This window comes from Amycolatopsis sp. NPDC102389 (assembly GCF_044765885.1).
Lineage (GTDB): Bacteria > Actinomycetota > Actinomycetes > Mycobacteriales > Pseudonocardiaceae > Amycolatopsis.
Genome location: NZ_JBIWKX010000052.1, coordinates 1 through 55,876, shown reverse-complemented (window position 1 = coordinate 55,876; position 55,876 = coordinate 1). Strand labels below are relative to the sequence as shown.

Genomic DNA, 55,876 nt, shown 5'->3' with positions numbered 1-55,876 from the left:
CTGATCGGCACCATGTCCGGGATCCGCGGCGTGCGGGCCTCGGCCTGGCGGCGAGGTTTACGCAGCGCCCGCCCGGTCCGCAGACAGGCCGCGAGCTCGCGGCGCAGCGCGCCCCGGCCTTGCACATAGATCGACTGATAGATCGTCTCGTGGGACACCCGCATCTCCGGACAGTCGGCGAACTCGCTCACCAGCCTGGCCGAGATCTGCTCCGGCGACCACCGCAGCAGCAGCCGTTCCTGCACATGGTCCCGCAACCCGGCATTGCCAGGATCGGCCAGTTTCGCCGTCTTCGGCCGCTTCGCCCGCTCCCGCGCCGCCGCCTCCGCCACATGGGCCCGATACCGGGCAGGACCACCGTTGTTGTTGATCTCCCGGCTGATCGACGACGACGCCGCCCGGCCCAGCCTCCGCCCGATCACCCGCGGCCCCTCGTCCCGGGCCAGGCCACGAGAGATCTCCTCCCGCTCCGCCACCGACAAATACCGTGTCCCCAGCTCACGGGGCGCGTTACCGATCACCCCACCAGCCTCGCCGAACCACCGCCGACCGGTCTCCTGCGCCACACCCGCCGCCACCGAGGCAGACATCACAGCCCGCCCAGCCCGAACCCCCTGCCAAAACCGCACCCGCACATCCCGCACCAACGGCACACGACCCACCATCACAACCTCCGACCACAATCGGTGTTGCAACGACCCCGTGAACCCAAGCCTCCTTCACTACCGTCAGAGCCAATGCCAGGAACTCAAGGTCGATGGCGTGGTGCTGTTTTGGCGTGTTTTCCCTGGTCAGGTGGTCCAACTCCAGCGGATACCGGACGTTCGAGCGGCGCTGGTTCGCCGACGAGGGTTGGCGGGCCTGTGAAGGCCTCCTTGAGGGACTCAGAGTCCCTCAAGGAGGCCTTCACAGACTTGGAAATACAGGCAAATGATACTCAAACGGACAATTTACCACGGTAAGCGTCCTTTATGGACGATCAGGGAAACCTCAGTCACTGCCGCTTAGGTTCCTGACATTGACCGTCAGAGCAGGCAAGGAGGCCTTCACTACAAGATCCCCGGTGACCGGCACAGAGCGGATTCCGGCACATCCACGAAGTCCGTCAGGATGCCTACAGGGCGGTCGCCACCAGCAGCTTCAGGTCCACGGGCATCGGGATGACAGAGTCGACCCGGAAACCGTTGGCGTACATCATCTTGTCGTACTCGCCCCGGCTGCGCTCCTGTCCGCCCGTGATGGCGAGCATCTGCAGATCCCACGGAGCGGCGAGATCGGTGTCGAAGGGCGCGCCCGGCCGGTCGGGTAACAGGCGCTCCAGCACCAGGAGCCGGGCACCGGAAGCACAGGCGCGACGGCAGTTGCGGAGAATGCGATCGCAGTCCTCGTCGTTCCAGTCGTGCAGGACCCGCGACAGCAGGTAGGTGTCCGCTCCCCCGGGTACCTCGGCGAAGAAGTCCCCCGCCACGAACCGCAAGCCGCCCGGCAGCCTTTCGGGCTCCGCGGCGTCGACGACGTGCGAGCGATCGAACACCACACCGGTCACACCGACGTGGTCCTCAAGAACGGTCCGGAGCAGTGTGCCGTTACCTCCACCGATGTCGACCACCGTCGTGCCGTCCACGAACGGATAGCTGCGGCTGAGTTCCTCGGCCACCAGCCGGGTCACCGCCTGCATCGAGCGGTTGAACCGGTGGGAGGTTTCGGGCTCGGTCGAGAAGTAGTCGAAATGCTCCACGCCGTACCGGTGGCTGAACGCGGTACGGCCGGTCTGCACCGCCGCGGGGAACTCGCTCCAGGCATCGTAGAACTCGGTGCCGTAGAGCTGGATCAGGCCGCTGAACGGGTCTTCGGATCGGAGCGGTTTTCCGCGCTCGGTCAATTCGAACGTGCCGTTCTCCCGCTCCCGGACCACCTCCAACCGGGCGAGATAGCGCAGCAGCCGAGCGATCGCGAGAGGATCACAATCGACCGCCGCGGCGACGTCCGGGGCACCTAGGTGCTCGTCGCCCAAAGCGTCGGCGAGCCCGATTTCCACCGCCACGTGCAGGGCACGCGCGGCCCAGTGTCCACTGAGGATCGAAAGGAGTGCTTTGTGTTCGCCGGCGGAGCGAGCAGGCTCGGACAGGTGCGCGGCGAGGACCTCGGCGTGATGCCCATGGGCGGTCAGTTCGATCCGGGAACGGCGACCGCCGCCGTCCGGCCCGGTCTTGAAGTAGACCACGGAACGGCCGCCGGAGTCGCGATCGTCGAAGGGGTTGTAGCCGCCTCCGTCCGGGATCATGGACGACAGATGGCGGCAGGTCCGCCGTGTCTGCTCGAGCCTCTCCGGGGCGACCAGCCAGCCGGCGTGGGACTCCTCCCCTGTCGCGCGCTCCTGGGCGACGAGTCCCGGTGCGACCACGTCGGCCGCTTCCCGCGGCAGCACGAAGATCTCCAGACCACCCGGCGCGCCATCGGACGGGCGGCCGTGCACGATAGTGACCTCCAGCTCCTCCTCGGGAACCTGATATCGCTCGGCGAGCCGGGCTCGGACGACCCGGCTCGGCACGGACGGTCCGGCGACGAATCCGGACGCCGCGAGGAAGTCCCGGACATCGGAAACGGTGTCGGGGAACACGAGCAGCGCCGCGTGATCGAAACGGACGGCGTCCGCGATGCCGGGATCGACGGGGCTTCCGAGCAGCTGGGCGAACGATCCCGCCGCCGTCAGTCCGTCGAGCCGCCCGATCAGGTCGCGCAGCCGTCGTTCGTCTTCGATGTCCAGCATTCTTCTTCCTAAGGTCGCAGTCGTCGGCCGTCTCAGTGGGGAACGAGATCGCGGATCACGGTCTTGCTTCGCATCAGGAATTCCGCCAGGTGCCCTTCGTGCGGGAGCCCCGGCCGCATTTCGTGCGTGGGCCGGTCGCCGATGTGCAGGTTGCCGATCGTGCCGTCTTCCGCCAGCGAAGAAAGAAGTACTTCGTCGTCGGTGATGGCGGTGACCGTCAGGCTGTCCCGCAGCGGGCCGATCCCGTCGGCCGGAGACCACGGAGCGACCCAGACACACGGAAAAGGGAGTTCGATGGACAGTTGCGGCGCGTCACACCGGTCGAGCAGGATGACCGCCGGGCGGAGGGCCGCACCCCCGCCGGGCAGCGGAGCGACAAGTCTGTCGCCGGGAATCATCCGGCCGCCGTCCAGTTTGCCGCGGACATAGGCCTCGAGGGCGTGTGCGCGTTCGAGTGAGAAAGCGGGCAGGACAGCGGCTTCGTCCGACGGGCGCGCGACGGGGAGCTCTCCCAGCCTGCGAGCCAGCTCGTGCGCGAAGGTCGCGGCGTCACCCTCGACGAGGACGGCCGAAGTGTTCACGCAGGCGGTTCCCCCGAATCCGGCGACCGAGGAGACCACCGTGTCGACGTGGTCGGCCCAGCGACCGCCGGCGAGCAGGATCTTGGACCGGCCGGGCCCCTGCACCGAGACGTCCGCTCGGCCTCGGTACATCGCCGCGACTTCGCTTCCTCCGTAGACCAACGCCAGGTCCGCGGCGTCCACGAGATCCCGGGCCACCGCGTGGTCGGTGGGCAGAAACGTCACCTGGTCCTCGGGGAAACCACAGGCACGCAGGGCACTCACCAGCCGGTACGGGGTGAACGGGTCCCGGCTGGACGGCCGGACGGCGACCCGGTAACCCAGGGCCAGCGCTTCGAGCCACACCGTATGCGTCGCCGGATGGTTCCCCGGCGCCTGCACCACCAGGACCTCACCCCGCCGGGTCCACACCGCACCCGCCTCGGGAATCCCGCGCCAGTCGTCGATCGCTCCGGCAGGGCGAGCCTGACCCACGATTTCCTCCGCCTCGATGGCACTACGGGCGATGGACCGCGATGCCGCCCGCACGACGACCAACGCGACTCCGGAGGCTTCGGCCACCTGCCGCTCGTATTCGTCCAAGGAAACATTGCCGACCGTGTCCAGGAAAAGCTCGCCGGCTCCCGCAAGTGCCGCTTTCCGGTCCGCAGGAGGCAACGGCTGTGCCCGACGCATCGTCCGAACGCTTCTTTTGGCGTAGAGACTCGGAACGAGACTCAACTCCGCGATTTCCACCCCGGCCACCCCGGTGACCGGTGCGCTCCGGTGCGACCGGAAGGAACCTGAAGGTCCGAGCGCGTCGAGGCGCGGAATCGTGGCCACTAGTAGACACCCTCGATCACTTCGGCCGCCTCGAACACCGGAACCGGCGTTACATCGGCCACCGAATCCCCGAGCGACCCCGGCGGCGCGGCGATCCGGACGGCGAGGTCCCGTTCCGGATTGTTCGGCAACAGCAGCGATTTGCTGACATGGTGCATCACCACCTGGCCGCGCTCGCCTTCGGCCACTTCGAGCTGGGAACTCGGGTCGACGACGGAAAACGTCGTGTAGGGAGAAAAAGAATCGAAAACGCACTGCCCCGCCGTCCGCGGTGCTTCCGCGCGTTCCATGCTCCCGCCCAGTATCATCGTGCTGCCGTACTGGCCGCACAAGCGCACCCCTGGGAAGACCTCTTCCTGAAGGACCTCGCGGGTGTCGGCGTCCAGGTGCGCGCCACCCCACATGATCACCGCCACTTTCTCGTTGACGAGATCCACCAGCTTGTCGCGTTCGGCCATGCGGCCGAGCAACGGAGGCGTCGCCACCAGTACGCCGATGTCCTGCTGCTCGAGTATGGATTCCGCCTGATCGACGACGTGCTCGGCGTACCTGTCCGCTTCTTCGGCCTGCCCGGCGCTCAGGCACTTCCGCACCCAGCGGGGGTCGAGATCGACCGTGAAGCAGATGCCTTCGCGCATCCGGGTCACCTCGGCCATGAGCCTGCCGAAAATGTGCGGCCCACTCGGCGCGAGGGTCAGCCAATTCACTCCGCGCGGGAACCCCAGCTCGTCCATCCTTGCCGACTTCCACCGCAGTGAACGTGACATCCAGTCCGACAGCAGAGGCACCCGTTTCGGCGCACCTGTCGTGCCTCCGCTGTCGAAAGCGCCGACAACGTCGGCCTTTCCTTCGTATCCGCGAGGGATCAGATCCTCGATGGGGATGTGCCTGAACTCGGCGACCACGTTCGGGAACCGGCGCAGATCGGCATGGCCGCGGACGTCACGCCTCGGGTCGAAGCCAAGAGACCCCGCCTTTTCCAGCCAGAACCGGGATCCGGTCTTCGGGCCGAAATGCCATTCCATCGCAGCCGAATAGAACTCTTGCTCAGTGGCAACGCGCTCGTCATCCCACTCGAGGAATGATGCGATACCGGTCATCGACTTCACCCTGTCGCTTGAAGAACTTATCCGAACAGTGCCTGACCGACCGAGTGCCATGAGATAGGTCGACTGAGCCGAGGCGCAATACCGCCCGGCCCGAGCGACCCAAAAAGAGCAACAAGCGAGTTCGATCGTCCAGAGCGGATGCCTTTATGTCCTGAATCCGACCAGCCCGGCCAGGGATTTCCGGGGCCGTGCGTGACGAATCGTGTTCCGGCCCGAATCATCACGCACGCCCCGGCTCCTCGGTCGCGACGGGGGAACTTCGGGCACGATGTCGGGCCAACTCACCTTTCTTACCCCGGCCATGTTCCCGATTGCCTCGATGATGGCGAAGTGGAGAACATTCTCGACGCGGTTCTCGAAGCCGAGAAGCCACTTGTCTTGCTCACCGGGCTCGCCGGCACCGGTCGTACGAACCTGCTCGCTCGGCTTACCGAACGTTACGAAGCGGACCGAAGGCACGTCTCGGCCATGCGATTCACCTCGAGCGGGGACGTCACCCCCGCCCGGTTCGCCTTCCCGTCAGAGAACCGGCGGGGCGATGCGGCCGCCCGGCTGCGAGGGCCGGTGTCCGGCGAACCCGCTTGGGCGACGATCGGCCCGGTCGCCGGTGCGGCCGAGGAACCGGCGGTGGCGCTGCGTGCCGCCCACGCCGCGGCGGCGGCTCTCCGTCGCGGCGGCGACGGCACGGTCCTGCTGCTCGACGATCTGCAATGGATCGACCGTGACTCCCTCGCGGTACTCGAAGCGCTGGTCCCGATACTCGACGGCCGTCGGCTCTCATGTGTCGGCTCACTCCGTGTCCCCGCGGACGGCTCCGCCGCCCGCTACGGCAGCGAGGCGCTGGCGCGGCTCCGCAGGGAGAACCTGGTGCACACCCTGCGCCTGCGTCCGCTGACCGAGGACCTGTTGGCGGGCGAACTGAGGGGAATGCTGGGGGTCGCTCCCGAACCCGCGCTCGTCGACCACGTACACGCCGTGAGCCGCGGGGTGCGCTCCGCGGTGGGCGAGACGATGGACGCACTGCGCCGGCGCGGTGCGATCCGGATCGTGAACCGGACCGCGTACTTCGTCCCCTCGACGGTCTCGAAGGACCCTCTCCCGCTCAGTGAACACGTCATGGCCGCTCGCGCGCTCGGCCCGGCCGCCTGGGAAGTGGCGAAGGCGATGGCCTTCCTGTCCCCGCTCGGCCGTGCGGCGCCTCGGCTGGCAGGCGCGGTGATCGGCATCTCCGAAGAGGACGTGCTGGATCGTCTGGAAACCCTGCGCGCCAAGGGTGTACTCCATCGCGCGGACGCGACCTGGCGCTTCGTCCTCCCCCTCCACGCCACCACGTTGGCCGAATCATGCGGACCGTACGAGCGCCGGACGCTGGCGGCGGCCGCCGTCGAAGCCCTGTGGTCGGGAACCGCGGTCTGCCCCGATCCGGAGCACCGGACGAACCTTCTTGCCGAGGCGAGCCGGGCCGTGGATCCGGGGCGGGCGTCGGAAGAACTGATCCGCCGTGCCATCGAAGCCGGAGAGGACGGCGCGGCGTCGGCGCTTCGTTGGCTCAACGCGGCTGTCGAACTCGCCGGCGACCGGGCACAACGGGCGAAGTTGCTTCTGCTGCTCGCCGCCACCTACCAGCAGAGCGGCGACTACGAGCTGAGCCTGCGCACCGTCCGGCTCGTGCTGAGCGACTTCGCGTCCGAGTTGCCCGCAGAGGCCGTCTTCGAGGCCCACTGTCTGCTCGTTCGCGGTCTCAGTGGCCTGGGCTCCACCGAACCGCTGAACGACATCGCGGACGGCGACCACCGTCTGGCCGGGGATTCCGGATCGCGGGCGATGATCCGGGCGACCGCGTGCGCGCTGCTGGACCGCTGGCCGGAAGCCGTGCGGTGGGCGGACGCCGCTACCACGGCGGTCCACGAAGGACAGCCGCAAGCCGTTGTCTCGCGTCTGCTCAAGGCCCTCGGCGGGCTCTGGCAAGGGCAGGCGGAATACTTCGAGCGAAGCCTCCTGGAACGACAGCAGTGGCCATTGCGCGCTATCGCGCGGTACCGCGTCGAGCAGGTCGACGCGCATCTCACCGGCTTGCTTCTGAACGGCGAACTCACTCGCGCCGAGGAACTGCTGGCGGACGAGCGGCTTTCGTGGGATGACGCGGGACTCGCCAACCGGGCGACGGCCGCGGTTCTGCGCGGCGACTTCCGGACCGCGACGGAATTGGCCTGCCGGAGTGTGGCGTACCGATCGGCTCCCGGTTTCGCCGCCGCGACGACCGGGATGTTCAACGCGACGGTTTCCGCTCTCGTCTGTCAGGGGCGGCTCACGACCGCACGCGAATTGGTGACCGCGGCGGGGGAAGGCACCCCGGTCCTCGCCCACCTGATGGCCTTCACCGAGGCGCTGATCGACCGCGCTCTCGGCGAGCCGCGGCGGGCGGCCGATCGGCTCATCACCGCGTTGAACGCGGCCGAGGAGCGCGGCTTGGTGATCGGCTGTGACGTCGCCTGTGCGGAACTGGCGGACCTGGCCCTCGACCTCGACGCCCCGGAGACCGCGGCGAACTGCCTGGCGGAGGCCGAACGGCTGGTGCGAACCTTGCCGACAGGCCGGGCGACCGTCCTCGCGTCGTTCGTGCGCGCGGTGGTCACGAAGGACGCGGACGCGGCGACGGAGTGCCTGCGCATGGCCCACGAACGCGGTCAGCCGTTCGAGTTGTCAGTCCTCATCGCGCGTCTGGTGAAGCACGGGGCGGCGGATCCCGCACTGCTCAGCGAGGCCTACGAACTGATGGCCGGCCTCGGGGCGCTCATGCACCGCGCCAAGACCCGCACTCTCATGCAGAAGCACGGCATCGTCGTTCCCGGCCGCCGGAACACGGTGGAGGAGAACGAGCGGCTGCTGGCGACGCTGGCCGCCGAGGGCCTGAGCAACAAGCAGATCGCCGCGGCGCTGATCACGAGCGAAAAAAGCGTCGAAGGTCGTCTGAGCCGGTTGTTCACCCGGAGTGGCTACCGTTCCCGCATCGAACTGTCGACCGCGATCGCCAACGGCGAACTACACCTTTGACCGGGCGCGCCTTGCCGTCAGACGTCTTGGGCGGCAGCGCGGATCGCGTCCGCCAGCACCCGCATCGACGCCGGTGAGCCGGGGTTCAGCAGCACGTCCACGCCCTCCTGGGGCAACGCTTCGGCCAGGTCCTCGACGGTGACGTCCAGCCAGCGGACGTCGTCTCCGACCCGCTCGCGGTGACCGTAGGAGGTGGTCACCTGGACCGACGGCACCCCGTCCGGCGCGGGCTTGATCACCGCGGTGCCGTCGTCGTCCGTGGCGATGCCGAGAACTGCGTCACGGAGTACCACGGAGAACTGGTCCGCGACGTCCTCTCCGTCGGCGAGGGCACGGAGTACGGCGTCCACGGGATCGAGCGGGGATCCCGGAGTGCTGGGCCGGTAGTCCGGATTCGGGTGGAAACGGCTCGGGTCGCCGTCCTCGTTGACGACCCACGCGCCCAGGACCACATGCGGAGGCAGGCCCTGCTGCTCTTCGGTCATCTTGAACTCGGGGTCGAGGAGGAGCAGCAACCTGCTGCCGGAGGCTTCTCCGGCCACGGTCTCCTCGGACTGTTCGCTCATGATCTCCCCTTCCGGACGCGGTCGTATTGTGCCGGTCCTTCTCGATCACGGGGCGGGATCACGACCGCGCTCCACGGTTTTGCCGACTATCCCTCACCAACGGCGGGATGCCCGATCGGGCAAGGTCGCTGACCCGATCCACCGACCACGCCTTCGCCGCTCGTTCGATTCGGCGGTGGATCACCATAATCCCAGAGAGCGGTTCTTTCCGCCTCGGCGAACAAGAACCGCCTCGAAGAAGAGCAGGAGAACCCCATCATGGCCGAAACCGCGGAACCGGCGCAGGACGAAGACAAGCTGGAGAACTGGGTTCTGTTGATGGATCCCGGCTGGGAGCCGGAAACGGAGGACCAGTCGCCACCCATCGAGGCGGTCGTCGGCCTGTGGCCGGTCGAGGACGGCAAGGCGGGAAAGTTCCGGGCCAATCCCGACTACGTGCCCGCGGACGAGAATTCACCGACGGACCCCCTCGACGCCGCGCTGCGGTTGGTGATGCGGGGCCAAGGCCAGGTCGAGCAGATCCAGTTGATGCTGCGTGACTCATTCTTCGACATCGCGATGAACGGTGACGGCAGGCCGCTGGTGATGAAGTCCCCGGACGGCGTCCCGTGTGTCGCGATCGCGACCGGGGAGTCTCATCGGCGGCGGATCAGCTCTCCGGACTGGCGTCGTATCGACCTCGGGGAACTCGTGGAACTGCTCGCCGAGGACGTCGATGTGCTGTTCAATCCGGGCGGGCCCGCCGCGGTGCGGCTGAACGCGAACTTCATGCAGTTGAGTCTGGACATGGACGAAGAGGCTATCGAGCGGCTTTACGCGGCGCAGTCTGTCCCGGTCGCGCCCGCTGCCGGACCATGAAGGACCCGTGCCGTGTGCGGGCGGACCGCGTCGGCCGAGGAGCGACCTCGGCCGACGCGCCCACTCAGTCGGAAACGAGCCGGTGCAGCTCGGATTCGAAGTCGATCCAAAGGAACTCTTCGCCGTGCGGCACCATGGCATGGCTGCAGTCCAGAAAGTCCTTCAGGTCCTCGGCGCCCACCGTGAAGCTGGCCGCACCGTCGGGGGTCTTCAGATCGATCTGCACCCCTTCGGAGTTGGACGTCGACGGGCTGATCCGGACGTCGCCCTCCCCCGACGGCGCGAGCAGGCCGGCTGTCAGGAGTTCGCGTGAGAACAACCAGTCGATCTCGTTCGGCGTCTCACGCAGGAAGCGTGCCCTGATCGCGAACGGATCACTGGTGTCGTAGCGCAGTTCGACATCGACGAGCACATCATCGACGTTCGGGATCGCCCGCACGAAGACAACGTCGTGACTGTGAGCCACGTGCTTGATCGAGAGGTTCTCGGACGTTGACGGGGTTGCCTCGTTGTTCATGGTCCCCAGTGTTGACATCGAGTCTTCATTTCCCCTCAACACGCCGCTCATGGCCAGGAAACCGCTAATCGGGTACCAGGCCGACTACGCAGCGTCACGCACTCCGCCGGCGCGCAGCCGATCAGTCGCTGACCCAGCCATGGGACAGCGCGAGTGCGATGAAACCCTGCCTGATTTCTACGATCTGCTGACCGGTCAGCATCGGAGCGCCGAGCAGCAGCACTTCGGTGATCTCTTCACGCAGGTCCTGAGCGGTGAGTACGTCGTGGTCGCCGTGGCGGACGGACGGCCCTCGCTCAGCCCGGGCGGGGACTTCTTGGGTGCCACGGTCGAGCAACGTGACGTCCGACGCCTTCAGCCCGCGGGGCCCCTCTTCGGTGGTGAACTGGACCTGCACCCCGGCCGCGAGCAGACGCTTGTCGAAGGTCAGATCGTTCACATGCAGGAAAACGTCTTCGTCACCGCTGTCCGGCGCGACGAAGCCGTAGCCCCTTAGCTCGTCGTAACGGATCACTTTGCCGGTCATCAGCATGGACGTCTCCCTTGAGTTGCTTCCGCGGTGCCGAACCGATGGGGTCCCATGCGCCGACGACCGCTCCGAATACAGCGCCGACAATATCCTCCCGGGTTGACAGCGTTGTCGCGAGCAAGGTCGCCGCGACAACGACGAGGACTTTCCGGTAGGAAATGTGCCCGAAGTGCTCAGGGTACGCATATCCGGCACGGATCGGCGTGCGTCGTGCGGGCACGCCGACCGCCACCACCGGCGTCGAGGTGATGAACGTCGGCGAAGAATGCACATTAGGGCAGTTCATCGCCGCTTTCACTGGGTTCGGCTTCCACCGGGGCGAGAATGAAAGGCGACCGGCGACCTCTTGGGAGCGATGAATGACCCACCCCTTCACCTCCGAGCTGCACGACATTCTGCTCCGTAGCGCCGGTTGGCTGTCCGACGACGCGCTCACCATCGCCCGCGGCATGCTGGCGGAGGACCGGTGCGAGGAGGTCGCCCGGCTCTTGGGGTTCGCGGGGCTGCGGACAACACTCCCGCTGACCGAGGACGACCTCGACGTGCTCGGCGAATTACTGGAGTCCGAGGGGGGCGACCCCAGCTCGCTCGCCGAGATCGAACTCGCGCCCGACGACGCTTCGCCGCCGTGGCGATTCTCGACGGCATGGGCCGAGCCCGGCGACGACGAGCAGGATGAGGACGCGAGCAACGCGATGCTGATTTCCGCACTCGCCGAGCAGGACCTGCTCGCCACCGCGACCGATGAACCAGGCTTGCGTGGCATTTGGAGCGCCGTGCGCAGCCCCGTCACCGGCGCACCCTACCCGCCGCCTCGCGTCGTGTACGTGGTCGAGATCGACGACGAGCACGAGGAATCCGCGGAACCGGCCGAACTGGCAGGACAGTTCCAGGAGAGCCTCCTCGCCGCCGGTGAGCGGGATCCCCAGGTCGAGGTGGTACCCCTGGGTAGCAGCAATCTGCGCTATCAGCGTGCCGCGCAGAAGAATGGCAGGTTACTCTGGGCCGCCGACCCCGATCCGGAGGTCAAGGTGGTCAGGATCTTCGACAAGGTCGACCCCGTCGAGGGCCCCTCGTTCGCTCCCGACCGGACGAAGATCGACGACGAGGACGAGCGGGAGAGGATCTGCGAGTACCTCGAATCGGCCACCTTGCTGCTCGTCACCTCGGCGATGCTGGACGACGTCGTCGAGCCCGAACGCGGGAAGGCTGTGCCGACGAACTTCTACACCGACGGCTCCTGGGTGTGGACCGACTCGGTCACCTATTACCTTCGGGAACACCACCTGGCCCCGGACCCCGGACTTCTCGCCCATATCGACGAAATCGACGGCCCACCTCCGTTCCCCGACACCGTGGCACTCGGCCGCGTCATGGAGGTACTGACCCCGTCCGCGGACAACGAGCCCGTGTGGACCAGTTCCTGACAACGCTTGCCCGTCGTCTTGGCAAATGCTCCCGTACATGGAGAATTCATAAAGTCACCAGGCAGATAATAAACGTCGAGCATTCCGGATGGATGCGGAAGAACCACGATGTCTTGAGCAGAATGGCGGATTCCATGGGAACAGTGTCCTCCGGGGGCGAGGTCAAGGTGATCGCAGGCTCGACCGGAACGCGAGAGGCCGCGCACCGCGGCGTCTCTCCACGACTGCTCGCGGCGGCCGAGTTCTACAAGGCCAATTTCGCTTGGGACATCCAGATCCAGGACAATTCCCTCCTACTGTGTCTCACCGGTGGCATGGCCGCGGTTTCCGTACCGTTCCGGGGTGGTGAACACCTTTTCGCCTCGACCGGCGCCGTTCCCCGCGGTCCGCTGATCTTGGTGCCCGGCGCCCCGTTCCGGGCATACGCGATCGTCGAATCGGACGACTGCGTCGTCTCGGACGCGGAACTACCCAAGGGCGTGCTGTTCCACCGGTCCCCGACGCGGGCGTTGTTGCCGCCGACGGTCACCCCACGCGGTGCCGTGCAGTGGCTGCGCGAACCGTCGCCGAAGGATCGCTGGTTGCCTGTGGCGTCCGGTGTCATCGCCGCGCTTACCCACCCGCAACGGCGGCTTTACCACCATCCCGTGGTTCGGACGGCGCGCGGCGGGATCAGCTGATCACACCGGAACGCAGCGCGAGCATGACCATCCGCGACCGATCGCCCGTCTGCAGCTTCTTGGCCAGATGCGCGAGATGACCCTTGACCGTGTTCAGGGACAAGGTGAGGTCGGCGCCGATCTCCCGGTTCGATTTTCCTTCCGCCACCAAGGAAAGAATTTCGATCTCGCGCGCGGAGAGGCTCCGCACGTGCTCGTACTCGTCGCGGACGAGCCTTTCGACGCCCGTGGACGGCCGTATCGCGAAGTCGTCCACAGGCGCGGAGTCGCTCGTTCCGACCAGATAGCCGACGGCGTTCGCGGTGAAAGCGGCGATCGCCGGCACGGGGTCGTGCTCGGACGCGACCACGACCACACGTTTCCTGCCCTGGCGGCACAGTTCGCCCAGTACTTCGGCCGTGCTTCGCGGGGTTTGGCTCGTGTGCAGGACGACGAGGTCGTACCTCTCCACCGCGCGCAGGCCGTGGGTGGCCGTGGTCTCGGTGACGGCCTCAGCGCCCATGACCTTCAGCCTGACAGCCAGATTCCGCCGTCTGCTCGGATCGGAATCCACCACCAGCACGTGAAACCCCGACGCGGACGGCTCGGGGGTTCCCGGGTCACTCCCGGCCCCGGCACGACCTGCCACTTTTACGTTCTGTTCGTTCATTCTTCTCTTGAAGCTTCAGCAAGGTTCGGCGACTGTCAAGCAGGCGTCCTGAATCTGGAAGAAAGCTGCCCGATCTTACCTTCGCGTTCGCCTACCGAAGTACATGAAGGCCCCCTTCCTTGCGTCTAGCGCAAGGAAGGGGGCCTTCATGTACTTCACCCGCCGAGGTCACAGTCGTCCCACTAGCCGTGGGGGCATGGACAGGTGTTCTGTTCCGCCCCTTGGAATGCGGCGTCAGGCCCAGGCATGACATGCTTATGGTCCTTTACTGACCGAGTCTGTGATTCGCAGGCACCTCCCGTTTACTCGGGGCGGGCAGTTCCGAGAAGCGGAAATCGCACCCGCCTCCAGGAAGTGGTGCCGCGATGCCTGGCCGCCCGGCGCGCCGAAAAGGGGATCGACCCATGTCTGAAGCACTGGAAACGGAGAATGCTTTTGAGAACCGACTCGTCGAACTGCGCGAGATCAAGGACTCCGCGCGGCGCGGGCCGGACGACGCGGCGACGGTCCGGCAGCACGAACGCGGCAAACTGACCGCGCACGAACGCATCGAACTGCTCATGGATCCCGGTACCTTCACCGAACTGGAGGCGTTGCGGCGACACCGGGCCACCGGGTTCGGCCTGGAGGATCGGCGGCCGCACTCCGACGGCGTGGTGTGCGGCTGGGGAACCGTCCACGGGCGCACGGTTTTCGTGTACGCCCACGACTTTCGCATCTTCGGCGGTGCGCTGGGCGAGGCACACGCACAGAAGATCCACAAGGTGATGGACCTCGCGGAGGCGGCGGGGGCGCCGCTGGTGTCGCTCAATGACGGCGCGGGCGCCAGGATCCAGGAAGGGGTCACCGCGCTCGCCGGGGTCGGCGGCATCTTCCGGCGCAACACCCGGTGTTCCGGCGTCATCCCGCAGATTTCGGTGATGCTGGGCCCATGCGCGGGCGGGGCGGCGTACTCGCCCGCGCTGACCGACTTCGTGTTCATGGTCCGCGACACCTCGCAGATGTTCATCACCGGCCCCGACGTGGTGCAGGCGGTGACCGGGGAGAAGATCTCGCTTAACGACCTTGGCGGCGCCGACGTGCACGCTTCGACCTCCGGAGTCGCCGCGTTCGCCTACGACGACGAGCAGACCTGTCTCGAAGACGTCCGGTATCTGCTTTCCCTCCTGCCCGCCAACAACAACGAGGCCCCGCCGCACGAGCCGACGGCCGATCCTGCCGATCGCCGCACCGACCGGTTGCTGGAGCTGGTGCCGACTGATCCTTCCCGCGCGTACGACATCTGCGCGGTGATCGAGGAGATCGTCGACGACGGCGAGGTCTTCCAGGTTCACTCGGCCTGGGCCACCAACGTCGTCTGCGCGCTGGCCCGGCTGGACGGCCACGTGGTGGGTATCGTCGCGAACCAGCCCACCGTGTTCGCCGGGGTGCTCGACATCGAGGCGAGCGAGAAGGCCGCCCGGTTCGTGCAGACCTGCGACGCGTTCAACATCCCGCTCGTGACCCTGGTGGACGTGCCCGGCTTCCTGCCCGGCGTGGACCAGGAACACGGCGGCATCATCCGGCACGGCGCGAAACTGCTGTACGCCTACTGCAACGCCACGGTGCCGCGGGTGCAGCTCATCCTGCGCAAGGCCTACGGCGGCGCGTACATCGTGATGGACTCGCGCTCCATCGGCGCCGACATCTCGCTGGCGTGGCCGACGAACGAGATCGCCGTGATGGGGGCGGAAGGCGCCGCCAACGTCATCTTCCGCCGCGAGATCAAGGCGGCCGACGACCCGGACGCGGTGCGGGAACAGAAGATCAAGCAATATCGCACCGAATTGATGCACTCGTACTACGCGGCGGAGCGAGGCTTGGTCGACGACGTGATCGAGCCGGGTGAAACACGTGAACTGCTGATCCGCACGCTCAAGATGCTCCGCACGAAGCACGCGGACATCCCCGCGCGCAAGCACGGGAACCCGCCCGTCTGATGGCCGACGTGACCGTCCGGGTCCTGCGTGGTTCTCCGGGCGATGACGAGCTGGCGGCGCTGGTCGCGGTCCTTTCAGCGCTCGGCGCCGCACCCCGGACCGCTCCCCCGCAACCTGCGCCTTCCCGTCCGCGCCCCGTCCTATTCCAGGCCGCCACCAGCTGGCGTTCCCCGCGCTGAGCTTCCAGTCTCAAGCGGCGAAGGCCCCGGTGGCGACCACCGCCCGATGCGCGAGTCGTCTCGTTGGAGCCCTGCCGAGCAACGCGGCCGGCATCGATTTCAGGGACGAACTGCCGGCTCCGCTGTCCGTCGACGAGCACCAGCGGTTCACCGACCTGCGAGCACTGGCAGATGCCGCTCATCCCCGCGCCGATAACGGCGATATCGTGCTGGGATTGCCTGACGTCCGCTGCCGCGGAGGTCGGGCGAGCGTTCCGGGGAGCCGCACGCGAAGTCCGTGGAGTTCGTCCGTCATGGTGATCTGACAGCCGAGGCGGGACGTCTGCTGCCGGTCGTGCAGCGTGTCGAGCAGGTCGGTTTCCTCCTCGCCGGGCGGCGTGAGCCGCCCGGCCCACGCCGGATCGACGATCACGTGGCACGTCCCGCAGTACATCGATCCACCGCACTCGCCGCGCACCGGAAGACCCGCCTGCCGCACGCGCTCCATGACCGTGTCGGTTCCGGTGCCGTCGAGAACGCTCTCGCCGCCGGTGAGAGCGGTGACGATCAGGTCGGCCACGGCGTCCTCCTGCCCATCGTCGCCAGAGCACGGGCGAGGAACCTCATCGACGGTGTGATCGTCGCGACGAAGTTGCCCTCGCGCATTCTCCGGTCCACCGGAGATCCCTGCATGAAGGCCGGTAGTCCGGCCCGCAGCATGGCCATCCGCGTGGCCGCCAGGGTGAGCTCACTGGCCTTGAACCGAGTCTCGAACACCGACCGGAGGTAGCCGGGAGAGTCGTCGAGCGGCGTTTCGGTGAGCCGCGTGATCCGGTCCCGCAGCTGGTCCCGGTCGGCCGCGAAGTCGTCCGGGTGGCGCGGCAGGTACCGGTTGCTCTCTGACTGCCCGGCGTCGAACTCGCGCATCATGGCGACGCTCGCCCCGATCACCCCCAACGCCATTCCGGTCTGCAGCAGGACGATTCCCGGGTAGGCACGGGCCAGCAGGTCTTCGGCCGGGTCCGCCAGGACCTGACCGGTGGGGATGAAGGCCTCCTTGAACAGGGCCGTCACCGTCGCGCTACCACGCATCGACGTCATGTGGACGTTCGGCCGAATCGTCACGCCCGGCTGTCCGCAGCGCACCATCGCCATGATCCGGTGGGACGGGTCGGCCACGTGGGCGAAGACCGTGGCGAACCAGTGCCCTTCGTCCATGTTGGATATCCACGGCTGGGCGCCGCTGACCAGGTAACCACCCGAAACGGGTTCAGCACGTAGCTTGAACTGCTCGGTGCCGCTCATGGCCTTCACCGGGTTCGCGAGCCCGACACCGGCCATGACGGTGCCGTTCGCAACGTCGGGCAGCAACCGCGAGCACAGCTCGACGTTGTCGCTGTTCACCAGGAGCCAGGCCGCCGAGTGCTGGCACCACGTGCAGAAACCGGTCGTCAGGCAGGCTTCCGAGATGGCCGCCGTCGTCGCGATGGCGATGTCGAGGCCGGGCCGCTTCCCGCCTTCGATGTGAGAGCGGAAAGCACCCGCCAGTCCGAGGCGGCCGAGCACCTCGACGGGGTGGACACCGTCCTCGTCGACACGTTTGGCCGCCTTTGCCACCTCCGTGTCCACCAGGTCACGAACAGCGGCTGCGACTACAGCTGGGGAGCCGATCATCCGATGATGCTACCGAGTGAGCTCAGGTGTCGGAGCCGACGGCAAGAGCGCAAGCAGAGTTTTTGTCTAGGATTTCTGCCCGTTCGGCCAACCTGATCGGGAGGGGCGAGCGGAGGACCAACGGAACGCGGCCCCCTCGTTACCTTCTTCGTAGCTCCTGATCAAGGAGTTCGTGGTCGAACGGTGCTTCAACCGGCTCAAACAGTTCCGCGACCTGGCCACCTGCTACGCCAACGCGCCGCCTGCTACCAGGTCGAACTCACCATCGCCGCGATCGAGCTCTGGCTCCAGTGACCTACAGGACACGGCTTAGTCCCAATAGTCCTCCGGCCCGCCGTCTCGCACGGTATCGAGGGTGAAGCAGTGGAACCCACCGCCGAACAGGCGGCGGTGCCGGTGCCGGACCGGGACGACAGTGAAGCCCGCAGCTTCCAGGCGGCGCATCAGTTCCGGGGACAACGAGTTCACCACGATGGTCTCTGCATCGACCGAGAGCACATTCAGGTCGATGTAGGGCGTGGTGAGAATCAGGTCGTCGTCATCGTAAGCGGGGAAGTTGTTCTCGCTGGGCTCCGGTGCGATGATCCGGTCCCAGGTTCGCAGCTGCTCGGGCAGATAGTCCACAACGGACTCGTTCCGCAGCAGCAGGGTGCCGGGGCGTAACGGCAGCACCAGGCTGTCGATGTGGTTGCCCGAGAGCCTTTTGACGGCGTGCAGCCGGAACCGTCCTTCAAGGTGGCGGCGCAGCCACTCCAATCCCAGCTCGTGGTTTTCGGTCGCCACGTTGACGATCACGTCCCGGCCGAACCGGAGACACTGGGCCGCGTCGATCATGATCTCGAAGCCGATGTCCGCGGGGGATGGTGTCCTTTTGACGATGCTCTCCGCGGCCGGCGTGTTCTGACCAGACACCCACTCCGTGTCGAACGAGAGGTCCGTCATGACGGGCCGCGGCATGGTCGTCCACCGGCTGCCCTGTCGGAAATAGTCATACAGAACCGGCTTCAGCAGGTCGTTCTCGAAGTACCGGGCACGCACCTGCGGCGGCGTTTCGACGACCTCGTCGCCGAAGACGATAGCCTGATCGCGAACGTTGAGTGCCGGTGTCGGCGTCGCCGAGAACGAGGGTGTGGTAATGACATTGGGGCCGGAGAGTTCGAGCGGCCGATGTACACTCACCGATAACTGCTTCAGTGCGTCGACGAACAACTCGATGTCCTCCTCGAGTTCTTCGACGTAGCGTGTCTTCGGCGCATGCGAATCCTTCGCCCCGGTCCGCCCCGGCTGGTATTTCGGGTAGTAGAACGCGGAGTTGGCCTCGTCATGGAAGAACAGCTTGAACGACAGCTCAATGTCGTGCTGCGTCAAGTTGATCCCTGATCCGACGATGACTTCCCTGAGTGGCGACCACTCGTCGTAGCTATTGATTTTCACGGCTACTCCGATCAAGTTGACTTATTCGTAACGCCCCGGTGACAGGACGTTCGCGGGATCCAGTGCTGACTTGAGCCGGCGAAGTATTGGCAGTGAATCGTCACTGGCTCGATGCATGACGTCCATGCTGCTGGTCGGCACGCGATAGGGGATGTAGCCAGTTTCGGCGAACCGCTTGTGCATGAGCGCACTGGCTTCCGCCGCGCGTTTGCTCTCGGATTCGACGCTGCGGTCGAACGGGATCGCGACCGTCATCGCGATACTGCGGGGCGCTACTAGATGCAGGCCGATGTTCGTCTCGAAACCGGCATCGGTGCAGACCTCCCGCACGATCGCGGCGGCGGCGACAACATGCGCTCCGACGAAGGGAACGACCGGGCAGCACCAGATCAGCCCACAGCCGTCCCGGTCCAGATGCAACGGGGAGTCCGGGATCGGCTTGCGAAGGCGCCAGTAGGCCATGCGAAGGTGAGTTTCGACCGGGGTGCCGACCGCGGCTGCCTCGACGATCGCGTCTCCGGTAGCGGACTCGAGTGTGTCCGCGCAGCCGGACAGTTCTGCCTCGACGCGGGACCAGAGCGCCTCCGAGATGGCATCGTCCGCGGCGTAGATGACGCCCCCGCCGTTCCATCGAAGCACGCCGTGTTCATGGCGGAGCCGGCTCAGCACCTCAGAGGGCAACGCCTGGCCGGAATCGCACTCATCGAACGGGAACTGGCGTTGCTCAGCGATGGCCCGCACGTCGTTGGCGAACACCAGACCGCCGTCCAGGACCCGGCTCAGCCGCAACCGCCGCAACGCGTCGATGAGCCGGGACAGGGACTCGTCGGAGTCGACTGCGAAGCTGAACGTACGTGCGCCAGCGGGCCTCGGCGCCAGCCACAACGTCAACTGGGTGACTACGCCTAAGTTCGACTGTGTGAAAATGCCGTCCAGCCACGGCCCGACTCCCCAGCGATGGAGCGATTTCGTCAGCGCGCCAGGGAAGCGGGAAAACCCGGTTCGGATCGTTTCGCCGGTCGAGAGAACCACCTCGAGGGCGCAGACGTTCTCGAACCGGTCTCCGTTCACGCCCTCGGCATCGCCTCGTTCGAGAACGTTGCCGACGATGCTCGAATCCGGTGAACTGCCGGTGACACCGAATTGCAGTCGCGACCCACGCGATGCCAGGAATTCGCTCAGCTGCCGCTGCGTCACGCCAGGCTGCACCGCGACATAGGCAAGCTCCTCGTCGAAATCGACGATCCGGTTCATGCGCGTCAGCACCATGAGGACGCAGCCAGGACGGGGTGGGACGGCCGAGCCCAGCCCCCAATTGCGCCCGGTGCTCACGGTGTATAGGGGGACTCGGTGCCGCGCCGCTACTTTCAGGCACGACGCGACCTCGTCGGCGGTGGCGGGCCAGATGACCGCCAGTGGTACGGCATTCGTCGGGTAAGTGGCCTGGCCCCATTTATCGATATCGGCCTCGGCAGTCGACACCCATTTATCAGCCAGGATCTCCTGCCAATCCCCGATCGCCTGGGGCAGACGTGACCTCACGTCTTCGGATTCCAAGGAAGGCTGGATTTCGTCCATGATGACATCACCGTTCCTTATCGGCAACGATCGGCAAGGCCGCCAGTGCGCGGTCCATCAGGCAGTGGCGGAACCGCACATCCGCTCGGTTCACGGCGAGACTGATCGTGTCGAAACGTTCGAGCAGCCTGGTGAAGAAGATTCTCGCCTCCAGTTGTGCCAGCGCGCTGCCGAAGCAGGAGTGCCGCCCACGGCCGAACGCGAGATGCGTATTGTTGTTGGGCCGCAACGGATCAAACTCGTCCGGCCGCTCGAACCGCGCGGGGTCTCGATTCGCGGAACCCAGCAGCAGCCACACCGGCTCGTATGCCGCGATGGTTCTGCCCGCGATCGTGCAATCGGTGCGGGGAAAGCGCCACAGCGAGGTGGCGGCGACCGATTCGTAACGCAGCATCTCCTCGATTACCGCCGTCATACCGTCGGGACGCGCCCGCAAGGCCGCGAGCTGCTCGGGGTGATCGAGCAGAATGAGTAACCCCATACTCAGCAGATTGGCCGGACTGACGGTGCAACCCTCGATCATCGTCATGAGCAGGTCAAGCAGCCGCTCAGTGTCCAGTTCGCCGTTGGCGGCGAGGGTGCGGGCAAGACCGCCGTCATACCCTCCGGGGGCTTCCACCACGGTCCGGCGGAGCCAGGACCGGACCTCGTTCTTGGCGCGATCCGCAGCCGTGGCCGTGTCAGGATCCGTCGACATCATCGTGTACAACTGAATCGACAGCTCGCGCGCCTGACTATGTGGCGTGCCCAACGCATGACACGCGACGCGAGTGGAGATCATCCAGGCAAGCCCGAGAACCGCGTCCATCGGTCGGCCGCGTGAGGCGGTCAGGTCGTCCAGTACGTGATCGACGATCGTGGTGATCTCGTCTTCGAGGTTCTGGACGTGCCGCGCCGTGAACAATCCGCTGACGAGCCCGCGGAGGTGGGTGTGTTCGGGGGGATCCATCTGGGTCATGCCGGGCGTGTTCGCCGCGCCGAGGCCAAGATACTCGCGGAACTCGACTGGGGCGTGCTCGAAAGAATTGGAGAACGATTCGTCCAACAGGATGGACTTGACTTCGTCGTATCGGGATACCAGCCAGACCGGGGTACCACCACCCGGAAGCATCGTCGAGTGGACGGGATCGTTCCGGCGCAACCATTCCCACGCCGGATGTGGATCCTGAAAGTATGCCTCGCCGAACAGTTCGGTTGTCGGCCGCGTACGAACCGTAGACATACCGGACTCCTGATCAACTCGGGGTGCCTGACGGGTAGGGGTAGCCTGACCGACCCGCGCGATCCTGGATATAGCCTTTAGGCCACGTATCACTGGTCACTTGGCCATCCCTGTTCAGAATGGATGTTCGCGATGACGGAGAGTGACGAGGCAGTTGGCGTCGATATTGTCCGCAACGAGGTCCTTGACATGTCGGCCAGGCTTGTGTACGCCTACGGGAAGCACGACACCGAGGCTTATTTCGCCGGTTTTGCCGCAGACGCTACCTTCGTTTTCCACGATCACCCGACAGTGATCTCCGACCGGGCCGAATACGAGACCATCTGGCGTCGCTGGGAAAGTCAGGGAATGCGCGTGCTGAGCTGCCAGTCACTCGACGGGGCCGTGCAGGTCCTCGACGAGGACAACGCGATCTTCACGCACGTGGTGCGGACGCGGGTGACCTTCGGAGCGGAGGTGATGCTCAGGGAGCGGGAGACCATTGTCTTCCACCGTTACGCCCAGGGCTGGCTCGCCGTTCACGATCATCTGTCCGCCGAGCCGGGCGAAGCCAACGAGACGAGTGAGTCGTAACTGATCGACGACCGACGCACGGCCTTGTGTACGCGACCGGCCAGTGACGGACTGGCCGCCGGCGTGGCCACTTACACCTTAAAGCGGCGTTGAGTCGAAAAGGATCGCTAGTTGCGGCTTCGACTGATGGCGGGGCCCTTGGATGCATGATCCTGGTCCAGCCGCGATTGTGGAAGTGGGACCGCTCGAGTGCGAATCGAGCGTGAGGTTGAGTTCCAGGCTCGCGGGAACAGGGTCCCGAATAGCGAAAGACTTCGGCGGAGAATGGACCTGACCTCGCCGTTGGTCGCCAGCACCGCCCCGATGATCAGTAGTGCCTGACCATATGGACGATGCTGTCTGTGCGCATCGCGTCTATCGTGATCAAGTATGCGAGTCGTGATCACAGGTGGGGCATCCGGGATCGGCAAGGCTCTTGCACGACGGTTCGTCGACGACGGTGCCCGCGTCGCGGTGCTGGACGTGGATCGAGAAGGCCTGACGGCGTTACGGAATACCTTGCCCGGACTCGAAGTGGCTGCCGAAGCCGACGTCAGCGACCGCGCGCGTGTGGCCGAGGTGTTCGCCGACCTGGACCGGTTGTGGGGCGGTGTTGACACGCTGTTCAACAATGCCGGTGTCATGCGGCACGCATCGTTCCTGGAGGCAGACGCGGCCGGCTGGGAACGTGTCCTGGCGGTGAACCTGACGGGTGCATTCCATGTGGGGCAGGAAGCCGCGCGCCGCATGGACGCAGGTGACGGCGGTGTCATCGTCAATGTTTCCTCCGTGAGCGGAATGGTCGGCATGCCGGACTACGTCAGCTACAACGTCAGTAAGGCGGGGCTCATCGAGTTCACCAAGACACTGGCGCTCGAGCTGGGACCGAAGATCCGGGTCAACGCGATCTGCCCGGGCTTCGTGCACACGCCCCTGATCGACCGTGAGATCGCCAGCCCCGAGGATCAGGCCGCGATGGCCGCCCGGCTGCCCGCGGGGCGGATGGCCCACCCGGACGAGGTAGCGGCACTCGGGGCTTACCTGGCCTCGAACGCCGCCGCCTTCATTACGGGCCAGGCCTTTGTCATCGACGGTGGTGAGACCGCCGGTGGCCTGGCGTCGTGATGGAGCTAAGCGAAACTCCTCAGTGTTACTAGATCAAGTTCCCCAGGTCGGGTGTTCAGGCGGCAGGAAAGGACGCCTTCACGTGGCCGTGACCAGTGAGCGTTCGGTGTCGTCCACGTCGTAGATCTCACAGCCGGTGATCCGGATCAGCACCCGCCCGTCCATTGTGGACGCCTCGTCGATGTTCCCGGCGGCGACGTGGTTGAGCACGATGCCATCGGGATTCGCCCGGGAGACCGGGCCGTCGCCACCCGCGGTGAAGAAGTCGATCCGCCCGATGGCACGGGGGACGGCGAGGAGGTGGACACCGTTCTCGTCCGTCCGCAGCATCCGTGTCCGGGCCAGCGCGTCGAGAAGGACCGACGGGACCGGCGGATTCTCCTGCAGCGTCCGGTCCGACTCGGTCGCCGGGGGCACGTACACCCATCGGGCGCTCGCGCCGCGGGGACCTTCGACCGATTCGGTGGTCGCTTGGAAGACGCCGCCGAGGTAGACACCGCTGCCTGCCCGGTAGTACGGGTCGTCCGAGTGTTTCCCGGTGACCCGTTCCGCCGCCGACGGAGACGGCGCCAGGGGTCCCAGTTCGGCGACGCAGGTGAAGTGTGGCCGGTCGCGACGCAGGACCCGGCCAAGCCGGTCCACGACGTCACTGGTGATCCGGACCTCCACCAGCGCCTTGTCGCCATCGTGGCCGGAGAATGTCGCCGTCACCCGGTAGGGGCTTCCCGGCCTGGCCTTCGGAGCCACGAACGCGTGGAACCGCAGATCACGCAGGGCGCTCACCGGACGGTCCGGGAACAGTTCCGTCGCCGCCTCGGCCGCGACCGTGGCGAGGCCGGTGCCGTGCAGGGTGCGCTTGTCGTTCACGAGGTGTTCGGCCAGGAATCCGGCCGTCCGGTCCCCGAGTTCGAGCACCCACTCCGCCGAGCCGGCGTCGAACCGGTACGGAGTGCCGAGCAGCCACGGTGCCCGCGCCGGGCGGTTCCGGACGAATCCGGGGAACTGCTCGGAGAAGGTCTCCCGCTCCCTCGGGTTCAGGAAGGCGACCAACGGCTCGGAAGCCGGGAACCGGGTCAGTTCCGCGACGAAGTGCCGCACTCCTTCGGCGGGGTTGAGCGGGGCCATGATCCCGGCCCGCTCGTTGTTGCCCTGCATGAGGTCCGACCCGCCCATCCCGACCTCGGACCAGATCGGCCACACCAGGGTGCGTTCTTCGAGACCCCGGGCGAAGGTGTTCGCCCGGGCCGCCCCGTGGAGGAAGTCGTTTCCCGGTGCGTAGTCGGTTTCGCCCGGCAGGCCGACCAGGCCCGCCACTGAACCGAAGTTGCACCACGAAAGAGGTTGCGTGTCCCCGAACGCTTCCTTGAGGTTGTGATAGCCGCGCCGCTTCACGTCACGGATCCGACGCAGGCCGTCGAGAGTGATCCGCGAGATGTCGCCGCCGTTGTGCAGGCCCGCTCCGTGAACGAGCAGGTCCACCTGCGGCTCCGTCTCTTGGATCCGCTGGACCGCCGCGGCGACCGCAGCGGCGGAGTTGAGATCGCAGGACAGATAGTGCACCGCGTCCTCGCCGCACAACGCACGCAGTTCACGCAGGTTCAGCAGCGATTCGCGGGCGTTGAGCAGCTTGGCGAACCGGCCGTTCAGCTCACGCACCGACAGGTCGGACCGCTTCGCGCGTTCGGCCGCGATGAACTCGCCACGGAGGCGGTTCAAATCCGAATCCGGCGCGTCGAGGATGTGCTCGGGCACATCCCGAAGCTGCGACGAACCCAGGAGCCAGAGCCGGATCCGTTGTGCGGCGGCGAGTTCCTTCATACAGGCCGCCGTGATCCCGCGAGCGCCACCAGTGGTCACGACGACGGCGCCGGGACGAAGGACCGGGCCGATCTCGTCGAGCTCCGAAGGCGAAGCCACGATCGTCGTCCGCAACCGCTTCCCGTCACGGTGGATCACCACGGGGTTCCCGCCGTAGTTCGCCAGTTCCCGGTTGACCACGTCCCAGTCCGAGGTGCCGATGACCACGGCGAGCCGGGCGCCGCGCAGATCCCACGCGAGGCTGCTCACCATGGCCGAGAACAGCCCGGTGTCGGGATGGGGCACGCCGCCCGCGAGAGCGTCGTCGATGACGACGCCGAGCGACCCGCCGTCGTCGATGCGGTCGCGACAGGCCTTCGCGGCCAGGAAGAGCGCCTCGTGGGCGAGCACGAGGTTGTCGTCCACCGAAGTCGGCCAGCCCGCTTTCCGGGTCGAGACGACCACGCGCACGTGGGAGAACCGGCCTTCGTCGAGGGACACCTGTGCTTCGACCGGGACGGCGCTGTCCAGCTCGCGAACGACGGCACCCGCTTCGCGCACGGCCGCGGGCACCAGATCCGCGCATCCTGGCTGGGCGAGGACCAGCCAGTCGGGGCCGGGCGGAATCGTCCAGCTTCCATCCGCCGGTTCGAGGTCCTCGGCCAGCGAACAGACGTAGCGATCGTTGCGGCGGACGCGTTCGGTGCGGGCAGGCGCGGTGAGCGTCACCGTCGGAGCCGGGAACGCGCCCGCGATCTCCCGCCGAGGGGTCTCGTCCAGTGTGGCCAGCGCGGTGAGCAGGTCGATCGCACCGTGGGCGCCGAGATAGTCGCGCTCGCGTGCGCCGGATTCCCCGGACGTCGAAGGCGCCTCCGTCGACAGCTCGCACAGCACCGGCCAGCCGGCCGCCACAGCGTCCCCACGGCGGGCCAGCGCCATGAGAAAAGCCCCCTCCCCCAGCGCTTCGCGGCCAAGGAGCGTCTCCAGCTCCGGGGAGCTGTTGCCGTTGACCGCGAGCACGAGTGCGAGATCGAGGGTGCCGTCGCGCAGGTACCGGCGCGCGATGTCGACGGCGTGCAGGGTCGCGGCGGGGCCCGCGTCGGCGAGCACGACCGGACCGTTGAGGTCGTAGTGGTTGGCGATCCTGGCCGGGATCACGTTGCCCATCAGACCGGGCTGACTGTCCTGAGTGGTCACCGGCGTGTTTTCCCGTACCAGCTTGACGGCGGCCTCGGCCGCCACGGCGTAGTCGTCCGCGGACAGTCCCGCCGGGTTCCAGGACAGCAGATCGTCGGCGTAGGAACGCAAAGCCGTCTCCAGCCAGGACGTCGCCGGGCCGTAGTGCGCGCCGATCACGCCGGTGGTCGGCTCGATGCCGCGCCAGAGCAAGCCGTTTTCCGTCACGAACCGATCGGCGACTTCCAGTGCCATCAGCTGGGTCCGGTCCACCGCGTTCGAGGCGGCGGGCGGCATCTTCGTGACGCGCACCGGCGGTGCCGGATACGGCGACGGGAAGGACGCGGCTTCGGCGGGTGGCTTTCCCGCTCGGAGCCGGTCGAGCACGGTGGCGGCGTCCGGCGATCCGGGAAGATGCGCGGACCAGCCCACCAGGACGATCGGCTCGTCGTGAGCGCCCTCCGGCTTGCTCCTGGCCACCGGGGCGCCCGGTGCGGGTTCCTTCCGCAGCAGCAGATGTCCGTTGGTGCCACCGAAACCGAATCCGGATACGCCCACGGTGCGCGACGACGCGGGCAGCGGCGTGTCCTGCGCCGGAACCGTGACCCGCCGCGATTCGAGCAGCTCACCCTCGCCGGGGATGGGACGTTGCGCGGGCACGACGCCGTTGCGCAGGCCCAGCACGGCATGGATGACCGACACCGCGCCGGCGGCCCAGCCGGTGTGCCCGACCAGTGGCTTGTTCGAGGTGCACAGAACCGGAACGGCGGGGGCGAGCTCATCGAGAGCGGCCAGTTCGACGGCGTCGCCCGCGTTGGTGCCAGTGCCGTGCCCGACGATCCAGCCGATCTCGTCCGCGGGCACCTGCGATGCCCTGCCCGCCCTGGTCACCGCCAGTTTTTGGCCATGGGGATTCGGTGCCGCGATGGCGCGGCCCCGGCCGTCCGCGGCGGCCCCGAAGCCGGCGAGGACGGCGAGCACTTCGTCGCCGTCGCGCCGGGCGTCGGAGAGACGGCGCACCGCGACCACGGCGGCCCCGTCGGAGAACAGTGTCCCGTCGGCCGACTGCTGGAAGGAAGCGACCTTGCCCGCCTTGCTGAGCCCGGACAGCTTGCCGAACAGCACGTTGAACCGCGGGGTGACCATGAAGTAGCCCCCGCAGAGAGCCAGCTCGGCCCGGCCGTCGAGCACCGCGGACATACCTTGCTCGAGGGCGTACAGCGACGACGAACAGGCCGTGTCGACCACGGTGAACGGCGTGTTCCCCGGCAGGAGACCGTCGATCGCGTGCTGGACGATCCCGTCCGGCAGGTGTCCGGCGGCAGGCCCGACGTCGAGGTCGTAGCGGGTCCGCAGCGCGGCACGGAGTTCGTCGAGCGAGACCGGGTTTTCGCCTGGCCAATGCTCGGCGAGCCGCCGGGCGTAACCCTCCACCACCATCGCCTGTTCGAAGTGCTGGTCTCCGTCCGAACAGGCCCCGATGTGACAGCTGGTCCGCAGGCCTCGGCCGGCGGACGCTGGCAGGGCCTGACGCAGGGCCCGGCGCAGCCAGGACGCGGACAAGCTCGCCTCCGGGGCGACGTCGTCGGACCGGCCGGCCCGGACGAAGCCGGAGACACTGGCGTAGGTGCGGTCCTGGTCGCCCGGCGACGCGGCCCAGAACGTCTCGTCCGGGTAGCGGTCGCCCGGCGGGGAGAACGCGGGCTCTCCGGTCCGCAGCAGGTTCCAGAACTCTTCCGGGGATTCCGCTCCGGGAACGACTAATCCCATGCCGACGATCGCGACGCAGTCGTCCTCGGTGCCGCCGGTCACCGGCTCGGTGCGTGCCGGGGCGGCCGCGAGCACCGGTTCCGGCGCGGGGGCCGGTGCGGTGACTGCCGGCGCGGGCGGGGCGGCGGCCACGATCCGCTCTCGCCCACCCCAGGTGCCCCCGGCGCGGATCAGCGCTCCACCCAGCCGGAGACCGCCGTCGTTGACGACTTCTTCACCGGTCATCCAGGACGACTGGTCCGACGCCAGGAACGCGACGAGCTTCGCGTTCTCTTCGAAGGTGCCCAGCCGGTTCAGCGGAGTGCCCGCGACGGTGGCTTCGAGAACCTTTTCGCTGTCCGGGAACAGCCCGACGGTCCTGCTTTCCAGCATTCCGGCGGACGCCATGTTGACCCGGATGCCGTACGGGCCGAATTCGACGGCGAGGTACCGGGTGAGCTGTTCGAGCGCGCCCTTGCAGACGGCGGGACAGAGGTAGTTGTCGATCACCACGCTCGTGCCGATCGAGCCCAGGTTCACGATGGCGCCGCCGTGTTCCCGCATCAACGGGAAAGCGGCCCTGGAACAGCGGCGTGGACCGTGCACGTTGGTGTTGATCGCGCGTTCCCAGTCGCGCTCGGTCAGCACCTCGGGTGGTTCGAATACCCCGCGGGCGGCGTTGTTGACCAGTACGTCGAGCCTGCCGTGCCGACGTCCGATCTCCTCGAACATCGCGTCCACGGACTCGGCCTTCGCCACGCTGGCGCGCAGGCCTTCCGCCGAGCCACCGGCGGAGACGATGGCTCGGACGGTCTCCTCGGCTGCCTCCTCATCGTGGAACCAGTTGACGATGACGTGGGCACCTCGCCCGGCCAGTTCGTGCGCGATCGCCCGGCCCTGCCCTTTCGAGCCGCCGGTGACCAGGCAGATCTTGCCGTGGAAGTCCTGACCGTTCACACCCGCGCTCCCTGGTGATTCAGTTCGACGATCAGCCCGGCGATGGACTCGAGGGTCGTGTAGTCGGTGATCCGGATGTGGTCGGCCTCGGGAACGTCGTAGCGCTTCCTCGCCCGCTGCAAGAGTTCGGTCTGGCGGATCGAGTCGATGCCGAGATCGGCCTCGAGTTCCACGCCGGCCTCGAAGACGTCGGCGGGATAGCCGACCGCGTCGGCATACAGCGTCTTGAGTTCGCCGAGCACCTCCGTCTCGGAGAGTTCGCCTTCCCCGCCCGCGGTTTCGCTCGCAACGGAGGTGGCCCGCTGGGCCGGCAACGGTTCGACCGGCACCGGCTCGACGGAAGCCATGGGCTCCGGCGCGACCGGGGCCAGGGCGGCGGGAGCGGAGGCGACAGGAGCGGGCGCGGCCGTCACCTGCAGCTTGGTTTCGACATCGGCATAGAGGACACGTACTTCGGCCAGCACGCCCGCGTCGTCGGCACGGCGGCGGAACGGCGCGCTGGTGCTGATCCCGGCCAAGGTCGTGGCCGCGAGGTCCACCAGCGTCGACCGTGCCCCGCACTCGACGAACCGGGATTCGCCTTCCGCGCGGATCGTGTGCAGCGCGCCGAGGAAGTGCACCGGCCGGACCAGATGGCTCGACAGCACCTCCAGAACATCCTCAGAGGTCTCGATCCGACGTCCGAGAACGGGCGAGTGGATCGCGATTCGCGGTACTCGTGGGTCGATCGTGGCCACCGTCCGGGTGAACAGCTCGTTGGCCTGGCCGAGGAGCCGGTGGTTGTGGAACGGGTAAGGCACCCGGAGGACGGTGGCCTTGACGCCCAGTGCGCAGGCGACGTCCGCGAGACGGGCGACAGCCGACTCGGACCCGGAGACCACCACTTGGTCATAGGCGTTGTCCGCGGCGACCACGAGACTGCGGTCGGCCATCGCGGCGACCAGGTGTTCCACCCGCCGGCAGCCCGCTTCGATCGCGACCATGCCCCCGGAGGCCCCCGAGGCGCGCAGCGCTCGGTCACGCGCCACCACGAGTGTGACACCTTCTTCCAGCGTCAAGGCGCCGGAGACCACCAGTGCGGCGAACTCGCCGAAACTGTGGCCGACGAGCAGCGTCGGCGAAAGGCCGAACTCCTCCTGGTAAAGCCGTGCGGCCACGACCTGGGAAGCGAAGATCGCCAGGCTCAATGCCGGGACGTCGCTCTCCAGAAGATTGTCCAAGGTGGGGGAAGCGGGGTCGGTGAGCAGGGACGTCACCGTGGGGCCGCCTGCCCGCAACGAATATTCGTCCATCTGGGTGAGTTCGGCGGCGATGGCGGGGAAGGCGGGCCCACTGGCACCGAAGACGCCGGCCAGATAAGCACCTTGACCCGGGAAAAGAAACGTCGAGGAAACAGATTTCGGCTGCACAGAAACTCCGGGGGACTCGCTTTTCGACATATTTCACACCAAGGGAGCATGTAATTTTATAAGTCAAAGAATAACACGTTCGAGTGACAGTCGATGAACTTCGGTCTTTTTGTCCAACAGAAAAGGTCTAACATGCAATTCGGTCACTTTAAGCAACCATCGCAAGATTTCACCACGCGAAAAAGTAGCCCTCCTCCTGGGCAAACAGGGACAGCGCCCTCAAGATTGAGAGGATTTCCTTACGGCAAGAGTGACACAAGGTAGCCACCGATGGCGAGTACGACGCCCAGCCGTCTTCGGTCGAACAAACTCGAAAACCTACGGACACCCGATTCATCCACAGAGGCCACGACAGGGCTTTAAAACATTGCGAGCACACTCGTCGCGGCCGCCCTAAGGCCATAGGTGGGTCCACCTCGATGAGCGGTAGCCGCGTTCGGTGACGAAGTCCTCGCGCGGATTCACCACCGGGGCGGCTGTCGTCGACAACTCGGCCCCGCAAACCCCTTGATAGTCACCCGAGTGGGTGAACCACGCTATCCACGCTCGTGGACAATGACGGGCGAGGGACAGGAGGGCCGGATGAAGTTGACCAACGTGGAACCCGACGCAACTCAGCCGGTCTTGGAATCCGAGTTCATCGGGCCTCAGTGGCCGGAATCGCATCCGGGGTGCCAAGCGTCGGCGGCACTGGCGATGCTTTCACGGGGCACCGACCGCCTGGCGACCGCGGCGCAGGCCGAACTCGTGTTCACCGACGAAGTGTGTTCGTGGAATCCGAGCTGCCTATGGCATGGAGTGACGATTCTTCTGCGGACCGGTGAGCTCGAAAGCGCGGACGCACAGCTATGGAAGCTGGAGCGCGATTCTGACGGCAGGTTCACCGATCACGTCGCGCTGATGCGGGCTGAGCACGCGAAGCATGCCGGGGACCTTGCGGGTTCGCGGACCGCCTTGGCGCGACTCGCCACCACGGCACATCCTGCTTGCCTGCGGGATCTGGCTGGCCCCCTCTATATCGAAGCGCTGGTCGCGATCAATGACGCAGACCAGGCCGACCAGGCCCTGCGAAGGCAAGACTTCGACCGGCTTCTGCGGAAGTGGCCGACAATGCGCCCGTTGGTGCTGGTGGTGCGTGGCTGGCTTCATCTGATCGCGGGCAGGACCGACGACGCTTACCGGGATTTGAGTGCGTCTTCGCGACTTCCCGGCACGGAGGTCGCGGCTACTTTTTCGGTCGCGCGCCGCAAGGGGTTGCTGGCACTGACGGCCGCCGCCGGCGGACAGCTTGACACCGCCGTCGCCGCGGCGACGCAGGAGTACGAGGCCGCGACGGCGTGGCGGTCACCGGAACATGTGGCGTGGGGGCTGTATGTCCTCGAGATGATCGAGGATTCCGAACGGCCGTCCGAACGGCTCAGGGACGCCGTCGATCTGCTGGAGGTCGCCCGGTCCCCGGTCGGGATCGCGACCGTCTGTTACGAGCAGGGCAAGAGACTTCTGGACTCCGGCCAGCATCAAGCGGGCAAGGATCAACTCCTTCGAGCCGCACGATCAGCTCGGTGGATCGGCGATGTGACGTTGACGAAACAGATCGAGAAGCTGCTTCACGAACTCACCACTCCCGTACAGCGGACGAGGTTGACCTCGCAGGAGCTGAGGATCGCCACAATGGCGCAGCACGGGTACAGCAACAAACAGATAGCGGACCGCCTGGTGCTCGCCGTGCGTACGATCGAGTTCCACCTTTCCAACGTGTACCGCAAACTCGGAATTTCCGGGCGCCGCGCTCTCGCCAACACGGCCCTGCCACCTCGCCCGGTTCGAGAGTGGTGAACGTACCCGCAGGTTGCGAAGAGGGGGCTTTCGCCGAACCCATGGTCGAGATGCGTCGCGAAACCGCGCAAGTCGCCCAAACTGGGCACATCAGTCCCGAAAAGGTCCCTATGGACAGTCAAGACTTTGCCGTGATCCCTCGATACGATCGCGGACGATCTACTGGCGAACCGGCCGAGAACGCAAGACTGAGCCCACGTCCTCGACGCCTACATAGCGGCCGCTCAGGTGATCCGCCGCTCCGGTCACGACGGCGACCAGCGCTTCGGTCGCGACCTCGGCGGAGGTGAAATGTCCGGCCTCACGGGCTTTCAGTGTCCACGCGAGGATCTCGTCCTCCCAGCGGGTACCCGTCCGGCCTCGATCCAAGTGAGCTCTGGTGATGCCGGTGTCCACCAAGCCCGGATCGAACGCCACCGCGACCCTGCCGGTTTCGCCGAACTCGCCCGCCAGGCTGGCGGTCAACGAGATCAAGGCCGCTTTCGACGCCGCATAGGCGCTCGCGTTCGGCCAGCCGACCAGGCCCGCCCGGCTCACCACGTTCACCACCCGCCCGGTGAGCGCGGGCAATACGGCACTGGTCACGGCCGCCGCGCCGAACAGGTTGACTTCGACCGTGCGCCGCCACTCCCGCTCGCTGACCGTCCACAAGGGACCGACCGGGCCGGGGACGCCCGCGTTGTTGACCAGGACGTCGAGGCCACCTGACGCCTCGATCGCTTGAGCGATCCCGCGAGTCACGGAGGTCTCGTCGGTGACGTCGAGCGTCACGTGCGTCGCGGTTCCCCCTGCTTGCCGGATCTCCAGGACGGTCTTGGCCAGAGCGCCCTCGTCGCGGCCCGCGACGACCACGTTCGCACCCGTGGCGCCCAGCGCGGTGGCGAACATCTGCCCGAGCCCGCGTCCTCCGCCGGTGACCAGCACGCGCAGGGCCGGTGGCCGTACCCGTTTGCCGGTCGAGGAACGCGGGATGGCGGCCACCCGCTCGATCGCCCGCACACGTTTGTGCGGCGCGACCCGCTCGGCGACGTACGCGGTGATCTCCGCGAGCGGGACGGTCTCGTCGAGGACGACGAACGCCTTCGGGATCTCCCCGGCGATCGGGTCGGGCACTCCCCCGACGTGGGCTTCGGATACGGCGGGGTGGCTCGTCACCACCTCTTCCAGTTCGACGGGTGACACCTGGTGTCCCTTGTACTTGATCAGGGCTTTCGCCCGCCCGGTGATCCGCAGGAAACCGTCCGTGTCCCGGGCCACCAGGTCACCGGTGCGCAGCCAGCCGTCCGCGTCCGCCGAGGCCAGGGCGATCTGAGGGCCGCGGAGCCAGAGTTCGCCGGACTCGGTTCCGTCCTCGGAGCCGGAGCCGAGGAACTTGATCTCCGTCCCGGGAACCAGCAGGCCGGTGGATCCCGGTGGCACCTCGACCCCGTCCGGGCTGAAGCTCACGCAACCCGCTTCGGTCATCCCGAAGCCCTGCACCACCGGTACGCCGAGGACTTCGGAACACCGGTCGCCGTCCGTCGTGGGAAGCGGCGCGCCACCCGAGACGATCATCCGCAGCGACGGGAGCGGCCGCCCGGTCTTCCCCAGTTCGGTGATGACACTGGGCACCAGATAGGACAGGGTGACGCCATGTTCGGTCACGTCGCGGAGGAAGTCTTCGGCCGAGAACGGGGTGGCCCCGATCACCAGGGTCGCCCCCGCCCGCAGCGCCGGGTTCATCGCCATCTGCATGCCGTACACGTGCCGCAGCGGCGGGACCGACAGCACCACGTCATCGCCGTGCACCCGGTGCAGGTAGTCGATCTGACCGAGGTTCGAGGTCAGGTTGCGATGGGTCACCGGAACGAGCTTCGGCGCGCCTTCCGTGCCACTGGAACTCATCAGCACCGCGGTGCGATCGCCCCCGGCCGGGTGCGTCAGCCGCGGCTCGACCGCGACGGCGTCTTCCCACGCGGTACCACCCGGCGTGACCGCCCCGACGCAGACGACCGGCAGCGCGGACTCCGGCGGCCCCAAGGCCGTCTCGGCGATCAGCGCCTTCGCGCCTCCGGTGCCGATCGTGGACCGCCAGCGGTCGGCGGTGTCCCGAGGGTCGAGCGCGAGCACCACCCCGCCCGCCGCCAGGATCCCGTGGTAGGCCACCACGAACTCGGCGCTGTTCTCGGTCAGCACGGCCACGACGTCGTCGTCGGCGATCCCGTTCTGCCGCAACCAGGTCGCGAGTCCCGCGACGGCCGCGTTCACCTGCTCATAGGTCCATTCGCGGTGGATACCCCGGGAAAGGTCCATCACCGCGAGATGATCGCCACTCGCGGCGGTGGAGAGCAGGACGTACTCGTGGAGATTCACCCCGGCCGGCACTTCCCACGCCGCGGTCTGCTGTGTTGTTTCCACGGACCGACCTCAGTTCTTCTTGCGCGCCAGGGTCAATCCGTCCGCGACGGTGAGCATGACCGATTCGACGCGATCGTCACGCAGCACGTGCTCGTTGAACTCGCGGATCGCGCGTGCGTTGCCTTCGGCGTCGGGCGAAGCCGCCTCACCCGCGTAGAGCACGTTGTCGGCCACGATGAGGCCGTTCGGCTTGATCCTCGGCACGAGCGCTTCCCAGTAACCGATGTAGCCGACCTTGTCGGCGTCGATGAACGCGAAATCCACGAAAGGCTCGTCGGGAAGCGTCCCGAGGGTCTCCGCCGCGGGCCCGAAGACGCTTTCCACCCGATCGGCCACGCCGGCCTTGGTCCAGGCGTTCGAGGCGATCTCCTGCCAGCGGTCGGTGACGTCACAGGTGATCACCTTGCCGTCCGGGCCGACCCCCTCGGCCAGTGCGAGCGTCGAGTATCCGGTGAAGGTGCCCACCTCGACGACGACGCGTGCCCCGGTGAGCCTCGCCAGCAAGGTCAGCAGGGCGCCCTGCTCCGGCGGCACCTGCATCTCCGCCACTCCGCCCAGCGCGAGTGTGGCGTCGATCAGCTCCTGCTGCACGTCGGTGAACGGCGGAAGCTGGCCACGCATGTACTCGAGCACCTCCGGGGTCAGCAGAACCGCCTTCTCCGGCAGTGTTTCCGTATTCGTCATGCGTTGACTCCTTCCAAGAGGGTCGCTTCGGCGATCGATACGACGCGGCCGATGTGCGCAGGCAGGTCTTCTTGGAAACGGTTCACCGCTTCCCGCTTGTAGAACTCCCGAACCGGGCGCACGCGCAGGTCCGCGAGTGTCGCCGCCACCCTGGCTCGCAACGCGGCGGCGAATCCGCGCGCGCAGTTCGGGGCCCGGTCCAACAGGAAGAAGTCGTCGAGGATGTCCTGTTCTTCCGCGGTGGGCGCCTGATGGACGTCGTGGCCGGCGTCGCGGAGGAGCGACCCGCCCGTGGGTACAAGCCGGTGGGCCACCGTCATATGCACAAGGCGGTTGAACTTCATCGCCTCTTTCAGCGCAGAACCAGGAGCTGGGACCACTTCGGCGAGTTGCGCGTTGATGTGGCGGTAGTCGCGCGCCCACATGCCGCTCATCGCCGGGTGACGCGCGGCCATCCGCGGCCGGACCACTGTGGCGTAGACGTCGCGTGTGCAACTCCCCGAGTAGAGCAGCAACGCCGAGTAGGCGTCGAACAGGGCCGCGGCCTCGTCGAGGTCGCGGCGGTCGAGCGCCGAGGACAGCAGCCGCCACGTAACGAAGGACCCCTGATGTCCCAACACCCAGCGGTACCACGCAAATTCAGCTTCCGACTGGACCGGCGGCGGTGGCACGGGACGGAGGTTCAGCCTCTCCGCGCACGGGGCGTGGCACTGCCGCGGCCGCGCTCCGTCCTGAATCTCTTCTTCCGCCGAGCACGGGGAGAGGTGTTCCCGCGGCAACGGAACGACGATCCGCGGGATCACCAGGGCGGTCACAAACTCGCCTCTCGTACGTAGTTGTCGAGCACGTCCGCGGCGATCCGGATGTCCTCGTCGAGCGGCCGATCCCGGGTTATCGGGGCGATCCGCTCGGACAACGCCGCCACCAGGCCAGTGCACCGCGACGCGGTCGAACCGCGGTCGTCGAGATGTGCGGCCTGCCGCACCGCGACCCCGAGGGCTCCGTGCAGCAGGCGCAGCATGCGGGCTTGCTCGTAAGCGGTCAACGCCGCCTGGGTGCCGAACGGCACCACATCCTGGTTGTGCAGGTTGGTCGGGACGCTCTGCATCGCCGCCGGCGTGCAGGCCCGGCGCATCGCCACGACGAGCGACGTCGACATCACCTGCAGCCCCTGGATCGCGTGCTGCCGCCCCGGCTCGGCGGCGAGCATCGGCGGTCGTCCACCGTTGCGCCCGGGATCCACCAGCATGTCGATCTGACGTTCCGCCAGGTTGCCGACCTGGGTCACGGCGGAGGAGAGCAGATCGGAGGCGAAGGCAGACGGCTGGCCGAAGAAGTTGCCACCGTGGGCGACGAGGTCCTCGTCCGGGAAGAACAACGGGTTGTCGCTGACTCCTCGCAGATCCTGCGAGACGGTCTGGGCCGACCACTCGATCGCCGAACGCGCGGCTCCCAGCAGCTGTGGCGTGCACCGGATGCTGTAGGGCTCCTGCAGGGGCCGGTCGATGGACGGCGTCGTGCCTTCCAGCCACCACGCCAATTCCCGCCCGGTGGTGGCGACATCGGGATGGCCGAACGCCTTCAGCAAGGAGGGCGCCAAGAAGGCGGGTGTGGCGCCGAGCAGGTCGGAAAGGACCGCCGTCAGCGCGATCGCGACCTGGAGGGAACGCTGTGCGGACAGCGCCGCCAGACCGGCGGCGGCCGTGGTCACCGACGTGCCGTTGACCAGAGCCAGCGCGTCCCGGCCGTCGAGTTGCAACGGGGTGAGCCCGGCGGCGCCGAGTGCGTCCCGGGCGGGCATCCGCTCGCCGTCGACGTAGGCGTGCCCGACACCGCGCAGGCTCTGGACCGCATGAGCGAGTGGCACGAGGTCCCCGCTTGCCCCGACCGAACCCCAGGTCGGGATGGCGGGGGCGAAACCCGTGGAAAGCATCCGGCAGAGAGCGTCCACTGTGGCTACCGACACACCGGACAAGCCCTGCGCCAGCGACCGGGCACGCACGAGCATCGCCGCCCGCGCAATGGGGATCGGCAGGTCGGCGCCCTGTCCGACGGTGAGGTGCTGCAGGACGTTGTCGCACTGCTCGGTGGTGCTGTCCCGCCCTTCGAAGATCACGAGAGGGCCGAACCCTGTGGTGGCGCCGTAGACGGGCCTCCCGTCGCCGCTGAGGACGTGCTCGACGAAATCACGGCCGCGCTTGATGCTCGCGATGGCGTTGTCCGACAACTCGACCTCCGTCGGACGGCCGACGAGGTCCAATCGCCCCAAATCGAAGGGCACCGAAGGGTCAAGAACCGTGGTTGCGATTTCGGTCGGGCTCATCAGATCAGTCGCCCCTACTCTCGGAGTGGTGTCTGGCTAGATCCTCTGCCTGCGCACCCCGCCTGGGCACATATCCATGCACTTCGTCCAACGCGATTGCCCGAATGTCCAGGCGCGGAGCGACCTGGTGGTGAGGCATTATCGGAAACCCGCTGTGCCACGTGAACCGGTGTTCCAGTTCGTGGAATCGATGTTGCGGGTCGTTCCTCTCGGTCCTTACCTTCGGCTTCGCCGAGCAAGGCGCTCGTATACGTATCGAGAGGGCTTCCGTGAACATCGCACTCGTAACCTCCAGTGCTTTTCCCGGCAAGGACTGGTCCGATCGGGACACTCCACTGCTGCGAGCCGCCTTGGAAGAACAAGGCTGCGCCACGCAGGTCCTCAGCTGGGACGAATCCCCTGGCATCGACTGGACGGCGTTCGACGTGGTCGCCGTCCAGTCCCCGTGGAACATGTGGCTCAAACTCGCGGAATTCCGGGAATGGGTGGAATCCCTGCACCGCCAGGGTGTGCGGTTGGCCAACCAATACCCGATCATCGTGGGCGGAATGAGCAAGGAATACCTTCCCCAGGTCGAGCAGCACGGTGCCAAGACCATCCCGACCACCGTGGTCCGGCCGGGGGAAGGTATCGGTGCGATCGCGGCGGAGACGCTCGCCCGCGCGGGACGCGACTTCGGCGAGCAAGCCGTCGTCGTCAAACCCATCTCGTCCGGAGGGACGCTCGGCGCCGCCCGGGTCACCGAGGAGCGCGAACTCGTCGCCAAGCTCGCGGCCTTCGATCAGGCCGGGGTGACCGCTTGCGTCCAGCCCTATGTCTCCACGATCGATTCGCTGGGAGAGAACGGGATCATCATGATCGAGGGCGAGTTCTCTCACGCCATCACCAAAGACGCCATCCTCGCGCCGGGGCGCGCCGGAACACAGTTCCATCCGAACGCTCGCGCGGGCTACGCCGAACACGGCGAGGATCTCGCCGACATCCACGCCACCTACGACGCCTACCTGAAGACCGTTCCGGTCCACCCGGTCTCGGTACGGCTCGACTTCCTCCGCCACCCCGTCACCGGCAGGCTGCTGCTCCTGGAAATCGAATCGGTGGCACCCGTGAAGTTCTTCCACCTCTACCCGGCCGCGGCGGCCCGCTATGCCCGGTCCCTGATCGCCGTGACCGCCAGGTCCCCTCTCGTCCGGCGCTGACCGGACGATCCGCCCCGCCCCTCCTGACACCTGGGCAGGCCGAAGCCGCGACCGACGGGGTATCCAAAGGCAGTAACACTCGACAATAACAAGTCCGTGTTCCGCCACGTGGAATCACGAATTGCGATGTCTTGTTCAGTTTGCCTAACTTGATCTTATCAAGCGCCGTGACCAGAAGGGCGGCGAGCCGGAGCACTCGACCGCGGCCCAGTCAAGAAGAAAGGGCGAATGATGCCCAAGTTGACGAATTCGCACCACCGGCCGGAAGACGAGGGTGCGCCGAACGCGGTCGCGCCGCCCGCACCGAGGAAACCGACCACGGCCGCGAAGGTCACCCCGACGGCGGGAATCTCCTCCTGGTATGTCAAGGCCTCGCAACCTGTCGACTACGAGATCCGGTCCTGTCACCGCGTTTTCGATCCGAACCGCACCGATCTCCTTGATGCGGGCAGCTCAGGTGAAAGCCGGGCGCAGCGCCGCTTCGTGGTGGTGGACGAAACCGTCGACAGGTTGTACGGGGCCGAGCTACGGCGGTACCTGGACCACCACGGGGTCACTTACGAGATCATGGTGATCCAGTCAGGTGAGGTGCGCAAGGAGATCGACGTCGTACTGCGCTTTGTGGAGCGGCTCGACGCCTTCGGAATCGATCGCAGGCGCGAGCCGGTCATCGTCGTGGGTGGCGGTGTCGTGATGGACATCGCAGGGCTCGCCGCCAGCCTCTACCGACGCGGGACGCCCTTTGTCAGAGTCCCGACGACCCTGGTCGGTTTGGTCGACGCCGGGGTCGGAGTGAAGACCGGAGTGAATTTCAACGGTCACAAGAACCAGCTCGGTACCTATTCGGCGGCGGCGCTCACCTTGCTCGACCGGCGATTTCTCTCCACACTGAATCGGCGTCACATCAGCAATGGGCTCGCCGAGATCTTGAAGGTCGGACTGATCAAGGACGAAGCGCTTTTCGACCTTCTCGAGCAGCACGGCAAGCTCGTCCTGGACGAGAACTTCCAAGGGCGGTCACCGGAGGGGGACGCGGCCGCCACCGCCATCCTGGAGGCCGCGATCAGCGGCATGCTGGAGGAGCTCGAACCGAATCTGTGGGAAGAGACGCTGGAACGCAGCATGGACTACGGGCACACCTTCAGTCCCGCGGTCGAGATGCTCGGTCTTCCTTCGATGCTGCACGGTGAAGCCGTCTGTCTCGACATGGCGCTGAGCACCGCGCTCGCCTGCCGGCGCGGACTCGTGGACGAGGACGAATGCGCCCGCGTGTTCGCGGTGATGTCCGACCTCGAGCTTCCGACTTGGAGCCCTTTGCACACGCCCGAGGTGCTGGGGCGCGCGCTACACGCGACGGTCCGGCGGCGCGACGGGCAGCAGCGGTTGCCACTGCCCGTCGGCATCGGAAAGGCCTTGTTCGTCAACGACGTCTCCGACGAGGAACTGGCCACGGCCATCGATCTCCAACGGGAGATGGCCCTTCGTGGTTCCATGGAAGCCGCGTGACGCACGGCGAGGCATGGCCTACCACAACGTCTGACCGCCCTCGATCGCGAGATTGTGTCCCGTCATGTAGTCGGATACCTCACTCGCCAGGTAAACTACGGCGCCCTGCAGGTCGGCGACCTCACCCAACCGGCCGGCCGGGATGTTCGAAATCCATTCGTCCACCAAGGGAGCCAGCGCCTCGGACTCTTCGATCAAGGCGGTCCTGATGATTCCCGGTGAAATGCAGTTAACCCGGATTCCACGGTCTGCCCATTCGGCGGCCAGCGTCTTGGTCAGGCTGACCACCGCTCCCTTGGAAACGTTGTACGACACCTGCTTCTGGGGGTGAGGGACGATCAGTGACGCCATCGATGCCGTGTTGATGATCTTTCCGTACCCGTTCGGGAACATCGCCTTCGCTTCGTGCTGGCACGCGATGAACACCCCCCTCAGGTTGAGGTTGTGCACCATGTCCCATTCGTCGAGCGTCGTCTCCTCGGCCGCGGAATTGAGATTGATCCCCGCGTTGTTCACCGCGATGTCCAACCGGCCGAACGTCTCCATCGTGGTGCGCACAAAGCCTTCGATGGAACGTTCGTCGGCGGCATCCGCGTGGATCGGGACCGCTTCCACCCCCGATTTCAGCAGCTCATCGGCGACCTCCGCCGCACGGTCCGCGCTGAGGTCGACGACCGCCACCTTGGCACCCGCTTCCCCCAGGGCATGGGCGAAAGCGCGGCCGATGCCCTGCCCGGCTCCGGTCACCACGGCGACCCTGCCGGTCAACCGGAACCGGTCCATGATCGACCGAGTGACAGGAGTGGCCTGCGCGCCGCCGGAGAACTCGTTCATGTCTGCGCTCGATTCTTGCCCGAAGGGGAACTCACCAGTCGGAACTATACTGACCTTGTCCGCCTTTTGACAGGTAATTGATGCAAGGAGTGTCATGGACCTACCTTTCGACCAGAGCCGCATGGACGCCCTTATGGAAAAGTCCGGCGCCGATGTGGTGATCGCGACCACTCGATTCTCCCTCCAGCATCTGCTCGGTGGGTACCGGTACTTCTTCTTCGCCAACCTCGACGCGATCGGCGTGTCGCGGTACCTTCCCGCGCTCGTTTACTTCAAGGGCGCCGCCGAGAAGTCCTTTTACGTCGGCTGCGGGAACGAGGAATGGGGAACCTCCGTTTTCCCGCTGTGGGTTCCCGACGTGCGGAATCTGTCGTGGTCGAGCGTGGACACGGCGCACGCGATCGCCGACGGGTTGCGAGAGCGCGGTCTGGAGTACACGACCATCGCCGTGGAGAAGGCCTTTCTCCCCGTCGACGCGGGAGAGGTACTGCGCGCCGAGCTGCCAGGAGCGACCTTCGTCGACGCACATCCGGTCCTCGAAGGTGTACGCGCGATCAAATCCCCTCAAGAACTCGAACTGGTGCGAACCGCCTCGGTCGGTATCATCGAATCCATGGCGGCCACCTTCGCCGCGTCCCGTCCCGGCGAAACGAAAATCGAGATAGTCGAGCGGTTCCGTCGGGAACAGACCGATCGAGGGCTGGTTTTCGACTACTGCTTGGTGTCGTGCGGCAGCGAGTTCAATCGCGCGCCTTCGTCAAGGGTGTGGCAAGAAGGAGAAGCGCTGTCACTCGATTCCGGCGGTATGTACCAGGGATATATCGGCGATCTGGCTCGTATGGCGGTGGCGGGCGAACCGACCGGTTTGATGCGCGACCTGCTGGCCGAGGTCGAATCGGTGCAACAGAGTGTGCGCGCCGCGGTGACGCCCGGCCGCCGAGGCGGGGATATCTTCGCCTTGGCCGACAAAGCGCTGGCCGGCTGCCCCCACGCGGATGAGATGTTCTTCGTGGGCCACGGCATGGGCCTCATCACCCACGAAGCCCCTCGATTGACCGGCACGGGACCGGTGCCCTACCCCGCGGATCACGAGGAAGCCCCGCTCGAGGTCGGTATGGTCCTGTCCCTGGAGACGACCCTGTCCAATCCCGAGGTCGGCATCGTGAAGCTGGAGGACACACTCATCGTGACGGATGACGGATGGGAAGCACCCGGAGACGACGCCCGCGGTTGGAATCAGCCGCTGTCAGGCGGCACCCAGTGAGCTTGCGGGCCCGAATCGTCGACGGTGTTCCACTTCTCGGCCTGATCCTCAAGATCCCTTCTCATTCCGTGGTGGAACTGGCCGGGCTTCTGGGTTTCGACTTCGTGCTGCTCGACACCGAGCACGCGTCCGCCGAGACGGTCGAGGTGGAGCATCACGTCAGGGCGGGCGACGCGGCCGGCATCCCTGTACTGGTACGCGTCGCCGGCAACGAGCCCGCCTCGGCGCTGCACGCACTGGACGCCGGCGCGGCGGGAATCGTCGTGCCCCACGTGTCGAGTGTCGCGGAGGCAGAGGCAGCGGTCCGCGCCGCGCATTATCCGCCCCTGGGAACTCGCAGCCTCGCGGTGAGCACCCGAGCAGGCCGCCACGGCACCTCCGGTCTCGAGCAGCACCTGGCCAAGGCCGCCCGCGAAACCGTCGTCGTGGTTCAGGCCGAAGACCGGCATTCCGTCGAGAACTGCGCCGCGATCGCCACGACCGAGGGCGTCGACGCCGTCTGGATCGGCTCCACCGACTTGTCGCTCTCACTGGGCGTACCAGGGAATTTCGCCCACGCCGACTATCTGTCGGCCGTCGATCGGATAGCCGAGGCGGTCGGATCCGCGCCACGGTGTTCGTTGTTCGCCCTGGTGGACCATCCCGGCAAGATCGAGGAATGGCGGACGCGAGGCGCCGGCGTCCTCCTCTTCAACTACAACACCGTGGTGGTGAACGGTTTGCGCGACATCGTGGAGCACGCCCGGAAACAGTGAGCCGAGCGGACGGCCTCCAGCTGCAAGGCTCCTCACCGCTCCCGAGAGGCGGAATGCAGAACCCGTGCCGCACTGTCCAGCGTGGTGGGCCAGGCATTGGTGATGACCTCCCACGCCCACCGCACGGGCACCCGTTCGGCCAGCAGCAGAACCGGCGGATTTCCCCAACGGGTAGCCACGACGGTACCTTCAGGCGCCGAGTCGCCGGAGCCCGCGACGTCGCTGGGAAGGAAGTCCAGGATGTACTTGTGGCCGCTGACGGTCAGGTCGTCCCACAACCCGGAGGCGGCGCAGGTGAAGCTGCGTGACCCTCCTCGGACGTCGCCGTGATACGGCATCCGTGCCTGGGGATACGCGATGTTGTAGTCGTCGATGGTTTCGAATACCGCGAACGGCACGCTCTTCTCCCACTGCACCACGATCATGGGACCGAGCATAAGAAAATCTCGTGACGCCGGGCTGTGCGCCGCGTGCGATCTGCCCTAAGTGGACACACGCCATATCCGAAATACCCCGGTCCGGGACTCTCAAGGTCAAGGTCCCCGGCAAGGTCGGCGGGCTATCGGGCTCGACAATGCAGGGATTGGGACGGTGAGTGTCCTGATTTCCCGCATCGTCGGACGGGTCGCCCGCACCAGCGGGTAACCAAAGACGAGTCCGTGAGAACCCGAAACGCCGCTCACGACTCACCTGACCGGCGGCTATGCGACTTTGCTTGGCCCCTGACTCTCAGGGATGCCTTCACGGACTTTCCTGTGCAGTCCGAGGAGCCTCCCCCGGCTCTTGACTGTCCATAAGGGACGTGTCGTGTCTCGGGTGAGGCGGGAGCTGGGTGACGCGACACCGCCCTCGCGAGTCACGCCTTACCGAAGTACGTGAAGGCCCCCTTCCTTGCGCTAGACGCAAGGAAGGGGGCCTTCACGTACTTCACGACCGGCCGCCGAGGTCACAGCCGCCCCACCGTCACCAAGGCCCTACCTCGGCTCAACCGACCTGCAAGATCGCGACCTTGCCGGGATCTTGCTCTCAAGGTAGGAAACGAGTACTTCACGGAGCAAGGCCGCATCCCCGCTCTCGACCCGTTACTCGGGAGCCCGGTCCTCGTCTTTCTCGTCGGAGCGTCCCAGCACGGAGTCCACCATCTCCATGGCCCTCTTCTTCGCGTCGTCGAGATCGCCCGCCCGCGGCGGCGGTGCCGCCGCAGGACGGCCCAGGACCTGATGTGCGTTACCGGAACCCTCCCAGACCTTGGGGTCGACGCCGAGCAAGCCTGCCGGTTGCCGTTCGTTGTCGGTGTCGTGGCCTCCGCTGACTCCGCCACCGAGCATCGGCGACATGAATCCGCCACCGCCGCCGTGCATGGCTTCCCCTGGCATCCGGGGGGAACCGGTCCCGCCCGGAACCACCGGCGGAATTCCGTGAGTGGCACTGGCGTCGAAGCCGCCGGTGACGGGCCGGAACGCGGGTGAAGCGGGCAGTGCGCCCGGCAAGGAGGTCTCTCCTCCCACCGGCGCGACCACCGGCGCGACGACCGGCTGCGCCGGCGTGCCCAGCGACATCGGCGTGGCATTGCCGGGAAGCCCGGCTCCGGAACCGTGCGGGAGCGGAGGTACTTCGAGGGCTTCGACCGGAGGTGTCACGGCTTCAGGCTGCACGGCCGGCTCGGCGGGTGCGGGTGCTCCGGCGGTCGCGGTCGGCGAAGGCACCGTCGAGGTGGCCGGAGCGACGGCGGGAGCCGGGGCTTTGCTCTCGACCGGTTGGGGAGCGGCGGGAGTCGTGGGTGAAGAGTCCTTCGCGGACACCGTCGACACCGACGGGGCAGACTCGTCGGCATCGGCGGTGAGATCAGTCTTGAGGGCGGCGTCCCCGGAGGACGTGAGATCCGCTTTCGGGGCCTCCGGTGTCAACTGCGGCTCGTCCGGCTCCGTGGTCGCGCTTTCGTCCTCGCACCCGTCCTTCTGCTTTTGCTTCTTTTTGCGTTCCGGCTCCCGCGACCCGTCCTGCCCTCCCGGAACCCGGCCCAGCACCGCGACGACGGCCCCGTTCTGTTGACCGTCAACGGTTCCTTCATCCACGTGAGGCTCGGTGACCGATGTTCCCTTGCCCAGTACAGCGGACGTCACGGTTTCGCTCCGCCCCTGGGGCGTATCGCCCAGTAACCCGGCCCAGACGTCACCCTGCCGACCGGGTTGCCCTTGCGCCATCGGACCGCCCAACGGCACCAAGGCCGCGGCGGGCATGATGCCGCCACTGTGGCTTTCCGTCACGTCGCCATACCGACCGTCCCCCGCCGGGGGCTGGACTGTGCCCGTCGCCGGGGTCGCCCCGTCGGAAGCGGTCGAGTTCGTCGCCGGCCCCTGGCCGTTCATCGGGATCTCGGTTTCGGCACCGGGGAACGGCGTGATGGCCGACCCGATCTCCTGGTAGGCGATACCGAGTTCGTTCACCACCTGACGCGCGGCCGGGAGATCACTTTCCCGTTTCTGCGCCTGGAGGTCGCGGATACGTTGCTGCGCGAGGGCCAGCGCGTCACCGGCCCGCCGGAGCGTGGCACCGTAACCTGGGCTGGCCATGGCCTGGATCACCGTGTTGCCGAGCGTCGAGACGTTACGGACGACGTCGGCGAAGGAATCGGCACCCTCGCCTCGCCAGGCGTCCCACAGCTCGCGCGTCCCGCGCGCGAGGTTGTCCTGCACCTGCTCGAACTGCGCCATGGCCGTGTCGAAAGCCTGCGCACGCCCGTAGAAGGAATCCGGGCTGACCTCGTTGACCAGCTGGGCCAGCTGCTCGAAGGTCAGCACTTCGATTCCCGGGTCCACGATCGGTACCGGTTCGGACGCCGTCACGGATCAGCCCCTTGTTCAGCACATGTTTCAGGTCGACCGGAGGGACCGGTCGTCTGGTCCTACCATCCGAAATGGACGGTAGCTTCGCCGCGTTCGTTGTGCGATGCTGTGTTCGCTCTTCTTCAGGTGACAGGCCCTTCCGTCCAGGTCCAGGCCCTTGTCCCGGCGTCCACGCTAACCACGGCCGCGCCGCGGGCGGCCCACGCCGGACCGAGATCCCCGAGAACGGGGAGAACCACTCACCAAGGGAGAGCCTGTGAGCACCACGTTGTTCGCCCGGCGCGCGCGGCGGCCCAAACCGCCCGCCCCCGAGATCGAAACCGAGCTTCAGCCGCCCCCTGGCGTGCCCGAAGACACCGGGGGCGGCATCAGCAGCGTCCTGATGTACGCACCCATGGCACTGGGTTCGCTCGCCATGGTGATGATGTTCGTCCGCCCCGGCGCCGGCGCCTTCGCCTATATCGGCGGTGGCCTCATGGTGCTGTCCGCCCTGGGCATGCTCGTCACGCAGATGCTGCGGAACTCGGTCACGCACAAGCAGAAACTGAACGGGCACCGGCGCGACTACATCCGCTACCTCGGCCAGCTGCGTAAGCAGGCCCGCGACGCACTGCGCGCTCAGCGAAAAGCGGCCCGCTGGATCCACCCGGATCCGCACGCGCTCTGGTCGATGGCGCTGGGTTACCGGCTGTGGGAGCGACGCCCCGCGCACGACGACTTCGGGGAGATCAGGCTCGGCCTCGGCACCCAGCGTTCGACGTTCAAGCTGGTCCCGCCGGACAGCCAGCCGATCGAAGACCTCGAACCGCTCACGGCACACGCTCTGCGCCGGTTCATGCGGGCGTACAACACGCTCCCGGACGCGCCGATCGCGGTCTACCTGCGTGGTTTCGGGCAGATCCAGTTCTCCGGCGACGACGAATCCGTTCTCGGACTGACGCGGGCGATCCTCGCCCAGCTGGCCACCGCGCACGCTCCCGGTGACGTGCGCGTCGCGGTCTGCGCCTCCGAGGAACACATGGACCGGTGGGACTGGCTCAAATGGCTCCCCCACCACCAGGACCTCGAAAGCCGTGACGCCGCTGGAGCCCGGCGGCTCGCCGCCGACGACATCACGCAGGCCGAATTGCTGCTCGGCGGTCCTTCGTTCACCGGGCGGCCGCGGTTCGAGGCCGACACGCCGATCACCGCGTCCGAGCCGTTCGTCGTCCTCGTCCTCGACGGCGCCTCGGTGCCCGCCGACCACCGGGCCGCCGATGAGGGTTATCGCAACACCGTGGTCCTGGACGTGTCCGGGTCGCTCCCCTGGCAGCAGCGGGCGGGTGCGTTGTTCCTGGAGGTCGATGAGGACGAGGTCCGGACCGTCTCCTTCGACCGGGTGGGCAAGCAGCAGACCGCCCGGCTCTGCCGTCCCGACCGGATGAGCGTGACCGCCGCGAACGCCCTCGCCAGGACGATGGCCCAGTTCCGCATCGGCGAGGTTTCCGAAGACGACGAGCCGCTAGCCGTCGACTACGACCTGGCCACCCTGCTCGGCATCGGCGACGTCGCCACCTTCGACCCGGTGAAGTACCGACGCGACCGGATGACCGGGAAACGGCGGCTGCGGGTACCGATCGGCATCGCCGGGGCGGGCTCACCACTCGAACTCGACATCAAGGAATCGGCAGAAGACGGTATGGGGCCGCATGGGTTGTGCGTCGGCGCCACCGGCTCCGGCAAGAGCGAACTGCTGCGCACCCTGGTGCTCGCCCTGGCCACCACACATTCCCCGGAAGACCTGAACTTCGTGCTGGTGGACTTCAAGGGTGGCGCGGCCTTCCTCGGTTTCGACCAGCTGCCGCACACCTCCGCGGTGATCACCAACCTCGCCGAAGAGCTCGAACTGGTCGACCGGATGCAGGACGCCCTGACCGGTGAGATGAACCGGCGCCAGGAACATCTACGTGCGGCAGGCAACTACGCCTCCCGGCGGGACTACGAGGCCGCCCGCGCCCAAGGTGTGCCGCTCGAGCCGATGCCTTCGCTGTTCATCGTGGTGGACGAGTTCAGTGAGATGCTTTCGAGCAAGCCCGAGTTCATCGACGTGTTCGCCATGATCGGCAGGCTCGGCCGCAGCCTCGGGGTGCATCTGCTGCTCGCGTCGCAGCGCCTGGACGAAGGCCGGATCCACAAGGTCGAGACGCATCTGTCCTACCGGATCGGTCTCCGGACCTTCTCCGCGATGGAGAGCCGCAGCGTCATCGGCGTGCCGGACGCCTACGAACTGCCCAACAGCCCGGGCAACGGCTATCTCCGGCCGGACACCCAGACGCTGGTGCGCTTCAAGGGCGCGTTCTCCTCGGCGCCCTACCGGCCGAAGCGGCGGCAGAGCGGGCTCGCCGTCGAGCAGCACATCGTCGCGTTCGGACAGCGGTACATCGAGCCGCCGGCCACACCGGAGCCCGAGCCTGTCGAAGACCCCCAGGCCAACGAGGCCACCGAGACCATGATCGACGTGCTGATCGGCAGGCTGCGAGGTATCGGGCCGCGGGCGCACCAGGTCTGGCTGCCGCCGCTGAAGACGTCGGCGACCCTGGACCAGCTGCTGCCCCCGCTGGTGGACCACCCGACGTACGGGCCGCGCCCGGTCGGTGAACTGAACACCGCCAACATGACCGTGCCCGTCGGGCTCATCGACCTGCCCGCGCAGCAACGGCGTGAGCTGCTGATCGCCGACCTGTCGGGGAGCAAGGGCAACGCGGCGGTGGTCGGCGGTCCGCAGAGCGGCAAGAGCACGATGCTACGCACACTGATCTGCGGGCTCGCGCTCACCCACACCGCCGAGCAGGTCCAGTTCTACTGCCTGGACTTCGGCGGGACGCTCTCGTCGCTCGCGGCGATGCCGCATATCGGCAGCATCGCCAACCGGCTCGACCGCGACCGGGTCACCCGCACGGTCCTGGAGATCACCAACCTGATGGCGCGGCGCGAGTCCATCTTCGCCGAGCACAACGTCGACTCGATGGTCAGCTACCGCCGAGCCCGTGCCGAGGGCCGCTTCCGTGACCTCGACCCCTACGGCGACGTCTTCCTCGTGGTCGACGGCTGGTACACGATCCGCCAGGACTTCGAAGAGATCGAGGAGAAGTTCACCGAGCTGGCGGCACGAGGACTGAGTTTCGGCATCCATCTCGTCGTCGCGTCCAACCGGTGGTCGGAAATGCGGCCATGGCTCCGGGACGTCATGGGTACGCGGTTCGAGCTCAAACTCGGCGACCCCGTCGACTCCGAGATCAACAGCCGGTTCGCCGCGACCGTGCCGTCGATCCCCGGCCGCGGTATCACCCCGGACCGGCTGCACTTCCTCGCCGCCCTCCCCCGGATCGACGGCGACTCCCGCACGGACGATCTCGCCGAGGCGACGGTGGAGCTCGCCGAAGCGCTCGCGCCCCCCGGCGCACCCCGAGCACCGAAGGTCCGGCTCCTGCCTCAGACCCTCCACACACGGGAACTGCCGGCGCCGCACGCGCCGTCGGCGGCGGCGGAGATGCGCATGGCGCTCGGCCTCGAGGACCAGCACCTCGAACCGGAGTGGCACGACTTCGACATCACGCCGCACCTGCTGATCTACGGCGACGCCGAATCGGGCAAGACCAACATCCTCAAGCACATCGCGCGATCGATCGTGGCACACCACAGCAGCGATGAAGCCCGGATCATGTTCGGCGACTTCCGCCGCGAGCTGCGGGATTCGATCCCGGCCGAGTACCAGCTGGAATACGCCGTGGGCGCCGAAGCACTCACGAAATCGATCGCCGGTGCGGCGTCCGTCATCGAGAAACGCATTCCCGGTCCGGAAATCAGCCCGAGCAGGCTCCCGTTGCGCGACTGGTGGTCGGGTGGGCGGCTCTACATTATCATCGACGACTTCGAGCTGTCGGAATCCGCCGGAAGCGCCGGTCCGCTGCAGGGCCTGATTCCGGTGCTCGCCCAGGCCGCCGACGTCGGCGTGCACATCATCCTCGCGCGCAGCACCGCGGGGGCCAGCCGCTCGATGAGCAACCCGGCGATCCGGCGCATGTGGGAACTGGGCACACCGGCGCTGCTGCTGTCCTGCCCGAAGACCGAAGGGGCTTTCCTGGGCAACCTCCGGCCCCGGGTACTTCCGCCGGGGCGCGCGCAGTTCATCAACCGGCGCCGTTCGGTCCGGCTGGTCCAGACACCGCTGGTGGAGGACGATTTACAGCCTCCGGCCGGCTGATCCGAGCCTCCAACGCTCCGGTCGGAGGCCGCGGGAGACCTTCCAGTCTCTCGCGCGCGTGGAGGCCCCCTTTCCTCGGCCCAGCCGGGGAAAGGGGGCCTCCACGCGCGTTCAACTCATCGAAGGTCCGTGAGCAGGTGCCCTCAAGTGCGGCCGGAGAACTCGACCACCCGGGCTCGCTTCCAGCGGCGGCGCCTCGCGCCCAAGCACAGGCGGAACACCAGCAGTCCGATCAACGCGAGGACCGGCACCGAGATCGCGGCCGTGACCGCGACGACCTCGCCGGGGCCATCGGGCCGGACGGGCACCGGCAAGGGTGCCGGCTCAGCCGCGACGACGGGCGCCGCGGTACCGGATTCCTCGGGCAGCAACGTCGTCACGGCGGCCATCGCGTTGACCGTGCCCCAGCCCAGTTGCGCGTCGGGCAGAGCAGCCGCCGGATGGTCAGCGGTGGCTTCCAGCCGGTACTTGACCTGCTCGGCCGACAGCCGCGGACGGTAGGCGCGTACGAGCGCGGCGACGCCCGCGACGAACGGCGCGGCGTAGCTGGTGCCACTTCCCACCCAGTGCCCGGCACCACCGGGGCCGACGCTGGTGACCCCGACGCCGGGAGCAACCAGGGAAAGGAACTTCCCGGTCTGGGAGAAGTCCGCCTTCTTGCCCGTGATGTCGATCGCGCCGACGGCGATGACGGTGGGATAGGAAGCGGGATAGGTGATCGGGTCGCCTTGCTGGGCGGTGTTCGCCGCGGAGGCGACCACCACGACGTCGCGCTGCGCGGCGTACCGGACAGCGTCCGCGAGCTCCTCGTCGGGAGTGTCGGTGCTGGCCGAGATGTTGATCACCCGGGCTCCACCGTCGACGGCGGCGCGGAGGCCCTTGGCCATCTCCGTCGCGGTCAGGACCGGCGGCGAGCCGTCCGCCGTGGTGATCGCACAACGAATCGGGAGGATGGTGGCTTCGGGCGCGACACCGGCGAACCCGGTCCCTGGCCGGACGGCGGCACCGATGATTCCGGCAACGAAAGTGCCGTGCCCGAAACAGTCGTCGTTCGCGGGTTTGCGCTCCGGAGTGGTGACATCGACACCGGGTTTCACACGTCCATCGGACAGCTGCGGCGTACTCCCGTCGACACCGGTGTCGACCACTCCCACAGTGACGCCGGCCCCCTTGGTAAGCGCCCAGACCCGGTCCACGGCCATCCGCTGCTGAGCCCAGGGAACCCCGGGCTCGGTGTTCGCGGGTGCCGGGAGGCACCCCTTTTGCTGGGCGGGCAAGGGGACAGGCATCTCTTGCGCCGCAGCAGGCGACGAAGCCCATACCAGGCCCGCGACCAGCGTGATCATCAGAACGCCTTGGCGGCCTGCCTTCCCGTTGCCCATCAGATGTCCTCCCGAGTCCGCTTGCCCCGCACCGGCCCGACGGCCTACGGGTCCAGTGCACAGTCGACCAGACCGGACTCAACGAAATCTCTATGGCCAGAGTCCGAAGGTTGCTCACGCATCGTCTTCCAGTTACGGCTTAACGATTTTCCGGTCCCTGAAGATGTCGAGATAGAGAGGGCCGTAGTCGATCGCGATGATGCCATAAGGATTTACGGCCGGGTCGAACTCGTTACCCAATGCCACGGCCACCGAAATCATCATCGGCGTAAGTTTGCCCTGATTATTTGGCATATATACACTTTGAAAGGAACGTAAATCGCGCTGCAACGTTGTTCGTCGTCGGCGATCTCACCGGGTTGGAGCACTGTGTTCGCGAAGGGAATGGCGTTCACGGTTCCCTCGGCGGACATCGTTCCACACGGACATCTTGCCACCGGAGCGATACGGTAGGCGCCGACCTAGTAGCTCTTGGCGGTCTGGGACCACTCCTCGACCGCCCACCGGGCGTTTGCGACCCGGATCAGCTCATCATCGTCCGTTCCCGTGGGGCGCAACATAAGCAGTAAGCAAGTTCGGGTTCACCCTTGCTCTTAGATGTCAGGGATCGGCGCACCAATAGCCATCGTGCCCAGCCTGACGGGGTGGTGTCCTCGCACACCGGTAACGAGGCGACCGCCCAGTTGAGCAGCCGTGGCCCTTCGCGCTCTCGCCGCAACTGCGTTCTTTTCAGGTGTCAGTCAACACAAGACCGACAGGCCACCCGGCCCACAATCACGACGTGCTGCCGTTTACCAATTCCTTGATTCGGGCACCAGGGTCGATGTCCAGGATTATCCGGGTTCCTCTTTGACGACTACTGAAAGACCACTGAAGAACTCGTGACTGTACTCGGCCCAGAGTACATGGTGCGGATTATCGGAGGAGTCGTACGCGTTATCCAGTACGATCAGCGCGATAACCATGTCTTCCACATCTTTGCCGCGTTTGTTCGGAATTGTGATTTTAAAGGGGATGAGCAGCGAATTGACCGCAGCGTGATTGATCTCCGGAGGATAAGCATCCGGAGCGGTCGGCGCGTTCACGAAACCGACGGAGTTGGTCATCCCTTCCCCGGCGATATGGGTGATGTTCGCACCCCTTGAACGCGTGGCGAAAGTATAGTGCGGGGCCTGCCGGTATTTCTCTTTCCACTCTTCCTGAGAACCAGGCGTTCTCAACGACGCCCCCAGATACAAACCCTTCACGTCGATTCTGCTCCCCGCCAGAGCAGGGTTCCCAGGCAAGGCCGCCTCGGCGTCGCTCAGCTGCACCCCTAGCTCTTTCCCGTTGGCCAGCCCCTGATCATGATTCAGAACATGCTCCGGCAAAACCGGGCCAACCACGAGCCGAGGAGACAGCAACGATTTGCGCAGGACCAACCGCTTCAGCTCCTCCGCCACCTTTATGCCCAGGAATTGTTGCACGGCAGACATCTTCGTCGCCAGCTCCGCGGGCAATCGGGGATCGTCGGGGTCCTCGGCGATACCTCTGAGCATCGCCATACCCTCCGCCATCTTGGCGGTGATCCGATCGACGCCTCTTTTCACCGCGGGGTGCACATCACCGTTGTCATCGGCGTAGGGCTCGTCGGCCCGGCTCGGATCACGGCGATCACGCAAGGGGAACAGGTCATCCATGCCCGCGAACGGTTCAACCCGGTGCCTCACAGCCCGCACCATGTACGTTTCCTCGCCGACCTCGAGCCCGGACTCGCCCCACACGGTTTCCTCCCTGCCCTGGTCAAGGACCCGCCGCGCACTCTCAGCGCCAGCCGGAACGCTCCCGCTGACCTCGTCGGCGGGGGCCACGCCCGCGTCGTGCCCCCGGACGCGCACACGATCTTCCAGATCTCTGCCCCTGGCCGGTTCACCGGCGCCGGACTGTCCACCGGGCATCATGTCCTGTGGCGAAGCATCCACAACCGGCACTTCCATTTCCACGTCATGATCGCTTTCCTCGACACGCGCCCGCGATTTCTGCCGACCCAGCGCCATCGACGCCTGCGCCTCCGCACGAATTTCCGATGACACCGCGGACGAGCCGGGAGCAGCCTGCAACAACGACGCCGGAACCGAGAACAAATCCTCCCCGCCTGGAAGCAAGCCCGTCACCGGCCATCCGGAAACAAGCTCCATGAGGGCCGCGACGTCGTCTGAATCAATCCAGCCATCCTCCTCGACTCCTATCTCCAGCGCTTTCAGGAACCAGGCACGCACAAAGATCAACACCGTCCCCTGAAGAACGCCGTTCTCATCAGGTACCGGCGACACATCTTCAGGAAGCATGTGTTCATTCGCCACGAGGAACTCGAGCAACGTACTTGGCGCGCCCGGCGAAGAATCAGGCCACCACTCCATCACCCACTCCGGCACCAACGACAACGCTTCCTCCAAAGGCCGCCGCTGCAACTCGACACGCCCCGCGAACGCGGAACCACCACTCTCATCTGCCAACCGCCCCGTCTGAACGATCATCGGCCTGCCCCCACCGCCGAAAGACACCGAACCAAACCCACCCGGCACCCTCTCCTGCTGTCCTCCCCGCTGCCTCCGCACATCCGTGACCCAAGACCTGAGCGTGCTGTAGGCCAGGAGGTCGTGGCCGGCGGCAGCATGAATGTCCTTGATCGAATAGCGCCACCTGCCCAGCTCGTCTTTTTCCGTGGCCAGGGACTGCGCCCACTCCCGCAGCAATGCCGCGGAGGCATTGCTGAGCTTTCCGTCGGCCGTGTCGAAAGAGATCCCCGCGGGCATACGGTGGCTGTCCAGGTACTCGTGTAAAGTCCGCGGACCGGGCGCGCCTGGCAGCGGCGGCCGCCATCCCACCATCGCATCCCTCTCCAAGGCAGGCTTGCCGCCGGTGTCGGCGTCCTCCGCGCCCGGCACAAGCTCGCGCGCATCTGCGACCCAAGACCTGACCGTGCTGTAGACCAGCAGGTCGTGGCCGACGGCAGCATGAATGTCCTTGATCGAATAGCGCCACCCGCCCAGCTCGTCTTTTTCCGTGGCCAGGGACTGCGCCCACTCCCGCAGCAATGCCGCGGAGGCATTGCTGAGCTTTCCGCCGGCCGTGTCGAAAGAGATCCCCGCGGGCATACGGTGGCTGTCCAGGTACTCGTGTAAAGTCCGCGGACCGGGCGCGCCTGGCAGCGGCGGCCGCCATCCCACCACCGCATCCCTCTCCAAGACAGGCTTGCCACCGGTGTCGGCGTCCTCCGCGCCCCGCGCAAGCTCGCGCGCATCTGCGACCCAAGACCTGACCGTGCTGTAGACCAGCAGGTCCTGGCCGACGGCAGCATGAATGTCCTTTTTCGAATAGCGCCACCTGCCCAGCTCGTTCTTTTCCGTGGCCAGGGACTGCGCCCACTCCCGCAGCAATGCCGCGGAGGCATTGTTGATCTTTCCGCCGGCCGTGTCGAAAGAGATCCCCGCGGGCATACGGTGGCTGTCCAGGTACTCGTGTAAAGTCCGCGGACCGGGCGCGCCTGGCAGCGGCGGCCGCCATCCCACCATCGCATCCCTCTCCAAGGCAGGCTTGCCGCCGGTGTCGGCGTCCTGCGCGCCCCGCGCAAGCTCGCGCGCATCTGCGACCCAAACCCTGACCGTTCTCTCGCCCAGGAGGTCCTGGCCGGCGGCAACATGAATATCCTTGCCCGAATAGCGCCACCCGCCCAGCTCGTTCTTTTCCGTGGCAATAGAGTAAACCCACTCCCGCAGCAATGCCGCGGCCGCATTGTTGATCTTTCCGTTGGTCTTCTCGAAAGAGATCTTCTCGGACATACGGTGGCTGTCCAGGTACTCCTGTAAAGTCCGCGGACCGGGCGCGCCCGGCAGCGGCGGCCGCCATCCCACCACCGCATCCCTCTCCAAGACAGGTTTGCCACCGGTGTCGGCGTCCTCCGCGCCCCGCGCAAGCTCGCGCGCATCTGCGACCCAAACCCTGACCGTGCTGTAGACCAGCAGGTCCTGGCCGGCGGCAACATGAATATCCTTGATCGAATAGCGCCACCTGCCCAGCTCGTTCTTTTCCGTGGCAATAGAGTAAACCCACTCCCGCAGCAACACCATGGCGGCATTGCTGAGCTTTCCGCCGGCCGTGTCGAAAGAGATCCCCGCGGGCATACGGTGGCTGTCCAGGTACTCCTGTAAAGTCCGCGGACCGGGCGCGCCCGGCAGCGGCGGCCGCCATCCCAC

Annotated in this window: 39 protein-coding genes; 14 read left to right on the top strand and 25 right to left on the bottom strand. The window is 66.7% G+C overall.

Translation table 11 applies throughout. The features are described from left to right. From ACIRGA_RS32165 to ACIRGA_RS32150, 4 genes are all read right to left on the bottom strand, one after another. The coding region (locus ACIRGA_RS32165; protein WP_400948158.1) for a transposase at positions 1 to 590 on the bottom strand (590 nt) is incomplete at its 3' end. 524 nt (positions 591 to 1,114) lie between these two features. Further along, positions 1,115 to 2,770: a methyltransferase gene (locus ACIRGA_RS32160; RefSeq protein ID WP_400948155.1), complete on the bottom strand. Its 1,656-nt coding sequence runs from the start codon at positions 2,768 to 2,770 to the stop codon at positions 1,115 to 1,117. A gap of 32 nt (positions 2,771 to 2,802) precedes the next feature. Beyond that, the gene (locus tag ACIRGA_RS32155) at positions 2,803 to 4,026 is read right to left on the bottom strand and encodes an aldehyde dehydrogenase family protein (RefSeq protein WP_400948152.1); all 1,224 of its coding nucleotides are present in this window, start codon (positions 4,024 to 4,026) and stop codon (positions 2,803 to 2,805) included. A 146-nt stretch (positions 4,027 to 4,172) separates the two neighbouring features. Then, on the bottom strand, positions 4,173 to 5,273 hold the full coding sequence (locus tag ACIRGA_RS32150) for a phenazine antibiotic biosynthesis protein (RefSeq protein WP_400948161.1): 1,101 nt from the start codon (positions 5,271 to 5,273) through the stop codon (positions 4,173 to 4,175). Between the two features lie 339 nt (positions 5,274 to 5,612). On the opposite strand from ACIRGA_RS32150, the gene ACIRGA_RS32145 reads away from it, so the two are divergent. Further along, positions 5,613 to 8,336 (top strand): AAA family ATPase, encoded by a 2,724-nt coding sequence (locus ACIRGA_RS32145; RefSeq protein WP_400948150.1) that lies wholly within the window; start codon positions 5,613 to 5,615, stop codon positions 8,334 to 8,336. Positions 8,337 to 8,353: 17 nt separating this feature from the next. Here ACIRGA_RS32145 and ACIRGA_RS32140 read toward each other — a convergent pair whose 3' ends face one another. After that, positions 8,354 to 8,902, bottom strand: coding sequence for a type VII secretion system-associated protein (locus ACIRGA_RS32140; protein ID WP_400948146.1), 549 nt, complete (start codon positions 8,900 to 8,902; stop codon positions 8,354 to 8,356). Positions 8,903 to 9,160: 258 nt separating this feature from the next. Between ACIRGA_RS32140 and ACIRGA_RS32135 the strand changes: the two genes are divergently transcribed. After that, a complete protein-coding gene (locus tag ACIRGA_RS32135; RefSeq protein WP_400948143.1) occupies positions 9,161 to 9,760 on the top strand; it encodes a type VII secretion system-associated protein in 600 nt (199 codons plus the stop codon). 64 nt (positions 9,761 to 9,824) lie between these two features. Here the strand turns inward: ACIRGA_RS32135 and ACIRGA_RS32130 are convergent, their stop codons facing one another. Together ACIRGA_RS32130 and ACIRGA_RS32125 are read right to left on the bottom strand one after the other, a co-directional pair. After that, a complete protein-coding gene (locus tag ACIRGA_RS32130) occupies positions 9,825 to 10,328 on the bottom strand; it encodes an SsgA family sporulation/cell division regulator (protein ID WP_400948140.1) in 504 nt (167 codons plus the stop codon). 70 nt (positions 10,329 to 10,398) lie between these two features. Then, a complete protein-coding gene (locus tag ACIRGA_RS32125) occupies positions 10,399 to 10,809 on the bottom strand; it encodes a cold shock domain-containing protein (RefSeq protein WP_039921074.1) in 411 nt (136 codons plus the stop codon). Positions 10,810 to 11,165: 356 nt separating this feature from the next. On the opposite strand from ACIRGA_RS32125, the gene ACIRGA_RS32120 reads away from it, so the two are divergent. Then, positions 11,166 to 12,233 carry a hypothetical protein gene (locus ACIRGA_RS32120; protein ID WP_400948134.1) on the top strand — a complete coding sequence of 356 codons (1,068 nt, stop codon included), beginning with the start codon at positions 11,166 to 11,168 and terminating at the stop codon, positions 12,231 to 12,233. 134 nt (positions 12,234 to 12,367) lie between these two features. Continuing rightward, positions 12,368 to 12,913, top strand: a complete 546-nt coding sequence (locus tag ACIRGA_RS32115) for a hypothetical protein (protein ID WP_400948131.1) — start codon at positions 12,368 to 12,370, stop codon at positions 12,911 to 12,913. Here the strand turns inward: ACIRGA_RS32115 and ACIRGA_RS32110 are convergent. Beyond that, positions 12,906 to 13,415 carry a LuxR C-terminal-related transcriptional regulator gene (locus tag ACIRGA_RS32110; protein WP_400948128.1) on the bottom strand — a complete coding sequence of 170 codons (510 nt, stop codon included), beginning with the start codon at positions 13,413 to 13,415 and terminating at the stop codon, positions 12,906 to 12,908. The two genes, ACIRGA_RS32115 and ACIRGA_RS32110, sit on opposite strands and share 8 nt — an antisense overlap. Positions 13,416 to 13,966: 551 nt before the next feature. Here ACIRGA_RS32110 and ACIRGA_RS32105 point away from each other — a divergent pair. Continuing rightward, complete coding sequence (locus ACIRGA_RS32105) at positions 13,967 to 15,541, top strand: acyl-CoA carboxylase subunit beta (protein WP_039921057.1); 1,575 nt, start codon at positions 13,967 to 13,969, stop codon at positions 15,539 to 15,541. After that, positions 15,541 to 15,720, top strand: a complete 180-nt coding sequence (locus ACIRGA_RS32100) for an acyl-CoA carboxylase subunit epsilon (RefSeq protein WP_400948124.1) — start codon at positions 15,541 to 15,543, stop codon at positions 15,718 to 15,720. The genes ACIRGA_RS32105 and ACIRGA_RS32100 overlap by 1 nt, the downstream gene beginning before the upstream one ends. A 178-nt stretch (positions 15,721 to 15,898) precedes the next feature. Here ACIRGA_RS32100 and ACIRGA_RS32095 read toward each other — a convergent pair whose 3' ends face one another. The 5 genes from ACIRGA_RS32095 to ACIRGA_RS32075 form a co-directional block, all read right to left on the bottom strand. Then, positions 15,899 to 16,279 (bottom strand): 2Fe-2S iron-sulfur cluster-binding protein, encoded by a 381-nt coding sequence (locus ACIRGA_RS32095; protein ID WP_400948121.1) that lies wholly within the window; start codon positions 16,277 to 16,279, stop codon positions 15,899 to 15,901. Further along, positions 16,267 to 17,373 (bottom strand): acyl-CoA dehydrogenase family protein, encoded by a 1,107-nt coding sequence (locus tag ACIRGA_RS32090; RefSeq protein ID WP_400948118.1) that lies wholly within the window; start codon positions 17,371 to 17,373, stop codon positions 16,267 to 16,269. Before ACIRGA_RS32090 ends, ACIRGA_RS32095 begins: the two co-directional genes overlap by 13 nt. Before the next feature lie 309 nt (positions 17,374 to 17,682). After that, positions 17,683 to 18,807: a glycine amidinotransferase gene (locus ACIRGA_RS32085; RefSeq protein WP_400948115.1), complete on the bottom strand. Its 1,125-nt coding sequence runs from the start codon at positions 18,805 to 18,807 to the stop codon at positions 17,683 to 17,685. Between the two features lie 21 nt (positions 18,808 to 18,828). Continuing rightward, positions 18,829 to 20,385, bottom strand: coding sequence for an FAD-binding oxidoreductase (locus ACIRGA_RS32080; protein WP_400948112.1), 1,557 nt, complete (start codon positions 20,383 to 20,385; stop codon positions 18,829 to 18,831). 7 nt (positions 20,386 to 20,392) lie between these two features. After that, complete coding sequence (locus tag ACIRGA_RS32075; protein WP_400948109.1) at positions 20,393 to 21,607, bottom strand: cytochrome P450; 1,215 nt, start codon at positions 21,605 to 21,607, stop codon at positions 20,393 to 20,395. A 132-nt stretch (positions 21,608 to 21,739) separates the two neighbouring features. Between ACIRGA_RS32075 and ACIRGA_RS32070 the strand changes: the two genes are divergently transcribed. Then, entirely contained in the window at positions 21,740 to 22,180 is a 441-nt protein-coding gene (locus ACIRGA_RS32070) for a YybH family protein (protein WP_400948106.1), read from the top strand. A gap of 369 nt (positions 22,181 to 22,549) precedes the next feature. Then, positions 22,550 to 23,284 (top strand): SDR family NAD(P)-dependent oxidoreductase, encoded by a 735-nt coding sequence (locus ACIRGA_RS32065; protein ID WP_400948103.1) that lies wholly within the window; start codon positions 22,550 to 22,552, stop codon positions 23,282 to 23,284. Between the two features lie 78 nt (positions 23,285 to 23,362). On the opposite strand, the gene ACIRGA_RS32060 is transcribed toward ACIRGA_RS32065, so the two are convergent. Together ACIRGA_RS32060 and ACIRGA_RS32055 are read right to left on the bottom strand one after the other, a co-directional pair. Next, positions 23,363 to 28,963, bottom strand: coding sequence for an SDR family oxidoreductase (locus ACIRGA_RS32060; protein ID WP_400948101.1), 5,601 nt, complete (start codon positions 28,961 to 28,963; stop codon positions 23,363 to 23,365). Further along, positions 28,960 to 30,402: an acyltransferase domain-containing protein gene (locus ACIRGA_RS32055; RefSeq protein WP_400948098.1), complete on the bottom strand. Its 1,443-nt coding sequence runs from the start codon at positions 30,400 to 30,402 to the stop codon at positions 28,960 to 28,962. The genes ACIRGA_RS32060 and ACIRGA_RS32055 overlap by 4 nt, the downstream gene beginning before the upstream one ends. 552 nt (positions 30,403 to 30,954) lie before the next feature. On the opposite strand from ACIRGA_RS32055, the gene ACIRGA_RS32050 reads away from it, so the two are divergent. After that, on the top strand, positions 30,955 to 32,208 hold the full coding sequence (locus ACIRGA_RS32050) for a LuxR C-terminal-related transcriptional regulator (protein ID WP_400948095.1): 1,254 nt from the start codon (positions 30,955 to 30,957) through the stop codon (positions 32,206 to 32,208). 159 nt (positions 32,209 to 32,367) lie between these two features. Here the strand turns inward: ACIRGA_RS32050 and ACIRGA_RS32045 are convergent, their stop codons facing one another. From ACIRGA_RS32045 to hutH, 4 genes are read right to left on the bottom strand one after another with little or no spacing between them, the layout of a single operon-like run. Further along, entirely contained in the window at positions 32,368 to 34,605 is a 2,238-nt protein-coding gene (locus tag ACIRGA_RS32045) for an SDR family NAD(P)-dependent oxidoreductase (protein WP_400948093.1), read from the bottom strand. 9 nt (positions 34,606 to 34,614) lie between these two features. Continuing rightward, the gene (locus ACIRGA_RS32040) at positions 34,615 to 35,289 is read right to left on the bottom strand and encodes an O-methyltransferase (protein ID WP_400948090.1); all 675 of its coding nucleotides are present in this window, start codon (positions 35,287 to 35,289) and stop codon (positions 34,615 to 34,617) included. Then, positions 35,286 to 36,104 (bottom strand): L-tyrosine 3-hydroxylase, encoded by an 819-nt coding sequence (locus ACIRGA_RS32035; protein WP_400948087.1) that lies wholly within the window; start codon positions 36,102 to 36,104, stop codon positions 35,286 to 35,288. Before ACIRGA_RS32035 ends, ACIRGA_RS32040 begins: the two co-directional genes overlap by 4 nt. Continuing rightward, positions 36,101 to 37,570, bottom strand: a complete 1,470-nt coding sequence (gene hutH, locus ACIRGA_RS32030) for a histidine ammonia-lyase (protein WP_400948085.1) — start codon at positions 37,568 to 37,570, stop codon at positions 36,101 to 36,103. The genes ACIRGA_RS32035 and hutH overlap by 4 nt, the downstream gene beginning before the upstream one ends. Before the next feature lie 311 nt (positions 37,571 to 37,881). Between hutH and ACIRGA_RS32025 the strand changes: the two genes are divergently transcribed. Together ACIRGA_RS32025 and ACIRGA_RS32020 are read left to right on the top strand one after the other, a co-directional pair. Next, positions 37,882 to 38,811, top strand: coding sequence for a hypothetical protein (locus ACIRGA_RS32025; protein ID WP_400948082.1), 930 nt, complete (start codon positions 37,882 to 37,884; stop codon positions 38,809 to 38,811). A 228-nt stretch (positions 38,812 to 39,039) separates the two neighbouring features. After that, a complete protein-coding gene (locus ACIRGA_RS32020; RefSeq protein WP_400948079.1) occupies positions 39,040 to 40,317 on the top strand; it encodes a sedoheptulose 7-phosphate cyclase in 1,278 nt (425 codons plus the stop codon). Positions 40,318 to 40,335: 18 nt separating this feature from the next. On the opposite strand, the gene ACIRGA_RS32015 is transcribed toward ACIRGA_RS32020, so the two are convergent. Beyond that, positions 40,336 to 41,151 (bottom strand): SDR family NAD(P)-dependent oxidoreductase, encoded by an 816-nt coding sequence (locus ACIRGA_RS32015; protein WP_400948076.1) that lies wholly within the window; start codon positions 41,149 to 41,151, stop codon positions 40,336 to 40,338. Between the two features lie 94 nt (positions 41,152 to 41,245). On the opposite strand from ACIRGA_RS32015, the gene ACIRGA_RS32010 reads away from it, so the two are divergent. Together ACIRGA_RS32010 and ACIRGA_RS32005 are read left to right on the top strand one after the other, a co-directional pair. Beyond that, on the top strand, positions 41,246 to 42,415 hold the full coding sequence (locus ACIRGA_RS32010) for a M24 family metallopeptidase (protein ID WP_400948074.1): 1,170 nt from the start codon (positions 41,246 to 41,248) through the stop codon (positions 42,413 to 42,415). Beyond that, positions 42,412 to 43,170 (top strand): HpcH/HpaI aldolase/citrate lyase family protein, encoded by a 759-nt coding sequence (locus ACIRGA_RS32005; RefSeq protein ID WP_400948071.1) that lies wholly within the window; start codon positions 42,412 to 42,414, stop codon positions 43,168 to 43,170. Before ACIRGA_RS32010 ends, ACIRGA_RS32005 begins: the two co-directional genes overlap by 4 nt. A 32-nt stretch (positions 43,171 to 43,202) precedes the next feature. On the opposite strand, the gene ACIRGA_RS32000 is transcribed toward ACIRGA_RS32005, so the two are convergent. Further along, on the bottom strand, positions 43,203 to 43,595 hold the full coding sequence (locus ACIRGA_RS32000) for a hypothetical protein (RefSeq protein ID WP_400948069.1): 393 nt from the start codon (positions 43,593 to 43,595) through the stop codon (positions 43,203 to 43,205). A gap of 657 nt (positions 43,596 to 44,252) precedes the next feature. Continuing rightward, positions 44,253 to 46,016: a hypothetical protein gene (locus tag ACIRGA_RS31995; RefSeq protein ID WP_400948066.1), complete on the bottom strand. Its 1,764-nt coding sequence runs from the start codon at positions 46,014 to 46,016 to the stop codon at positions 44,253 to 44,255. A gap of 256 nt (positions 46,017 to 46,272) precedes the next feature. Here ACIRGA_RS31995 and eccCa point away from each other — a divergent pair, with 256 nt between their 5' ends. After that, positions 46,273 to 50,259: a type VII secretion protein EccCa gene (eccCa, locus tag ACIRGA_RS31990; RefSeq protein ID WP_400948063.1), complete on the top strand. Its 3,987-nt coding sequence runs from the start codon at positions 46,273 to 46,275 to the stop codon at positions 50,257 to 50,259. Positions 50,260 to 50,402: 143 nt separating this feature from the next. Here the strand turns inward: eccCa and mycP are convergent, their stop codons facing one another. From mycP to ACIRGA_RS31975, 3 genes are all read right to left on the bottom strand, one after another. Continuing rightward, positions 50,403 to 51,641 carry a type VII secretion-associated serine protease mycosin gene (gene mycP / locus ACIRGA_RS31985; RefSeq protein ID WP_400948061.1) on the bottom strand — a complete coding sequence of 413 codons (1,239 nt, stop codon included), beginning with the start codon at positions 51,639 to 51,641 and terminating at the stop codon, positions 50,403 to 50,405. 132 nt (positions 51,642 to 51,773) lie between these two features. Next, complete coding sequence (locus tag ACIRGA_RS31980) at positions 51,774 to 51,905, bottom strand: hypothetical protein (protein WP_400948058.1); 132 nt, start codon at positions 51,903 to 51,905, stop codon at positions 51,774 to 51,776. Positions 51,906 to 52,474: 569 nt separating this feature from the next. Continuing rightward, the gene (locus tag ACIRGA_RS31975) at positions 52,475 to 55,750 is read right to left on the bottom strand and encodes a hypothetical protein (protein WP_400948055.1); all 3,276 of its coding nucleotides are present in this window, start codon (positions 55,748 to 55,750) and stop codon (positions 52,475 to 52,477) included. Between the last annotated feature and the right edge of the window lie 126 nt (positions 55,751 to 55,876).

Bases quoted from the DNA above. Each gene is read 5' to 3' on its own strand.
- ACIRGA_RS32160 (WP_400948155.1), bottom strand. From the start codon at position 2,770: ATGCTGGACATCGAAGACGAACGACGGCTGCGCGACCTGATCGGGCGG.
- ACIRGA_RS32155 (WP_400948152.1), bottom strand. From the start codon at position 4,026: ATGCGTCGGGCACAGCCGTTGCCTCCTGCGGACCGGAAAGCGGCACTT.
- ACIRGA_RS32150 (WP_400948161.1), bottom strand. From the start codon at position 5,273: ATGACCGGTATCGCATCATTCCTCGAGTGGGATGACGAGCGCGTTGCC.
- ACIRGA_RS32140 (WP_400948146.1), bottom strand. From the start codon at position 8,902: ATGAGCGAACAGTCCGAGGAGACCGTGGCCGGAGAAGCCTCCGGCAGC.
- ACIRGA_RS32135 (WP_400948143.1), top strand. From the start codon at position 9,161: ATGGCCGAAACCGCGGAACCGGCGCAGGACGAAGACAAGCTGGAGAAC.
- ACIRGA_RS32130 (WP_400948140.1), bottom strand. From the start codon at position 10,328: ATGAGCGGCGTGTTGAGGGGAAATGAAGACTCGATGTCAACACTGGGG.
- ACIRGA_RS32125 (WP_039921074.1), bottom strand. From the start codon at position 10,809: ATGCTGATGACCGGCAAAGTGATCCGTTACGACGAGCTAAGGGGCTAC.
- ACIRGA_RS32120 (WP_400948134.1), top strand. From the start codon at position 11,166: ATGACCCACCCCTTCACCTCCGAGCTGCACGACATTCTGCTCCGTAGC.
- ACIRGA_RS32115 (WP_400948131.1), top strand. From the start codon at position 12,368: ATGGGAACAGTGTCCTCCGGGGGCGAGGTCAAGGTGATCGCAGGCTCG.
- ACIRGA_RS32110 (WP_400948128.1), bottom strand. From the start codon at position 13,415: ATGGGCGCTGAGGCCGTCACCGAGACCACGGCCACCCACGGCCTGCGC.
- ACIRGA_RS32105 (WP_039921057.1), top strand. From the start codon at position 13,967: ATGTCTGAAGCACTGGAAACGGAGAATGCTTTTGAGAACCGACTCGTC.
- ACIRGA_RS32100 (WP_400948124.1), top strand. From the start codon at position 15,541: ATGGCCGACGTGACCGTCCGGGTCCTGCGTGGTTCTCCGGGCGATGAC.
- ACIRGA_RS32090 (WP_400948118.1), bottom strand. From the start codon at position 17,373: ATGATCGGCTCCCCAGCTGTAGTCGCAGCCGCTGTTCGTGACCTGGTG.
- ACIRGA_RS32080 (WP_400948112.1), bottom strand. From the start codon at position 20,385: ATGGACGAAATCCAGCCTTCCTTGGAATCCGAAGACGTGAGGTCACGT.
- ACIRGA_RS32075 (WP_400948109.1), bottom strand. From the start codon at position 21,607: ATGTCTACGGTTCGTACGCGGCCGACAACCGAACTGTTCGGCGAGGCA.
- ACIRGA_RS32070 (WP_400948106.1), top strand. From the start codon at position 21,740: ATGACGGAGAGTGACGAGGCAGTTGGCGTCGATATTGTCCGCAACGAG.
- ACIRGA_RS32065 (WP_400948103.1), top strand. From the start codon at position 22,550: ATGCGAGTCGTGATCACAGGTGGGGCATCCGGGATCGGCAAGGCTCTT.
- ACIRGA_RS32055 (WP_400948098.1), bottom strand. From the start codon at position 30,402: ATGTCGAAAAGCGAGTCCCCCGGAGTTTCTGTGCAGCCGAAATCTGTT.
- ACIRGA_RS32050 (WP_400948095.1), top strand. From the start codon at position 30,955: ATGAAGTTGACCAACGTGGAACCCGACGCAACTCAGCCGGTCTTGGAA.
- ACIRGA_RS32040 (WP_400948090.1), bottom strand. From the start codon at position 35,289: ATGACGAATACGGAAACACTGCCGGAGAAGGCGGTTCTGCTGACCCCG.
- ACIRGA_RS32020 (WP_400948079.1), top strand. From the start codon at position 39,040: ATGATGCCCAAGTTGACGAATTCGCACCACCGGCCGGAAGACGAGGGT.
- ACIRGA_RS32015 (WP_400948076.1), bottom strand. From the start codon at position 41,151: ATGAACGAGTTCTCCGGCGGCGCGCAGGCCACTCCTGTCACTCGGTCG.
- ACIRGA_RS32010 (WP_400948074.1), top strand. From the start codon at position 41,246: ATGGACCTACCTTTCGACCAGAGCCGCATGGACGCCCTTATGGAAAAG.
- ACIRGA_RS32000 (WP_400948069.1), bottom strand. From the start codon at position 43,595: ATGATCGTGGTGCAGTGGGAGAAGAGCGTGCCGTTCGCGGTATTCGAA.
- mycP (WP_400948061.1), bottom strand. From the start codon at position 51,641: ATGGGCAACGGGAAGGCAGGCCGCCAAGGCGTTCTGATGATCACGCTG.
- ACIRGA_RS31980 (WP_400948058.1), bottom strand. From the start codon at position 51,905: ATGATGATTTCGGTGGCCGTGGCATTGGGTAACGAGTTCGACCCGGCC.
- ACIRGA_RS31975 (WP_400948055.1), bottom strand. From the start codon at position 55,750: ATGGTGTTGCTGCGGGAGTGGGTTTACTCTATTGCCACGGAAAAGAAC.